Raw genomic sequence first — 56,159 nt, forward strand, 5'->3', positions numbered from 1 at the left:
CGCCGAGATCTTGCCCTGGTTGATGAGCACGTAGGCGTCCTCGAGGACGGCCTCCATGCGCTCGGCGTCGGAGATGAAGTACGGCGAGATGTAGCCCTTGTCGAACTGCATGCCCTCGGTGAACTCGAGCTCGGTGCTCGCGGTCGAGGACTCCTCGACGGTGATGACGCCGTCCTTGCCGACCTTGTCGAACGCGTCGGCGATCGTCGCGCCGATCTCCTCGTCCTGGGCCGAGAGCGCGGCGACCTGGGCGATCTCCTCCTTGGACTCGATCTCGCGGGCCGTGCGCAGCAGCTCGTCGGAGACGGCCTCGACGGCCCGGTCCATGCCGCGCTTCAGGCCCGAGGGCGACGCGCCGGCCGCCACGTTGCGCAGGCCCTCGCGGACCATCGCCTGGGCGAGCACGGTCGCCGTCGTCGTGCCGTCACCGGCGACGTCGTTGGTCTTGGTCGCCACCTCCTTCGCGAGCTGCGCGCCGAGGTTCTCGTAGGAGTCCTCGAGCTCGATCTCACGGGCGATCGTGACGCCGTCGTTCGTGATCGTCGGGGCGCCCCACTTCTTGTCGATGACGACGTTGCGGCCCTTGGGGCCGAGCGTCACCTTGACGGCGTTCGCGAGCGCGTCGACGCCGCGCTCGAGCGACTTGCGGGCGGAGTCGTTGAACTCCAGTTCCTTGGCCATGGATGTCCTTCGTTGTTCGGATGCCGGGCGCGCGGCTCGCGCTGCCCGCCGCAGGTGGGTGGTCGTTCGGGTCCGGCACCGGACGCGCCCCGGTCACACCCGGTGGCGGGTGCGCACCGGGGCGCGGTCACGGCATGCGGGTCTGCGTCGTGCGTCAGCCGACGACGGCGAGCACGTCACGGGCGGAGAGGATGAGGTACTCCTCGCCGCCGTGCTTGATCTCGGTGCCGCCGTACTTGCTGTAGATGACGCGGTCGCCGACCTGGACGTCGAGCGGGACGCGGTTGCCCTTGTCGTCGATGCGGCCGGGGCCGACCGCGAGGACCTCGCCCTCCTGGGGCTTCTCCTTCGCGGTGTCCGGGATGACGAGACCGGACGCGGTCGTCTGCTCGGCCTCGAGGCTCTTGATGACGATGCGGTCCTCGAGCGGCTTGATGGAAACCGACACGGTGTGCTCCTCCCCTGTGGGGTGAGTCGAAGTGGACGGGGACTGCGCGTCCGGGGCCGCTTCGCCGTCGCGGGGGTCGAGGAGGACCCGGCTGCGCTGGCACTCACCGTGGGCGAGTGCCAATGAGCCAAATCTAGGTCGCTCGTTAGCACTCGGTCAACTCGAGTGCCAGAGGCCGGACGGTGGTGGCCGGCGAGGGGGCGGCGCAATGGCATCATCTCCCCCCGTGGACGTCGGCATCGTGCGAGCTCTCGGGTCCCCCGAGGGCCGTGCGACGCTGCGGTCCCTGCCCCCCTACGACGAGCGCGAGGTGATGCGCCTCGGCGACCGGCTGCGGCGCGAGGGCCACTCCCCCGAGCTCGTCGCCGCCCTCCTCACCCAGCAGCGGCTCCAGGCCCGGGCGGTCGCGAAGTTCGGCGAGTTCGCCGGCGACATGCTCTACACACCCGACGGCCTCGAGCAGGCGTCCCGGCTCGAGGTGGCGGCGACCCACGCCGGCCGGTTCTACAACGCGAGCCTCGCGACGGTGCACGACCTCGGCTGCGGCATCGGCTCCGACGCGGTCGCCATGTCGGCGCTCGGGGTCACCGTGCGCGGCGTCGACATCGACCCCGCGACGGCCGCGGTCGCCGACCTCAACCTGCGACCCTGGCCGGACTCGCGCGCCCGGGCGGGCCTGGCCGAGGAGTTCGAGCCCCCGCGCGACCCGTTGCGCTCCCGGGTCGGCGTCTGGCTCGACCCGGCCCGCCGGGTGCCGGGCCACACCGGGCGGCACGGGCGGATCAAGCGGGTGTTCCGGCTCGACGAGATCCGGCCGACGTGGGAGTTCGTGCTCCAGGTCGCGACGGCGGTGCCCGCCACCGGGGCCAAGCTCTCGCCCTCGATGCCGCACGACGCCATCCCGCTCGGCACCGAGGCGCAGTGGACGTCCTTCGCCGGCGAGGTGCTCGAGTGCGCCGTGTGGTGGGGCCCGCTCGCCCAACGGCCCGGCCACAGCGCCCGCATCCTCGGCCCGGACCGCCCGCCCGTCGAGGTCGACCTCGAGATGGCCGAGCCCGACCCCCCGCTCGTCACCGGCGTCGACCGGGTCGGGCCCTGGCTCTACGAGCCCGACCGCGCCGTGACCCAGGCCGGGCTGCTCGGCGCGGTGACGGCGGCCACGCTCGGCAGCGAGGTCGACCGCGGCCTCGGTTACGTCGTCTCCGAGGCCGAGGTCGACATCCCGTTCGCTCGGCGCTACGCCGTGCTCGAGGTCATGCCGTTCAGCGTGCGCACCCTGCGGTCCTGGCTGCGGCAGCACGGCGTCACCGGCCTGACGATCAAGAAGCGCGGGGTGCGCCTGGACGACGACGAGCTGCGCCGCCAGCTGCGGATCTCGCGCAAGGCCGGCGACGGCGCCCAGCGGACGGTCATCCTCACCCGGGTCGCCGGCGAGCAGGTCGTCCTCGTCGTCGAGCCGGCCTGACCCCGCGGCGGTCAGAGGCCGGCGTCGGGCTGGGCGCCCGGATGCCGCACGGCCGCGGCTCCCGCGGCGAGGGCCGCGTCGAGGGCCTCCTCGCGGCCCGCACCGCGAGCGAGGGCGGCCGCGAGGGCCCCGCAGAAGGCGTCGCCGGCGCCGGTCGTGTCGACGACCTCCGACGGCTCGACGACGTGCGCGGGCGCCGTGACGCCGTCCCACGCCGCCCCGTTGGCCCCGAACGTCACGAGCAGCGACCGCGGCTGCGCCCCCGCCTCGGCGAGCGCGGCCATCTCGTGCTCGTTGGCGACGACCGGGTCGGCGATCGCGACGACGTCGGGTGGGAGCGCGGCGTACGGCGCGGTGTTGAGCACGACCCGGGCCCCGCGGCCGGCCGCCCGGCGCACGGCCGTGCACACGACCGCCCTCGGCACCTCGAGCTGGACGAGGAGCACGTCACCGGGGCCGAGCCCGTCGACCGCGGCGACCTCGCGCTCGTCGAGCCGGTCGTTGGCCCCCGGGACGACGACGATGGCGTTCTCGCCGCCGTCGGCCACCGTGACGACCGCGTGCCCGGTGGGCACCCCCGTGCAGACCCGCAGCGCCGACACGTCGACCCCGAGCCGCGCGAGCCGGTTCGCGTAGGCCGCGCCGCCCGCGTCGTCGCCGACGCACCCGACCATCGCCACGGCGGCCCCGGCCGCGGCCGCGGCGACCGCCTGGTTGGCGCCCTTGCCGCCGGCGAGCCGCTCCAGGCCCTCGCCGACGACGGTCTCGCCGGGGCGCGGGTGGCGCGCGACCCGCGTCACGAGGTCGACGTTGAGCGACCCGAGCACGAGCACCCGGCCGGTCACGACGCCTCCCCGCGGACGGTGCCCAGCCACAGGGCGGCGATGCGCGGCCCGTCGATCCCGAGGGCGACGTGGACGAGCGCGGGAGCCAGCCCGTGCGGGTCGTGGTCGAGGTGGCCGCCCCAGTCGCGGCGGTCGACGACCGTGCGGCCCCGGGTCCACGTGCCGGTGAGCTCGACCCGCACCGGGAGCCGTTCGGTGCGCACGGCATCCGGCTCGAGGAGGATCGCGACGGCACCCGCGTCGCCGATCGTGGTGCCCGCGCTGGCGAAGCGGCGGTGGTGGAACGAGACGAGACCCGCCGCGAGCCGGGCGGCGGGCGTGCCGACCCGCCGCAGGTCCTCGACCTCGCTGTCCGTGACGACCGGGTCGGAGAACACGTCGAGGCCGTACATCGTGACGGGGATGCCGTGCCCCGCGCAGGCGTCGAGGACGATGGCCGCCGCCTCCGGGTCGTGGAAGACGTTGAACTCGGCCGCGGCGGTGGCGTTGCTGATCTCGACGCCACCGCCCATGAAGACGAGGCGCCCGATCCGGGCGAAGGCGTCGGGGTGCACCCGGGCGAGCAGGGCCAGGTTCGTCATCGGCGCGAGCGGCACGACGGTCACCGGCGCGCCGGCCGAGGCCGCCGCCTCGAGCGTGTCACGCAGGAGGTCGACCGCGGGGCGCGGGTCGGCGCGAAGGCGCGGCGACGGCATCCCGAGGTCGGCCATGCCGTCGGAGCCGTGGACGTGCCGTGCGTCGACCGGCTCCTCGAGGAGCGGCCGGGCGGCCCCGACCCCGACGGGGACGTCGTCGCGCCCGGCGGCCTCGAGGACGGTGAGCGTGTTGCGCACGACGTCCGCGAGGGGTGCGTTGCCGCCGACGCACGTCACCGCGCGCAGGTCGAGGCGCGGGTGGAGGGCGGCGAGGAGGAGGGCGCAGGCGTCGTCGACCCCCGTGTCGACGTCGAGGACGACGGGGAGGCTCGGCATGGGTCGATCATGGCGGATGCCGTGCCACGCGCGGAACGGCCGGCCCACCCGACCGGGTCGTGTGCTCGAACGGTCGCTGGAGCAGCCGACTGCGCACACGACCTCGCCGAGGGGGCGGTGGCCGGCGGCGTTCGGAGGTGGCCGGGGCGATCACGTACCGTCGTCGGGTGCCCCCAGCGACGACCCGACCCCGACGGAGCCCCCGCCTCGCCGTGACGACCGGCAGCCTGCTGGCGTTCGTCCTCGCCGGCTGCGCGGGGCCCGCGCCGGGCCCGACGGGTGAAGCGTCGGACCCGGCACCGACGACGTCGAGGCCGGCGCCGACGAGCGCGCCGCCGAGCGCGCCGGCGTCCCCCACCGGGGAGCCGGCCGCCGCGTGCGTCGCGACGACGCTGGCGGCCCTCACCCCGGAGCAACGGCGGGGTCAGCTGCTCATGGTCGGTTTCGACACCAACGCCCCCCTCGAGTCGCTCGACGACCTCGTCACCGACGCCCACGTCGGCAACGTCATCTACCTCGGCGGCTGGGACGGCGCCGACAAGGTCTCGCGCACCTCGACCCACCTGCGGGACCTCGTCTCGACGCAGTCCACCGGTGACGTCGGCCTGCTCATCGCCGCGGACCAGGAGGGCGGTGAGGTGCACCAGCTGCGCGGCGAGGGCTTCACCCGCCCGCCGTCGGCCAAGGAACAGGCCGCGATGGAGCCCGCCCAGCTGACCCGCGAGGCGACCGGCTGGGCCGAGGAGCTCGCGGCCGCAGGGGTCAACGTCAACCTCGCACCCGTGACCGACACCGTGCCGAAGGAGATCGGCCGGGCCAACGGCCCGATCGGGCGCTGGGGCCGGCAGTACGGCTCGACCCCCGAGGCGGTCTCGCGCTCGGCCACCGCCTTCCTCGCCGGCATGCTCGAGGGCGGGGTCGAGGGCACCGTCAAGCACTTCCCCGGGCTCGGCCGGGTGCGCAACAACACCGACTTCTCGTCGACCGGCATCACCGACCGGGTGGCGACCGCCGACGACCCGCACCTCCGGCCCTTCGCCGACGGCATCGAGGCGGGCGCGGGCCTGGTCATGATGGCCTCGGCGCGCTACCCCCGGCTCGACGACGACGACCCCGCGATGTTCTCCGAGCGCATCGTCACCGGGCTGCTGCGCGAGGACCTGGGGTACGACGGTGTCGTCATCACCGACGACGTCAACGCCGAGGCGCTCGATGCGGTCCCCGTGGGCGAGCGGGCCGTGCGGTTCCTCGACGCCGGGGGCGACATCGTGCTCACCGGCGCGGCGGCCGACGCCGACGAGATGCTCGAGGCGATCGCGGCCGAGGCCGGGTCGGATGCCGGGTTCGCGGCCAAGGTCGACGCGGCGGTCGAGCGGGTGGTCACCCTCAAGGAGCGGATGGGCCTGCTGCCCTGCTCGACGACCCGCCCCTGACCCTCAGGACTGGACGAGGGTGACCGGCATCGAGGAGTCGGCCGGCAGCGAGAGGTCCGACGGGCTGCGCCCCTTGAGCACGAGCTGGGCGCCGAGTGCTGCCACCATCGCGCCGTTGTCGGTGCACAGCCCCGGTCGCGGGACCCGCAGCTCGATGCCGGCCGCCTCGCACCGCTCGCGCGCCATCGCCCGCAGGCGGGAGTTGGCGGCCACGCCGCCGCCGACCTGCAGGTGCTCGACGCCGTGCTCGCGGCAGGCGAGCACCGCCTTCCGGGTCAGCACGTCGGTCACGGCCTCCTGGAAGCTCGCCGCGACGTCGGCGACCGGCACCGGCTGACCCGACGCCTCGCGGGCCTGCACCCACCGCGCCACCGCCGTCTTCAGCCCGGAGAACGAGAAGTCGAACCGGTGCCGCTCCAGGTCGCGACCGGTCGTCAGCCCGCGGGGGAAGTCGATGACGACCTGGCCCTCGCCCGCCGCGCGGTCGATGTGCGGGCCACCGGGGAACGGCAGCCCCAGCACGCGGGCCACCTTGTCGAAGGCCTCTCCCGCCGCGTCGTCGATCGTCGACCCCAGGCTGCGCACGTCGTGCGTGACGTCGGGCACGAGCAGCAGCGAGGAGTGGCCGCCGGACACGAGCAAGGCGAGCGTCGGCTCGGGGAGCGGGCCGTGCTCGACGATGTCGACGGCCACGTGGCTCGCGAGGTGGTTGACGCCGTAGAGCGGCACCCCGAGGGCGAGCGCGAGCGCCTTCGCCGAGGCCACCCCGACCATGAGCGCACCGGCCAGGCCGGGCCCGGAGGTCACCGCGACCGCGTCGAGATCGCGCAGGCCGATGCCGGCGGTCGTGCAGGCTCGCTCGATCGTCGGCACCATCGCCTCGAGGTGGGCGCGGCTGGCCACCTCGGGCACGACGCCGCCGAAGCGCGCGTGCTCGTCGACGCTGCTCGCGATCGCATCGACGAGCAGCGTCTCGCCGCGCACGATCCCGACCCCGGTCTCGTCGCACGACGTCTCGATGCCGAGGACGAGCGGCTGGTCAGCCATCGTCGGTCTCCCTCCCGGACAGCGTCGTGCGCATGACGAGGGCGTCGACGTCGCCGGGCTGGTAGTAGCGGCGGCGGGTGCTCACGACGACGTACCCGCGGTGCCCGTAGAGCGCGACGGCCGGCTCGTTGTCGGACCGGACCTCGAGCATGACGTTCTTGGCTCCCCGCGCGGCGGCGCGTCGCTCGAGCTCGTCGAGCAGGAAGCGGCCGAGGCCCCGGCCGCGGGCGCGGGGCGCGACGGCGACGGTCATGACGTCGGCGACCTCGCCGCCGTGGTCGAGCCCGGCGTACCCCGCGATCCCCCGGTCGTCCTCGACGACGACGTAGTCGCGCCGCGGCCGGCCGGCCAGCTCGGCCCACCAGGTCGGCTCGGACCACGCGGCGTCGGGGAAGAGCTCGAGCTCGAGCGCCGCGAGCGCGCCCACGTCGGTCCAGCGGGCCTCGCGCAGCTCCGCCGGGGCCGCGGGCGAGGGGGCGGGGGCCGCCGTCACGGAGTGGCCCGCTCTGCGGTCGTCAGGGCGTCGGGGCGGCGCAGGTAGAGCGGCTCGACCGGCATCGGCTCGGCGGACGCGACCCGCCGGGCACCGAGCAGGGCGAGCAGCCCGGCATCCACGTCGAGGGGGTCGAGGGGGTTCGGGAACAGGTCGGGGTAGAGCACCGGGCCACGCCCGGCCGTGGGCAGCGAGCGAACCCCGGGGGGCAGCTCGGCGGGGCGGTCGACGGCCGGGTCGCCCACCCGGACCACGCCGTCGTGGGCCCCGGGGCCGGTGCCCGGCAGGTACCGCGCCCAGTAGACCTCCCGGCGCCGGGCGTCGGTCGCGACGAGCACCTCGCCGCGAGTGCGGAGGCGGTGGTCGGAGCGACCGGGTCCGCACTCGAGGCAGAGCGCCTGGTGGGCCAGGACGTCGAGCGAGCACATCCCGTGCACCCGGACCCCGAGCGCGTGGCCCATCGTCAGGCCCGTGACCATCCCGACGCGCAGCCCGGTGAACGGGCCGGGTCCGGTGCCCACGACGAGGCCGGTGAGGTCGCCGACACCGGTCCCGACGTCGCGCAGCAGCGCGGCGACGAGCGGGGCGAGGTGCTCGGTGTGGCCGCGGGCCTCGATGCGGTGCGCGGCGCCGAGCACCGATTCGCCGTCGCTGAGGCCGACCCCGATGGCGGACGTCGACGTGTCGATCGCGAGGATCAGCACGGGTCACCCCCGAGCGCGGCGAGGGCGGAGCCGGCGTCGTCAGCGGCCCAGCGGCCCCCGACGCCCGTGACGGTGGCGGTGCGCACCTCGGTGCCCGGGTCGGCGACGAGCACGACCTCGAGGCGGTCCTCGCTGAGGTCCTCGGCGAGGCCGTGGCCCCACTCGACGACCGTGACACCGTCGTCGACGGAGGCGTCGAGGTCGAGGGCGTCGAGCTCGAGGGTGCCGCCGAGGCGGTAGGCGTCGACGTGCACGAGGGCCGGACCCCCGACGAGCGAGGGGTGGACCCGCGCGATGACGAAGGTCGGCGAGGTGAAGGGCCCCCGGGCGCCCAGGCCCTCCCCGATGCCCTGGGTGAGCGTCGTCTTGCCGGCGCCGAGCCCGCCGGTGAGCACGACGAGGTCCCCGGCCCGCAGCAGCGCACCGAGGGCCCGCCCGAGCGCCCGGGTGTCGTCGGCCCCGGGGAGGACGACCCGCCGACCGCTCACGAGGCGGCCTCGCGGCCGTCCCGGGCCGACTTGGCCCGGGCGACGCGACGCTTCTTCGAGATGTCCTGGATGGTGCGGCGCACCCGCGGCTTGCTGCTCACCGGCAGGCCCTCGGCGACGGCGCGCTGGGCCCGGGCGATGAGCATGAGCAGCTGCTGGGTGACGACCTGCGGGTGCTCGAGCTGGAGGATGTGGCCGGCGTCCTCGACGACGACGTGCTCGGCCCCCGGGATGCGCCGGACGATCTCCTCGCTGTGGGCGGCCGGTGTGATGAGGTCGCCGGAGCCGTTGATGACGAGGGTCTCGATGCCGATGAGCGCGGTGACGTCCTCGCTGATGTCGAGGGCGTCCATGTCGGGCAGGAACGCGGCCATGACGTCGAAGGAGGTGGAGAAGATCATGTCGCCGACGAGGCGGACGAGCTCCGCGCTGACCGGCGAGTCGAACGTCCACCGCTGGAGCACGGCATCCTGCACGCCCCGGCCCATCGAGCGCAGCATCCCGATCGGCCCGGCGTGCCGCGACATCCGGGTGAGCACGCCCGGGCCGAGGGAGCCGATGACGCGGCCCGCGGTGGCGCCGAGGCCGAACTCGGTCATCTCGTCGCCGCCCGGGCTCGTCGACACGAGCGCCACCGCGAGCACCCGGTCGCGGACGACGTCGCGGTGCTGCCCGGCGTACGACATGACGGTCATGCCGCCCATCGAGTGGCCGACGAGGACGACCGGCCCGCTCGTGCACGTCGCGTCCATGACCGCGGCGAGGTCGCGGCCGAGCTGGGCGACCGTGCACCGCTGCAGGTCGGGCATGCCCGAGCGGCCGTGGCCGCGCTGGTCGTAGGTGACGACCCGGAACCCCGAGTGGATGAGGGCCCGGCGCTGGAGCACCCACGACTGCATCGTCAGGGCGAAGCCGTGGACGAGCACGACGGTCGGGGTGCGCCCGGCGAGGTGGCGCCGGCTCAGGCTCGAGGTGTCGGGGGCGTCGATCTCGACGTGGAGGGCGACGCCGTCCTCGGCGTGGACGACGAGCGACTCGGTGGGCGTGTGCGACCAGCCGTCCGGGGCGTCGACCGAGCGGTAGCCGGCCCGGGCCCGCATGACCCGGTCGCCGACGGCGCTCGCCGCCATGCCGAAGGGACCGAGGGCCGCCATCAGCGCTGCCCCCCGACGTGGACGCGGGGCAGGCGCGGTGCCATCCGGGTGACGATCTCGTAGCTGATCGTGCCGGCCGCCTCGGCCCAGTGCTCGGCGGTGGGCTCGCCGTCGGCGCCGCGCCCGAGGACGACGACCTCGTCGCCCGCGCTCCCGTCGTACCCCGGCCCGAGGTCGACGACGAACTGGTCCATGCACACCCGCCCGGCCACGCGGAGCCGGCGGCCGCGCACGAGCACCGGCCCGCGCTGCCCCGCCCCACGGGGGATGCCGTCGGCATACCCCATCGGCACGAGGCCGAGCACGGTGTCGCGCTCGGTGACGTACTCGTGGCCGTAGCTCACGCCCTGCCCCGCACGGGCCCGCTTGACGAGCGTGAGCCGCGCCGTGACCCGCATCGCCTCGCGCAGGCCGAAGTGGGCGCTGTCGCCGAGGTCGGGCACCGGTGAGAGCCCGTAGACGGCGAGGCCGGGGCGGACGAGGTCGAAGTGGGCTGCCGGGTTCGTCAGGGTCGCGGCGGAGTTGGCGAGGTGCCGCAGCGGCGGCCGCACCCCGGCGCGCTCGAGCTCGGCGCACGCCTCGAGGAAGCGCACCTGCTGGGCACGCACCGTCGGGTGCTGCGGCGCGTCGGCCCACGCGAAGTGCGACCACACCCCGGTGACCTCGACGGCGCCCTCGGCCCGGGCCCCGGCGACCCGTTCGACCATCTCGGGCCAGTCGGTGAGGATGCCGCCGCGGCCGAGGCCGGTGTCGACCTTGACCTGCACCCGGGCCGGGCGGCCGCGCTCGCGGGCGGCGGCGACGACGGCATCGAGGGTCCAGGCGCTGCCGACGGTGACCTCGATGTCGGCGTCGACAGCGCCCGCGACGTCGGCGCCGGGGGGGAAGATCCAGCTGAGCAGCGGCGCGGTGACCCCGGCGGCGCGCAGCTCGAGGGCCTCGGCGAGCTGCGCGACCCCGAGCCACGTCGCCCCGCCGGCGAGGGCGGCCCGGGCCACCGGCACGAGGCCGTGGCCGTAGGCGTCGCCCTTGACGACGGCGAGCACCTGGGCCGGCGCCGCGCGCCGCACGAGCTCGGCGACGTTGTCACGGACGGCGTCGAGGTCGACGCTCACCCATGCCGAGACGCCCGCGGGAGCGGGTGAGGGGGCGGGCACGGTCGTCATGGGCCTCACGAGTCTAGGACGCGGGGGGCAGCCCCCGAGCCAGCAGGTGGGCCACCGCACCCGGGATGCCGTGGGCGACCGCGAGCGCGCGGACCGGGCCGCCGGGGGTGGCCCGGTCGGCCGCCACGCCGTGGACGAGCGCGCCGAGGGCGCCGGCCACGTCGCACGGCATCCCGGCGGCGAGCAGGGCCCCGAGCAGGCCGGCGAGGACGTCACCCGCCCCGGCCGTCGCGAGCCAGGCCGGGGCGTCGGCCTGCGACCAGGCGACGGCCCCCTCGCCCGGGGGGACGACGAGGGTGGTGGCTCCCTTGAGCAGCACGGTGGCGCCGGTGAGCGTGGCGAGCCGGCGGGCGTGCGCGAGCGGCTCCGCCTCGACCTCCGCCCGGCCGACGTCGGTGCGGGTCAGGCGGGTGAGCAGGCGGGCGCACTCACCCGCGTGCGGGGTGAGGAGCGTCGGGAGGCCGGTGCGGGCCCGCAGGACCTCCGGGTCGAGCAGGTCGAGACCGCCGGCGTCGACGACGACCGGTTCGTCGCCGGCCAGGGCGTCGCGGGCGACGACGAGCTGGGTGGCGTCGGCGTCGGCGCGAGCGTCGGCGTCGGCGCGAGCGTCGGCGTCGGCGTCGGACCCGCCGGTCGGGTCGAGACCGGGCCCGACGACCCACGCCTGCACCCGCCCGGGGCCGTGCACCGCCTCCGGGACCGCGGCCCGCACGAGGCCGTCGGGGGTCGGCGTGCCCACGTAGCGGACCATGCCCGCGCCCGCCTCGACGGCCGCCGTGACGCTGAGCACCGCGGCGCCGGAGTACGACTCGCCCCCCGCGACGACGCCGACGACCCCCCTCGAGTACTTGTCGTCGGTCGGGCTCGGCACCGGCCACAGTGCGGCGACGTCGTCGTGGTCGAGCCGGCGCACGACCGGGTCGCCGTCGAGCTCGATGCCGATGTCGACGACGGTGAGCACGCCGCACGCCTGCTCGGTCGGGGGGAGCAGGTGCACCGGCTTGGCGACGGAGAACGTCACGGTCTCGTCGGCGAAGACCCCGTCGGGGTCGAGCTGACCACCCATGGGGTCCTGGCCCGAGGGCAGATCGACCGCGATGACGTGAGTGGTGTCCGACAGCGCCGCCACCCAGGCGGCCGCCCAGTCGGGCAGCCCGGGCCGGGCTCCGATGCCGAGGATGCCGTCGAGCACGACGTCGGCCTCGCCGAGCCCGGCGGGGTCGGTCGTGAGGACGACCCCGGCCGCCTCCGCGGCCGCCCGGGCTCCCGCGTGGACGTGGTCGTGGTGCACGGCGAGGGCGTTCCAGCCCGCCTCGGCCAGCCGCGCGACGGCATACAACGCATCGGCGCCGTTGTTGCCGGGGCCGACGAGGGCGGCGACCGCGTCGCCGTCCCGCTCCTCGAGGCGCGCCGCCGCCACGCCCGCGAGGCCCTCGACCGCACGGGCCATGAGCTCGCCCTCGTCGAGGGTCGCCATGAGCGCGGCCTCGGCCGCGTAGACCGCCTCGGTCGACCAGGCCTCGATCACGTGGTGCCTCCCTCGGCGACGACGACCGCCGACGCGATGCCGGCGTCGTGGGACAGCGACAGGTGCAGTGAGGTGATGCCGAGCGCCTCGACCCGGGCCCGGACGGTGCCGCGCACCTGCAGGTGCGGGCGGCCGTCGTCCCCGCGGTGCACCTCGGCGTCGTGCCAGTGCATGCCGGTCGGGGCGCCGAGGCTCTTCGCGAGGGCCTCCTTCGCCGCGAAGCGCGCGGCGAGCGAGTTGAGCGGCAGGTCGCGCTCGGCCTCGGTGAACAGCCGTTCACGCAGGGTCGGCGTGCGCTCGAGGGTCACCCCGAAGCGCGCGACGTCGACGACGTCGATGCCGACCCCGAGGATCACGGCGCGCCCGGCCGGCCGGTCACCGGAGCCGCCCGGCCCGACGGGTGCCGCGCGAGCGGCCGCGCTCACTCAACGGTGACGCTCTTGGCGAGGTTGCGGGGCTGGTCGACGTCGAGGCCCTTGGCCGTCGACAGGTGCAGGGCGAAGACCTGCAGGGGGACGACGGCGAGCAGCGGCGCGAGCATGGGCGAACAGTTCGGGATGCGGATGACCTCGTTGGCGAACGGCTCGACGTCGTCGTCGCCGTCGTGGGCGATGACGATGGTGCGCGCCCCTCGGGCGCGGATCTCCTGGATGTTGGAGACGACCTTCTTGTGCAGCTCGTGGGGGGCCTCGGGGCTCGGCACGACGATGAAGACCGGCTGGCCGGCGTCGATGAGCGCGATCGGCCCGTGCTTGAGCTCACCGGCGGCGAACCCCTCGGCGTGGATGTAGGCGAGCTCCTTGAGCTTGAGCGCGCCCTCCATCGCGACGGGGTAGCCGACGTTGCGGCCGAGGAAGAGCACCGAGCGGGTGTCGGCCATGAAGCTGGCCATCTCGACGACCCGGTCCATCCGCCCGAGCAGCTCGTCGATCTTGTCCGGGATGCCCTGCAGCTCGGCCATGACGGACTTCGCGTCGTCGGCGTAGGTCTCGCCGCGCAGCTGGGCGAGGTAGAGCCCGAGCACGTAGGAGGCCGTGATCTGGGCGAGGAACGCCTTCGTCGACGCCACGGCGATCTCCGGGCCGGCGTGGGTGTAGAGGACGGCGTCGGACTCGCGCGGGATGGTCGAGCCGTGCGTGTTGCAGATCGACAGCGTCATCGCCCCGAGCTCGGCGGCGTGCTTGACGGCCATGAGGGTGTCCATGGTCTCGCCGGACTGGCTGATCGAGACGACGAGGGTCGTGCCGTCGACGATCGGGTCGCAGTAGCGGAACTCGTGGGCGAGGCTGACCTCGACGGGGATCCGGGTCCAGTGCTCGATGGCGTACTTCGCGACCATGCCCGCGTAGGCCGCCGTGCCGCAGGCGACGATCGTGATGCGCTCGACCGCGCGCAGCTGCTCCTCGGAGATGCGCACCTCGTCGAGCACGAGGCGGCCCGCGTCGTCGGTGCGCCCGAGCAGGGTGTCGGCCACGGCGTGCGGCTGGTCGTGGATCTCCTTCTCCATGAAGGTGGGGTAGCCGCCCTTCTCGGCCGCCGCGGCATCCCACGTCACCTCGTAGGCCTTGCCCTCGGCGGGGGTGCCGTCGAAGCCGATGACCTCGTAGCCGTCGGGAGTGATCGTGACGATCTGGTCCTGGCCGAGCTCGAGGGCGTGCCGGGTGTGGCCGATGAACGCGGCGACGTCGCTGCCGAGGAAGTTCTCGCCCTCACCCAGCCCGACGACGAGCGGGGAGTTGCGCCGGGCGCCGACGACGACGCCGGGGCTGTCCGCGTGCACGGCGAGGAGGGTGAAGGCGCCCTCGAGGCGCTGGACGACGCTGCGCATGGCGAGCGTGAGGTCGCCGACCCGGTCGTACTCCCGACCGACGAGCTTCGCGGCGACCTCGGTGTCGGTCTCGGAGTCGAAGTCGACGCCGTCGGCGAGCAGCTCCTTCTTCAGGGCGTGGAAGTTCTCGATGATGCCGTTGTGGATGAGGGCCAGCCGGCTGCCGTCACCGCCGCGGTGCGGGTGGGCGTTGCCGTCGGTGGGGCCGCCGTGGGTGGCCCAGCGGGTGTGGCCGATGCCGGTGCGGGAGGCGGCGAGGGGGTGGGCGTCGAGCGCCGAGCGCAGGTTCTCGAGCTTGCCCGAGCGCTTCTCGGCGGCGATGCCGTCGTCGGTCACGAGCGCGACCCCGGCGGAGTCGTAGCCGCGGTACTCGAGCCGGGTCAGCCCCTCCATCACGACCTCGAGGGCCGTGTCGTCCATGGTCCGGCCCACGTAGCCGACGATTCCGCACATGGGTGCCAGCGTAGTGCGAACCCCCGACCCGGCCCGCGCGCGGACGCCGCGGCGCGGCATGCGCCAGAATGAGGCGGGTGAGCACGACGCAGGAGCGAGGGACGACCCCGACCCCCTACGTCGACCTCGACCGCCGGGCGTGGTCACGCCTGCGGGAGAACCACCCGATGAGCCTGGAGCAGGGCGACCTCGCGCGGCTGCGCGGCCTCGGCGAGCGCCTCGACCTGCAGGAGGTCGAGGAGGTCTACCTGCCGCTGTCCCGGCTGCTCCACTTCTACGTCGAGGCCACGCACGGGCTGCGCCTCGCGACGAGCGAGTTCCTCGGCGAGCGACCGACCCGGGTCCCCTTCGTCGTGGGCGTCGCCGGGTCCGTCGCCGTCGGCAAGTCGACGACCGCTCGCATCCTCAAGGAGCTCATGAGCCGCTGGCCGCACACGCCGAGGGTCGAGCTCGTGACGACCGACGGCTTCCTCCACCCGAACGCCGAGCTCGAGCGGCGGGGGATCCTGCACCGCAAGGGTTTCCCCGAGTCGTACGACCGGCGCGCGCTCGTGCGGTTCATCGCCGCGGTCAAGTCGGGGATGCCGTTCGTCGACGCCCCGCAGTACTCCCACCTCACGTACGACGTCGTCCCGGGCACGGTGCGGGTGTGGCGGCCCGACGTGCTCATCGTCGAGGGGCTCAACGTCCTCCAGCCGCCGACGGTGCGACCCGACGGGTCGAGCACCGGGGCGATCTCGGACTACTTCGACTTCTCGGTCTACGTCGACGCACCCGTCGAGGAGATCCGCACGTGGTACGTCGAGCGGTTCCTCCGGCTGCGGGAGACGGCGTTCGCGGACCCCCAGTCGTACTTCCACCGGTACGCCTCGCTCAGCGACGGCGGGGCGGTGGCGACGGCGGCGCGGATCTGGGCGCAGATCAACGAGCCCAACCTCGTCGAGAACGTCCTGCCGACGCGGGAGCGGGCCACCCTCGTGCTCACGAAGGGCGCCGACCACGCGGTGACGCGGATCAGGCTGCGCAAGATCTGATGCCGGTCAGTACCAGTGCGGCGAGCGCGAGTTCCACTTGTCGAGGGCGTTGCACGGCGTGCCGTAGGCCTTCTTGATGTAGTCCAGGCCCCAGCGGATCTGGGTGACCGGGTTGGTGCGGTAGTCCGACCCCATCGTCGCCATCTTGCGCGCCGGCAGGGACTGCGGGATGCCGTAGGCGCCGGACGAGGGGTTCTCGGCGGACCAGCGCCAGTCGCTCTCGCCGATCCACAGCCGGTTCAGGCACGGCCACTGCGCCGAGCCGAAGCCGAACTCGGGCATGAGCATCCGGGCCACCGCCTTGGGGTCCTTCTGCGCGTTCGCGATGATCCGCTTGCGCTGGGCGGCCCGCGCGGCCCGTTCGGCGGCGGCCTTGCGCTGCCGGGCCGCGGCCGCGGCCCGGGCCCGCTCGGCCTCCGCGGCGCGGGCTGCGGCAGCCGACCGCTGCGCGTTCGTCGCGGACCGGTCGGCGGCGACGCGGGCCTCGTCCTCCTGCTCGGTGCGCACCTGCTCGGTCGACGTGCTCGTCGTGGGCCCGTCGACGGCCAGGGTCAGCGTGTCGGCGTTCGCCGAGCCGCCACCTATGGTCACGGCGACGGCACCCCCGGTGAGGACGGCGGCCGCGACGCCCGACGCGAGCACGGGGCGGCCGAGCGCGCGGCGTGCCACGCGGGCGTAGCCCACCGACCGTGGGGCGGCATGGCGGGGTGCGTGGCGCGCGGTGTACCGGGCCATGGGCGGTGCGGGGTCCTCTCGGGCGCAGGCGTGCAGCAGGGGTCGGAGCGGGCGAGCCGACCCGCTCCGGGCGTTACCGAATCGAGACCGACTCTAGGCGATGGCCGCAGCCCCGGTGAAATCGGGGGTGCGGGTGGAAGTCAGACCTCGATCCCCTCGAGCAGGTCGGTGACGAGCGCCGCGATCGGGCTGCGCTCGGACCTCGTGAGCGTCACGTGGGCGAACAGCGGGTGGCCCTTGAGCGCCTCGACGACGGCGACGACGCCGTCGTGGCGGCCGACCCGGAGGTTGTCGCGCTGGGCGACGTCGTGGGTGAGCACGACCCGCGAGTTCTGGCCGATCCGGGACAGCACGGTGAGCAGGACGTTGCGCTCGAGGCTCTGGGCCTCGTCGACGATGACGAAGGCGTCGTGGAGGGAGCGGCCGCGGATGTGCGTCAGCGGCAGCACCTCGAGCATGCCCCGGTCGAGGATCTCCTCGACGACCTCGCGCGAGACGAGCGCGGACAACGTGTCGAAGACGGCCTGGCCCCACGGGTTCATCTTCTCGGTGGCGTCGCCGGGCAGGTAACCGAGCTCCTGCCCGCCCACGGCGTACAGGGGACGGAAGACGACGACCTTGCGCTGCTGCCGACGCTCCATGACGGCCTCGATGCCCGCGCAGAGCGCGAGCGCGGACTTGCCCGTGCCGGCGCGCCCGCCCAGGCTCACGATCCCGATGTCGGGGTCCATGAGGAGGTCTAGGGCGATGCGCTGCTCGGCGCTGCGCCCGTGGAGGCCGAAGGCGTCGCGGTCGCCGCGCACGAGCCGCACCTGCTTGTCGGGCCCGACCCGGCCCAGGCCGGAGCCGCGCGGGGAGACGAGCTTGAGGCCGGTGTGGCACGGGAGCTCCGCGGCCTCGACGCTCTCGAGCCGGCCGTACTCGTAGAGGTGGTCCATCTCCTCGACCGTGACGTCGAGCTCGGCCATCCCCGTCCACCCGGACTCGACCGCGAGCTCGGCGCGGTACTCCTCGGCCTCGAGCCCGCACGCCGAGGCCTTGACCCGCATCGGGAGGTCCTTGCTCACGATCGTCACGAGCCGGCCCTCGTTCGCGAGGTTGCGGGCGACGGCGAGGATGCGGGTGTCGTTGTCGCCGAGCCGGAACCCGGCGGGCAGCGACGTGGGGTCGGTGTGGTTGAGCTCGACGCGCAGCGTGCCGCCGTCGTCGCCGATCGGCACCGGGGCGTCGAGCCGGCCCGCCGAGATCCGCAGGTCGTCGAGCATGCGCAGGGCGGTGCGGGCGAAGTACCCGAGCTCGGGGTGGTGCCGCTTGGCCTCGAGCTCGGTGACGACGACGACCGGGAGCACGACCTCGTGCTCCTTGAACCGGGTCGTGGCGCGGGGGTCCGAGAGGAGCACCGAGGTGTCGAGCACGTAGGTGCGACGCGGCTCCTTCCCAGGGCGTGCGGGCGGTGCCGGTCGCGTGCTCGGGGCCATGGTCGCTCCTGGGGTGAGGACTGCGGTGGTCTCGACGCTACGACCCGGCGCGAGGACCCGGACGGACCGCGCACCGCGTGTCGGTGAATTCCGGGCGGCGTCCGGTGCCGGTGTGACTGCTGGGGCTCATGGTCCGCCAGAGGCGTCGTGAGGATGCCGGGGCGCCGGTCAGGCGCCGAAGCGGCGGTTGCGCTCCCCGTACGCCCGCAGGGCCCGCAGGAAGTCGACCTTGCGGAAGTCGGGCCAGTACGCCTCGCAGAAGTAGAACTCGCTGTGCGCGCTCTGCCACAGGAGGAAGCCGCCGAGGCGCTGCTCCCCCGAGGTGCGGATGACGAGGTCGGGGTCGGGCTGGCCCTTGGTGTAGAGGTGCTCGGCGATGTGCTCGACGTCGATGACCTCGGCGAGCTCCTCGATGCTCGTGCCCTTCGTCGCGTGCTCCTGGAGGAGGGAGCGGACGGCGTCGGCGATCTCGCGGCGACCGCCGTAGCCGACGGCGACGTTGACGAGCATGCCCTCGACGTCACGGGTGCGGTCCTCGGCCGCCTTGAGGCGGGCGGCCGTCGGGGCCGGGAGCAGGTCGAGGGCGCCGACGGGGTGGATCCGCCAGCGGTGCGCCTCGGCGAGGGTCTCGACGGCCCGCTCGATGATCCCGAGGAGGGGACGCAGCTCGGCCTCGGGCCGGTTGAGGTTGTCGGTCGAGAGCAGCCACAGCGTGACGACCTCGACACCCACCTCGTCGCACCACGACAGCAGGTTCGCGATGTTGTCGGCGCCGGCCTGGTGCCCCTCGCTCGTGCCGGCCCCGCGGGCCCGGGCCCAGCGACGGTTGCCGTCGAGCATGACACCGACGTGGCGGGGGACGGACGCGGGGCCGAGCTCGCGGGTGAGGCGCCGGGCGTAGGCGGCGTACACGACGTCACTGAGCCCCATGCACCCGGTCCTCTCCCGTGCTGCGGCGTCGCCCCGCGCCATCCGCGAACGATCGCTCCCACGCTACTCCGCGTGTTCCCGGCATCCGTGCGCGAAGTGTCACGTGCGCGACGTGGCTAACCTACGCTGGCGTAGGTTACATTCGACGGGTGACCAGGACCGACCCTCCCCACAGCTCGGACCCGAGCCGTCTCGAGGCGATCGAGCACCGGGTCGAGGCTGCCCTCGACCACGTCAAGCCCAAGCTGCGCGGTTGGCTGCACGCCGGCATGGTGCCGGTCGCCCTCGTCGCCGGCATCGTGCTCGTCGTCCTGGCCAGCACGACGACGGGCAAGGTGTCCGCCGCCGTCTTCGGGGGCACGGCGGTGCTGCTCTTCGGTACGTCGGCGGTCTACCACCGCGGCACGTGGTCGCCCCGCGTCGGCGCGTTCCTGCGCCGCTTCGACCACTCGAACATCTTCCTCATCATTGCCGGCACGTACACGCCCTTCGCGCTGCTCCTGCCCCCCGACCAGGCCCGCACGATGCTCCTCATCGTGTGGATCGGGGCGGCCGTCGGGGTCCTCTTCCGCGTCGCGTGGAGCCACGCCCCGCGCTGGCTCTACGTGCCGGCCTACCTCATGCTCGGGTGGGTCGCGGTCTTCTACTTCGGCCCGCTCCTCGAGCACGCCGGCGGCGCGGTCATGACCTGGGTCGTCATCGGCGGCGCGCTCTACAGCCTCGGCGCGGTCGTCTACGGGACGAAGCGCCCCGACATCTCGCCCCGCTGGTTCGGCTTCCACGAGGTCTTCCACGCCCTGACGGTGCTCGCGTTCGCGGCGCACTTCGTCGCCGCGTCGATCGCGCTCACCGGCCCCGCGGCCTGAGCGGCGCCGAGCCGGCGACCCCGGGCTACGGGGCGGACCGGCCGTCGTCGCCGTCCGACTCGTCGCGGGTGCGGTCCGCCCCCGGGGAGAGGTCCTCCGGCCCGGCCTGCGGCTCGTCGCGACCGCGGTGCGCCTGCTGCTGGCGGTAGGACATCCGCCGCATCCGCGCGTTCATGTTGCGCATGAGGAACCACAGCGCGAGCGCGAGCGCGAAGAACGCCACGAAGGCCAGGAAGCCGGGAAGGACGGCGGCGGTGGGTGCGTCGGTCATGGGGTGCGCTCCGTGCGGGTGTCGTGGACGATCGTCAGGGAGCCGCCGGTGGCGAGCGCGTCGGCGGCGGCGACGTCGGTCGGGAGGCCGGCGAACAGGTCGTCCTCGCCCTCGGCGATCGGGACGAACGACAGGGCGGCCTCGAAGTCCTCGGTCGGCCAGACCTCCTGCTGCACCGCCCGCGGCACCCGGAACCAGGTGCCGTCGGGGTCGATCTGGGTCGCGTGCGCGAGGAGCGCGGCATCGCGGCGCTCGAACCAGGCCGAGCACTCGACCCGCGTCGTGACCGTGCGGTCGGGGCGCGACCAGTTCTCGAGCCACTCGTGGTACGGGCTCTCCTCGCCGAGCGCGGTGAGGGCCTCGTGGAAGGCCTCGATGCGTGCCCGGCTGAAGGTCTGGTTGTAGTACACCTTGAGCGGCTGCCACGCGGGGCCGGCGTGGGGGAACGCCTGCGGGTCCCCCGCGGCCACGACGGCCGCCATCGACACGTCGTGGCACATGATGTGGTCGGGGTGCGGGTAGCCGCCGTTCTCGTCGTACGTCGTGACGACGTGCGGCCGGAACCGGCGGATCTCGCGGACGAGGGCCTCGGTCGTGACGGCGAGTGGCTCGAGGGCGAAGCAGCCCTCCGGCAGCGGCGGGGGCGGGTCGCCCTCCGGGAGGCCGGAGTCGACGAAGCCGAGCCAGGTGTGCTGGACCCCGAGGACGGCCCGCGCGGCCGCCATCTCGTCGCGGCGCACCTGCACGAGGTCGCGCAGGATGTGGACGTCGTTCTTCAGGCGGGGGTTGAGCACTTCACCGCGCTCGCCGCCGGTGCACGAGACGACGAGCACCTCGTGCCCCTCGTCGACGTAGCGCGCCATCGTCGCGGCGCCCTTGCTGGACTCGTCGTCCGGGTGCGCATGGACGCACATGAGCCGGAGGCGGTCTGACACGGGGGGGACCCTTCGTGCGGCGGTCTCGGGGCGTGCCCGAGAATGGACGCCGACATCCTCTCATCCACGACCGACCCCGACGGAGGGACCCGGATGCCCCTGCCCCGCCCCGCCCCCGGTACGACCGGCTGGTGGGTGTTCGGCACCCTCGCCTGCCTCACGGCGGTCGGGCTCATCGTGTGGTGGGGCATCGTGTCGACGACGGGCGGCGTGCGCCCCGAGGTCACCGGCTACGAGGTGGCGTCGGACTCCGTCGTCGTCGACTACGACGTGCACCGCCCCGTCGGCGTCGCGGTCGTGTGCCGGGTCAGCGCCCTCGACGCGAGCAGGAACCGGGTGGGCACGGTCGAGGACGCCGTGCCGGCGCAGGGCCCCACCTCCGTGCACCGCCAGGTGCAGGTGCGCACGAGCGTGCGGGCGGTCACCGGCGTCGTCGACGCGTGCACCCGGGTCACCGCGACCCCCTGACCTCGGACGCGGCGGACGTGGTCGCGCACGCACCCCGTCGGTGGGGCGGACGCACCCGTCGGTGCGGGCCGACGCACCCCTCGGTGCGGGTGGCGCACCCCTCGGTGCGGGCGGGCGCACCCGTCGGTGCGGGCCGGGGCCGGCTGGCAATCCGGGTGGGGCTTGGTAGACTATGGAGTTCATCTCGGGTCTGGGTCCGACCTCGTGCCGCACGGCACCCCTCGGAACCCGGGCCCGTTGCCGTAGCACCACGGCGCGGCCCCCGCCACCGGCAGGGCCGCCGCCGACCCACGACCCAGGAGTGAATGACGTGACCGAGACCGCCAACCAGGCGAGCTTCCTGACCCAGGGGGCCTACGACCGCCTCAAGGCCGAGCTCGAGCAGCTCACCGGGCCGGGGCGCACCGAGATCGCGCGGAAGATCGAGGCGGCCCGGGAGGAGGGCGACCTCAAGGAGAACGGCGGCTACCACGCCGCCAAGGAGGAGCAGGGCAAGATGGAGGCCCGCATCCGCCAGCTCACGCAGCTGCTCGAGTCCGCCACCATCGGCGAGACCCCGCCCGACGACGGCGTCGTCGAGCCCGGCATGGTCGTGACCGTCGACATGTTCGGCGACGAGGAGACCTTCCTCCTCGGCTCGCGCGAGATCACCGACGAGTCGATGCACGTGTTCTCCGAGAAGTCCCCCATCGGGGCCGCCGTCAACGGGGCCAAGGTCGGCGACACGGTGTCCTACGAGGCACCCAACGGCAAGCAGATCGAGGTCAGGATCCTGCACACGACGCCGTACGACGGCTGAGCCGCCTCTCAGGCCCCGCGCCACCCGGTCACGACGGTGTGGGTCGCCCCGCCGACCCACACGGTGCCGTCGACGACGTCGACGTGCACGCGCCCCTCGCGACCGATGACCGTCCCCTGGGCGGCGACGTAGTGCTCCGGGAGGCGGCCGGCCGGCACGAGCCACTGGGCCAGGCCGGCGTTGAGGCTGCCGGTGACGGGGTCCTCGGCGAACTGGGTGCCGTCGGAGAAGAAGGCCCGCACCTCGGCGGCGACGCCGTCGTCGCGAGCACCCGGGGCGTAGCCGGCCACGAGCCCCGCCGCGATGCCGGCACAGCGCACCGGGTCGGGGACCGCCGCCAGCACGGCATCCACCGACCGCAGCAGCACACCGACCCAGCCGGGCCCGTTGTCGACCCACGCGAGGTCGACGACGTCGGCCGGGTCGACCCCGAGGGCGCGCACGACGCGGGCGGCGTCGTCGACCGCGACGGGGCCGGAGCGCACGAGCGGCGGGGCGGCGAACCGCAGCCGGTCGCCGCGCCGCACCTCGACGAGGCCGGCGCCGCACTGCTGGACGACGACGTCGCCGGATGCCGGGACGCCGCCCGCCTCGAGCCACGCGTGCGCGCTGCCGAGGGTCGGGTGCCCGGCGAAGGGCAGCTCGCCCCCCGTCGCCCAGATGCGCACCCGGTAGTCGGCACCGGGGCGGGTCGGGGCGCACAGGAAGGTCGTCTCGGACAGGTTGGTCCAGCGGGCGATCGCCGCCATCTCGTCGTCGCCGAGGTCGTCGGCGTCGTGGAACACGGCGAGGGCGTTCCCCCGGCACGCGGTCTCGGAGAACACGTCGACGAAGCGCACGGCCACCATGGGCCCATGCAACCACGGGTGGCGAGCGCCGGGCCGCCCGCCGACCTCCACGACCCGCCGCGACGCGTGACACGATGGTCGGGCACAGCGGCACCGGAGGACGCACCGTGAGCACGAGGACCGACAGCGCCGCGACCGGGCAGGTCACCGTCCCCGTCGCGGGGATGACCTGTGCGTCGTGCGAGAAGCGCGTCGGTAGGGCCCTGCGCGCGCTGCCCGGGGTGCGGTCGGTCGACGTCTCGGCCACCCGGGGCACGGCGACGCTGCACGGTGACCCCCTGCCGGGGCGTCCCGCCATCACCGAGGCCATCCGGGCCGCCGGCTACGAACCCGGGTCCGCGCCGTGGCTCAGCCCCGACCGGTCGGTGTGGCGCACCGTCCTCGTCGCGGCCGCGGCCGTCGCCGCCGTGGCCTGGCTCGTCGCCTCGACCGGTGTCGCCGGGGTGGCGGCCGACCTCGCCGACCCCTCCCGAGGAGGGCTGCTCCTCGTGCTCACCCTCGGCCTGGCCGCCGGGGTCTCGACCTGCATGGCGATGGTCGGCGGGCTCGTGCTCGGGTTCTCCGCGGCCCACGCGGCATCCGTCGCCGGCCGGGGGCGGACGACGGCGTCCCTGCTGGGCCGGATGCGTCCCCAGCTCGCCTTCAACGCCGGCCGGATCATCGGGTTCGGGGTCCTCGGCGCCCTGCTCGGCGCGCTCGGGTCGACGATGAGCCTGCCCACCCGGCTCACGGCCGTGCTCGTCCTCGCCGTCGCGGTCGTCATGTTCCTCCTCGGGGTGCGCCTCACGGGAGTCTCACCGCGGCTGGCCGCCTGGTCGCCCCGGCTCCCCGGGGGGCTGGCCCGGGCACTCGGCCTCGACACCGCCGCCCAGGGCTCGTACAGCCACGGCCGCACCGCCCTCGTGGGTGCGGCCACCTTCTTCCTCCCGTGCGGGTTCACCCAGGCGGTGCAGGTCTACGCGCTGTCCACGGCATCCCCCCTCGTCGGCGGCGCCGTCATGGCGACCTTCGCCGTGGGCACGACGCCCGGGCTGCTCGCGCTCGGGGCGGTGCCCGAGCTGACGACGGGCCGGCGCCAGGCCGTGGTCCTGCGGGTCGTCGGGGTCGTCGTGCTCGCCTTCGCCCTGCTCAACGTGTCGAGCGGCCTCCAGCTGCTCGGGGTCACCGCCTCGTCGTCGGCCGCCACCGAGGCCCGCCAGGTCACCGACAACGTCACCGTGGCCGGCGGCACGCAGACCGTGCGGATGACCCAGACCCCGGACGGCTACGTCCCGGCCGACACCGTGCTGCACGCCGGCCTGCCGACGCGATGGGTCATCGACGCCACCTCGCAGTTCGACTGCAGCGCCTTCCTGCGGGTGCCCTCGCTCGGGATCTCCGTCGACCTCACCGAGGGTGAGAACACCGTCGCCCTGCCCGCGCTCGAGGCGGGCGAGGTGCCGTTCACGTGCGTCATGGGCATGTACTCGGGCACCCTCGTCGCCGTCGACCCGCCGGACCCTGGCACGTCGAGCGGGTAGCTCGGGCGGCCGCTTCGCCTAGTCGGTCGTGCGGCGGGTGAAGGCGCGCACCGCGAGCGGCGCGAGGACGGCGGAGAGCCCGAGCGACCACAGCACCGTCGCCACGACCGGGTACTGCAACGGCAGCGCGGCGTCGGCCGGCAGGGGGATGCCGTCGTTGCCCCAGAGCTCGCGCAGCGCCTGGACGAGCGCGCTGATCGGGTTCCACTCCGCGATGGTCCGCAGCACGGGCGGCATCCCCTCGGGCTGGGCGAAGGCGTTGCTGAGGAAGGTGACCGGGAACAGCGTCGAGAACATGACGCCCTGCACGGCCTCGACCGAGCGCAGTGCGGACCCGGCGAGGATGCCGATCCACAGCATGGCGAAGCCGAAGAGGATGAGGAGGAAGTAGCCGAAGAGGCCCCTGGCGGCCCCGGTGTGGATCTGCCACCCGACGAACAACCCGGTCACCGACATGACGACGATGCCGAGCAGCGAGTGGATGAGGCTGGACAGGCTGCGCGCGACGACGACGGCGGACCGGCCGATCGGCAGCGACCGGAGCCGGTCGACGATGCCCTTGCCGATGTCGGAGGTCAGGCCGACGGCCACGATGAAGCAGCTGAAGGTCATCGTCTGCGCCATGATGCCGGGCAGCAGCCACTCCTTGTAGTCGACCCCGGGGATGTCGATCGAGCCGCCGAAGACGAACGCGAACAGCACGACGAAGATGACCGGCTGGATCGTGACGTCGGTGAGCATCTCCGGCTGGCGCCGGATGTGGATGAGGTTGCGGCGCACGAGGGCGGCGACCTGCCGCACCGGGCTCGCGGTGCGACCCTGCGCGTGCGTCGGCTGGAACGTGGGGGGCGCGGATGCCGTCATCGTGCGGGCTCCTTGTCGGGCTCGTGCGGGGCGTCCCCCGCGGGAGCGGCGCGGTGGCCGGTGAGGTGGAGGAAGACGTCGTCGAGGCTCGGTCGCTGCAGGCCGATGTCGTCGAGCTCGACGCCGGCCTCGTCGAGCCGTGCCGCGATGCGGGTCAGGGCGGCCACGCCCTCGGCGGGGGCGCTGATCCGCCGGGCGTCGGCGTCGACGTGGACCTCGGCGACCTCCGCGCGCACGAGGGCCGCGGCGCGGTCGACGTCGGTGGCCCGGGAGACCGCGACGACGAGGCTGGCCCGCCCGGACTGGTCCTTGAGCTCGAGCGGCGTGCCCTCGGCGATGATCCGGCCGTGGTCGACGACGACGATGCGGTCGGCGAGCTGGTCGGCCTCGTCGAGGTACTGCGTCGTGAGGAACAGCGTCGTGCCGTCGCGCACGAGGTCGCGCAGGACGGCCCACAGCTCGACCCGGCTGCGCGGGTCGAGCCCGGTCGTCGGCTCGTCGAGGAAGAGCACCGGTGGCGTGGCGACGAGGCTCGCGGCGAGGTCGAGGCGGCGACGCATGCCCCCCGAGTAGTCGCGCACCACCTTGTCGCCCGCCCCGGTGAGCGAGAACCGCTCGAGCAGCATGTCGGTCGAGCGACGCACGAGGGCGGGGTCGAGGCCGTAGAGGTCGCCGACGAGCCGGAGGTTCTCGCGGCCCGTGAGCAGCTCGTCGACGGTCGCCGACTGGGCGGTCAGGCCCATGCTGTGCCGCACGGCATCGGCCTGGCTCACGACGTCGTGGCCCGCGACGCGCGCCGTGCCGCTCGTCGGGACCGACAGCGTCGTGAGCATCCGCACCGTCGTCGTCTTGCCCGCGCCGTTGGGCCCGAGCATCGAGAAGACCGTGCCCTCGGGGACCGACAGGCTCACCCCGTCGACGGCGGTGACGTCGTCGAAGCGCTTGACGAGGTCGACCGCCTCGATCGCCGGCGCGCTCATCGCACGAGGCAGAACGGGTGCCCTGCCGGGTCGAGGTAGACGACGAAGCCACCGGACTGCGACGGCTGGACGGCGTGCCGCCGGGCACCGGCGGCGAGGACGAGCCGCTCCCCCGCCTCGAGGTCGTCGACCTGCAGGTCGAGGTGGAACTGCTGGGGGTGCGAGCCGCCGGGCCACGTCGGCGCCACGAAGTCGTCGATGCGCTGGAACGCCAGGGCCGCCCTGCCGCGTCGCTCACCGAGCGGCTGGAGGGTGACCCAGTGGTCGTCGGAGCCCTCCTCCATCTCCCAGCCGAGCACCTCGGCGTAGAAGGAGGAGAGGGCGGTGGCATCGGGGCAGTCGAGCACCACGAGGTCGAGGACCGGTCGGGTCGAGGGGGTGGCGTCAGCGGTCGGAGCGGTGTCTTCACTCATGAGGAGAAAGCGTAGGTGTGACCACCGACACCCGTCGCCGGAGTTTCCGGCGCTCAGTCGCGCACGTGCCCCCGGAGCAACCGCCCGGCCACGTGGGCCTCCTCGACGGTGTTGTTGACGTGGAAGGACACCCGCAGCCGTCCGGCCCGCTCCGCGGCCACGACCCGGTGCTCTTCGAGGATCCCCGGGACCCTGCCGTCCGCGGCGAGGGCACGGATCGCGCGCCCGGTGGGCTCGAGGCCGGCGCCCTGCGCGAACGCCGCCTCCGCCGCCAGGGCGTGCGCGTGCAGAGCCGCGACCCCCACCCGCTCGAGCAGGTCGAGCGAGGCCGCGGTCCCCACCCACGCGTGCCACCCCGGGGACACGTCGAACCGCCGCGCATCGGGCGCCAGGCGCAGCGGGAGGCCGTAGATCGACGACCACGGCTGGTCCCCGGCGTACCAGCCGGCGGCCGTCGGCACGAGCGAGTCCCACCGGTCCGGGCGGACCGCGAGGAAGGCCGTCCCCCGCGGCGACAGGAGCCACTTGTACGCCCCGCACACGGTGTACGCGAAGCGGCTCGCGTCGACGTCGAGCCAGCCGGTCGCCTGGGTGAGGTCGACGAGCACGTCGACGCCGTGCCGTGCGGCGGCCGCCTCGACGGCGCCGAGGGGCCCGACCGTGCCGTCGGACGACTGCACGGCGGCGAGCGCGACGAGCGCCGTGGTCCCGTCGACGTGGTCCGCGAGCTCGGCGAGCGGGACCTCGCGCACCCGGATGCCGCGGCGCGCGTGCGCGGCGAACGGGAACGTCACGCTCGTGAACTCGCCCTCGGGCACGAGGACCTGCGCGCCGTCGGGCAGCGCGGACGCGACGAGCCCGACGAGCGGCGAGACCTGGCTGCCGATCGCGACGGTCTCGGGGCGCACGTGGGCGAGCCGGGCCCAGGCCTGCCGGGCCCGGTCGATGACCGCGTCGTAGCCGGGCGCGTGGGCCGTGCCGCGGCGCCACGCGTCGAGCGCGTCGCCGATCGCGGCGAGGGTCGCCCGCGGCGGCAGCCCCATCGTCGCGGAGTTGAGGTAGGTGCCGTCGGGCTCGAACTCGGCGGCCCACGGCCAGTCGCTGCTCATCGGCCCACCGTAGGCCCCGGTCCCCTCGCCGTGCGGCCGGAGACGGTCGTCCCGGCGGCCGCGTACGCACTCAGGGCGGGTCAGGGCGCGGTGGTCGAGGCCAGCGGGGCGGCGAGGGCCGCCGCCGCGGCCGGGTGGCGCTCGGAGAGCAGGCCGATCGCGAAGAGCACGTAGGCCGCGTCGACCCGCGCCTGCGCGGAGCGCGGGACGCGCCACCCGCCCCCGTGGTCGGCGACGACCCGGGCCAGCACCCTCGCGCCGGTCCCGACCGGGGCGTGGCGCAGCACCCCACCCGAGCCGACGACGAGCACGACGTCCCCGAGTGGCCGGGGCCGCTCGGAGGAGTGGGCCGGCCGGCCGTGCCGGCGGACGGCGACGACCGCCGCGGTCGCAGCGAGCTCCTCCTCGGCCGCCCACTCGGCGTCCGAGCCGGCGAGGTGACCGGTGTCGGCGGAGACCGCCGCGGCGTACCGGGCCGTGCCCGCCTCGAGCGGGAGTCCTTCGCGGGCGGCCGCCTCGACGACGCCCTCCGCGGTCCAGCGCATGCCGAGGTCCGCCTCGACGGTCCTGGCGTGCCACAGGGTGCCGACGACCTCGCGGTGGATCGTCGCGTCCTCCCCCTGCGGGGTGATGACGGAGTAGACGTCGGTCGTCGCCCCGCCGACGTCGACGACGAGGACGTCACCACCGACGACGTCCGCGAGCACCTCGACGCCGCGGAGCACGGCATCCGGCGTGGGCGCCCTGACGAGGTCCTCGAACCCGCGGTCGCGGGAGAGCCCCTTGCCGCCGATGACGTGGGCGAGGAAGGCCTCGCGGATGGCGGTCCGGGCGGCCTCGGGCGCGACGACACCGATGCGGGGCAGGACGTTCGCGGTCACGACGTGCCGGCGTCCGGTCGAGGCGAGCAGCGCGGCGACCTCGTCGGCGGCGTCGGTGTTGCCGGCGACGACGACGGGTGCCGCGAGGCGGGTCCTCGCGAGCCTCCGTGCGTTGTGCAGCAGGACGTCGGCGTTGCCCCCGTCGGTGCCGCCGACGAGGAGGACGAGGTCGGGGGATGCCGCCCGCAGGGCCGTGACGTCCGCGCCGGACATCGGGCCGCTCGCGACGTGCACGACCTTGGCCCCCGCGGACAGGCCCACCCGGAACCCGGCCTCGGCGGTCACCTCCCGCTCGTAGCCGACGACCGCGAGCCGCAGCCCGCCCCCGGCGCTCGAGCAGACGAGCACCTCGTCGGGGGCCCCGTGCCCCGCGGCGAGCGCCGCGCGCACGGCATCCACGCCGTCCATGACGTCGGTCGCGACGGTCGTCGGGTGGCTCGCCGTGCCGAGGACCCCCCCGTCGGTGGGGTCGACGAGCACGGCCTTGGTGAACGTCGACCCGACGTCGACGCAGAGGATGGCGCCCACGGCCCGCTCAGGTGAGCCGGTCGAGCGCCTGGCCGAGGTCGGCGACGAGGTCCTCGACGTCCTCGATGCCGACGGACAGCCGGATGAGGTCGGCGGGCACCTCGAGCTCGGTGCCGGCGACGGAGGCGTGGGTCATCCGGCCGGGGTGCTCGATGAGCGACTCGACGCCGCCGAGCGACTCCCCGAGGATCCACAGCTGCGTCTCGGCGCAGACCTTCGTCGCGACGTCCTCGCCGCCGCGGACCCGGAACGCGACCATGCCGCCGAACCGCCGCATCTGCCGGGAGGCGACGTCGTGGTTGGGGTGGTCGGGCAGGCCCGGGTAGTGCACCGCGGTGACGCCCGGGTGGCCGCGAAGGAACTCGACGACCCGCTCTGCGTTGTCGCAGTGCCGCTCCATGCGCACGGCGAGGGTCTTCAGGCCCCGCAGCACCATCCAGGCGTCGAACGGGCCGGCGACCGCCCCCATGGCGTTCTGGTGGAACGCGACCCGTTCCTGGACGCTCTCGCCGCGCGGTGTCGTGGCGCCGGGGGCCACGACGACTGCACCACCGACGACGTCGCTGTGCCCGCCGGCGTACTTCGTCGTCGAGTGCACGACGACGTCGGCGCCGAGCGCGATGGGGCTCTGGAGGTAGGGCGAGGCGAAGGTGTTGTCGACGACGAGGAGCGCACCAGCCTCGTGGGCCACGGCCGCGATCGCCTCGATGTCGGCGATGCCGAGCAGCGGGTTCGTCGGGGTCTCGACCCAGACCATGCGCGTCGTCGGGCGGATCGCGGCACGCACCGACTCGACGTCGGCGACGGTGGCGACGGAGTGCTCGACGCCCCAGGGCCTCGCGACCTGGTTGAACAGGCGGTAGGTGCCGCCGTAGGCGTCGGACGGGACGACGACGTGGTCGCCGGGTGCGAGCAGCGCGCGCAGCACGGCATCCTCGCCGGCGAGGCCGCTCGCGAACGCGAACCCGCGCTCGCCGCCCTCGAGGGCCGCGATGCACTCCTCGAGCGCGGTGCGGGTCGGGTTCGCCGACCGGCTGTACTCGTAGCCGCCGCGCAGGCCGCCGATGCCGTCCTGCTTGTACGTGCTCACCTGGTGGATGGGCGGGACGACGGCCCCGGTCGTGGGGTCCGGCTCCTGCCCGGCATGGATCGCGCGCGAGGAGAAGCCGAGGTGCTCGAGGGTCATGCGGGCCAGCGTATGCCGGTCACCTGCCTCCGCAGTCCTCGCCGCTGTCGAGGTTGGCCGAGCCGGGATGACGGCGCGGTGTCCGGGCGTTGAGACCGACATGCTCTTCGGATCCCGTGCCAGGACGACGCTGCCCACCGCCGACGAGGCCCTGCCCGGCCGGGACCACCGGCCGTTCCCCGTCCCGACGACCCACGAGGTGCTCGGCACCCCGCTCGAGGGGCCCTGGCCCGAGGGCACCGAGGTGCTGTACGTCGCGATGGGCTGCTTCTGGGGGGTCGAGCGGATCTTCTGGCGGATGCCGGGCGTCGTCGCGACCGCGGCCGGCTACATGGGCGGGTCCACCCCCCACCCCACCTACGAGGAGACGTGCACCGGGCGCACCGGGCACGCCGAGACCGTGCTCGTCGCCTACGACCCGGCGCGCACGTCACCCGAGCCGCTGCTCAAGGCCTTCTGGGAGAACCACGACCCCACCCAGGGCAACCGCCAGGGCAACGACATCGGCACCGCGTACCGGTCGGCGGTCTTCTGGACCACCCCGGGCCAGGAGGCCGCGGCCCGCACGACCCGGGCCGCGTTCCAGGACGTGCTCACCCGCGCCGGGCGTGGCGAGATCACGACGACGCTCGCCCCCGCGGGCGACGCCGGGCCGTTCTACTACGCCGAGGACTACCACCAGCAGTACCTCCACAAGAACCCGAACGGCTACTGCAACCACGGGCCCAACGGCCTGACCTGCCCCGTCGGCGTCGCCACCCTCCCGGCCCAGACGCAGGTGCGGCCCCCGGCCTGACCGCCCCCAACCCCGGCGGTGGTGCGGCGACGGCTGCCCCGCGACCACGTCCGCACCACGACGGACCGCACCCCTCACGCCGGGCGGGAGGCGACCCACAGCTCCTCGGCGGGCCACCGGCTCGCCCACTCGTGCGACACGATCTCGTAGAACGGGTGGTCGCCACCACCGTCCGCCGGGGCGAAGACCTCGTGGAGGGCCTCGACGACGAGACCGGCACGCCGCAGCAGCCGCACCCAGTCGCCGTGCGAGGGGTGGAACTCGGCCCCGCCGCCGGGCCAGCGCACCCGGTACGCCTCTCGGTGGCCACGCACCAGCCGCTCCGCTGCGACCCCCTCGTCGTCGGGCACGCACAGGGCCGACAGGTGGCTGTTCGTGAGGAACACGAGCCGGCCTCCGGGCCGCAGCAGCCGGGCGGCCTCGGCCACCCAGCGCTCGGGGTCGCACCACGCCGCCACGCCGTGCTCGCTCACGACGAGGTCGGCGCACCCGTCCGCGAGGGGCACGAGCTCGCCGTCGGCCTGGACGAGCGGGAAGCGCGGGCCGAGCTGCCCCTGCAGGCGGCGTGCCGTGGCCAGCTGCTCGGCCGACAGGTCGACGGCGACGACCGTGGCCCCCGCCCGGGCGAGCCAGGCCGAGACGTAGGCGGTGCCGCACGCGAGCTCGACGACCTCGAGCCCTCGCACCTCGCCGAGGGCGCCCAGCTCGCGCTCGGGGACGGCGAACAGCCCCCACACCGGGTCGGGCCGCGTCCACTGCTCCTCGGCGGCGGCATCGGTGAACCTCGCGTTGACGACCGCCCACAGCGCCCGGTTGCGCGCCAGGTCGCCGGCCCGTGCGTCGGTCACCGGCTCAGGCTAGCCCCGGCCGGTCGTGACGGCGTCCGGGCCATCGTGGCAACGCCTCGGCTCCGTTCCGTCAGGCGCCGTCGAGGACGACGCCGGCGAGCCACGAGAGCAGGTTGACGCCGACGACGACGGCGGCCAACACGGTGAGCACGATCGCCGGCACCCGACCGCGGGCGTCGCCGCGCGCCCGGGCCCGGTTCGCGAACCGCCACACGAGCAGGACGGGGACGGCCAGGAGGGCGACGACCACGGCGAGTACGAGCAGGGCGACGCTCGTCGAGGCGAGGGCTCCCTCCTCGACGCCCAGGGCCGTGCCGATGGCCCCACCGACGACAAAGGACACGATGACGGCGAGGACCCCGCAGGCGAGACACGCCCAGGCGAGCCGGACGTCGCGGTCGTCCCGAGGGACGGGGGTGCGGGCGACGGGGTGGGTGGTGGCATTCATGACACACCTCCTGGGGGAGGGAGAGCGCCGGGAGCCCGGGGCTCCACCTCCATCCTCGCCCTGCCGTCCGCACCGGACTCCGACCTGTGACGCACGGATCGGAGCGGTCACCCGGTGAGCAGCGACGCGACCCACGAGGCGAGGGCGACGACCGCGAAGAGCACCGTGACGCCCACGAGCACGAGGGCCGCGATCCGCGGGGACCGGTCCCCGTGGTCCCACGCCCGGCGGGCGAGGACGACCGCCGGGACGGCCGGGAGGCCGACGATGGCGATGCCGAGGAGGACGAGCGGGACCGTCACCGCCGCCGGCTGGTCGCCGTAGGGGTCGCCGCCGCCGAGCCGCGCACCGAGGGCGAACGGCACCGCCACCCCGAGGAACCAGAACACCGGGGCGAGCGCGAGGCACACCCAGGCCCACCGGCCCTCGGCGCTCATCCGCCTCCGGCCCGTCGGGCTCGCCGCATCGCTCCACGGGTCCTGGGATCCGTGCTGCGTCGAGCTGGTCATGGCACACCTCCACGCGTTGGAGAGGACCCCGCAGGTTCCATCTCCATCCTCGCCCTCCCGCCCGAGTGAGGGTCTGGCCTGTGACGCATGAGTCACGCGGGATGCCGGGGCGTGAGCGGATGCAGGGCACCGCCGCGCACCCACCTTTGCCCCATGACGAATGCTATCTGCGCGAAAGGAATTCCTTCCGCGGTGAAAGCAACGTGACGACGCCCCCTGCTCGAGGGACCCAGCCCGGCGACCCCGGCTCGGGGACCCCGTCCCGCCCCCAGATCCGTCAGATCCGGGCGGCCACCTCGGTGCCCTGCCGGATGGCCCGCTTCGCGTCGAGCTCGGCCGCGACGTCGGCCCCACCGATGACGTGGGTGGGGATGCCGCGCGCGGCGAGGGCGTCGGCGACACCGCGCACCGACTCCTGGCCGGCGCAGACGACGACGGAGTCGACGGGGAACGTGCGCCGCTCGCTCGCACCGTCGGAGCCGCTCGCCACGGTGACGTGCAGGCCCTCGTCGTCGATCCGGTCGTACGCCGCGACACCGGTCACGAGCTCGACACCCTTGGCCTTGAGCGCGGCCCGGTGCACCCAGCCGGAGGTCTTGCCGAGGCCCCGGCCGATCGCCGTCGCCTTGCGCTGGAGGAGGACGACGTGTCGTGGGCTGGGTTCGGGCCGGGGGGTCGTCAGGCCACCGCGGGTCTGCGCCGGGTCGCCGACGCCCCACTCCGCCCGCCACGCGTCGACGTCGAGGGTCGCGGAGTGCTCGGTCGTGAGGTACTCGCTGACGTCGACGCCGATGCCCCCGGCGCCGATGACGGCCACCCGCTCGCCGGCGGTGCGCTCGCCGCGCACGAGCTCGGCGTACGTCATGACCATCGGGTGGTCGATGCCGGGGATGTCGGGCATCCGCGGCTCGACACCCGTGGCCACGACGACCTCGTCGAAGCCGGCGTCGGCCAGCTCGTCGGCGTGCACCCGGCTCCCGAGGTGCACCTTGACCCCGGTGAGGTCGAGGCGCCGGGTGAAGTAGCGGATCGTCTCGGCGAACTCCTCCTTGCCCGGGATGCGCATCGCGATGTCGAACTGCCCTCCGACGTGGTCGCGCGCCTCGAAGAGCTCGACCTCGTGCCCCCGCTCGGCGAGCGTCGTCGCGGCGGCGAGCCCGGCCGGCCCGGCCCCGACGACGGCGACCTTCTTCACCGTGCGGGTCGGGCCGAGGACGAGCTCGGTCTCGTACCCGGCGCGCGGGTTGACGAGGCACGTGGCGCGCTGCTTGACGAAGGTGTGGTCCAGGCACGCCTGGTTGCACGCGATGCACGTGTTGATCTCGTCGGCCCGCGACTCCGCCGCCTTGCGCACCCACTCCGGGTCGGCGAGGAACGGCCGCGCGAGCGACACGAGGTCGGCCCCGCCGTCGGCGAGCACCGCCTCGGCGACCTCGGGCGTGTTGATCCGGTTCGTCGCGACGACCGGGACGGACACGTGCTCCTTGAGGCGCGCGGCGTACGAGGTGAACGCCGCCCGGGGCACCGAGGTGACGATCGTCGGCACCCGCGCCTCGTGCCAGCCGATGCCGAGGTTGAGGATGCTCGCCCCGGCCGCCTCGACCTCGCGGGCGAGGGCGGTCACCTCGTCCCACGTCTGGCCGTCCTCGACGAGGTCGAGCACCGAGATCCGGTAGACGACGATGAAGTCCGGCCCGACCGCCTCGCGCACCGCCCGCACCGTCTCGACCGCGAACCGGCGGCGCTTCTCCGGGGTGCCGCCCCACGCGTCGGTGCGGTGGTTCGTGCGCGGCGCGAGGAACTGGTTGACGAGGTAGCCCTCGGACCCCATGACCTCGACGCCGTCGTACCCCGCCTCGCGGGCGAGGCGCGCGGCCCGGGCGAAGGCGCGGATCTGGCGCCGGACCCCCCGGTCGCTCAGCGCCCGCGGCCGGAACCGCGAGATCGGGCTCTTGACCGCCGACGGGGCGACGCACCACGGCGTGAAGGCGTACCGGCCGGCGTGCAGGATCTGCAGGGCGATCCGACCGCCCGCCTCGTGCACGGCATCCGTGACCTGGCGGTGCTGACGGGCCTCGCGCCGGGTCGTCAGCTTCGACGCGAGCGGGTAGAACGTGCCCTCGACGTTCGGGGCGAAGCCGCCCGTCACGATGAGGGCTGCTCCCCCACGGGCCCGCTCCGCGACGTAGGCGGCGAGCTTCGGGAAGTCGCGGGCGTGGTCCTCCAGGCCGGTGTGCATCGACCCCATGACGACACGGTTGGGCAGCGTCACGTGCCCCAGGTCGAGGGGCGCCAGCAGGTGGGGGTACTCGCTCATCGGCCGTCTTCCGTCGCGTCGCCCGGTCGCGCTCGGCGAGCGTCGGCGACGCGGGCGGATGCCGTCGGCCCGGCTCCCGCTCCCGGTCACCGCCGGGGGCGCCACCACGGGCGCCGGGGTCGAGCCTCTCCCGTTGTTACCGGCGGGTCAACCTTCGGCGGCTGTGAGGCTGCTCGCAGGTGGCGCCACCGGGCGACCATCGCGTCGACGTCGACCGTGGGCGCGAGGATCTGCGGCATCCCCGGGTCGGGCGGGCGGAGCCGGGCGCGACGCACCCGGTGGTTGAAGTCCTCGAGCACCTCGCGCACGGCGGCCTCGCTGCGCAGGTCGGCGAGCGCCTCGGGGTAGGACGCGGCCTCCTTGCGCAGCTGTAGCGCGGGCGGCAGGGCGAGGGAGAGGTCGAGCCCCTCCGCCGCGGCCTTGCGGCGCACCCACCACAGCGGGTCGTCGGGGTCACCGAGGTCGGTCAGCGGCTTCCCGGCGCCCGGCAGGTCGTCGAACTCGCCGCGCTCCTGGGCCTCGCGGATCGCCCTCTCCACGGGGCTCTCCCAGCGCGGGCGTTCGTCCTCGACATCCACGTCCCCAGTCTGGACCGGCGACGGCGAGGCCGCGACGACAAGGGTCGGACAAGCCGGGGCCATGACCCCGGTTCACGCGGGGCCTGATCCGTGCACGGGTCAGTCGGCCAGGAACGACAGCAGGTCCGCCCGGGTGAGCACCCCCACCGGCTTGCCGTCCTCGACGACGAGCACGGCATCCGAGTGCTCGAGCTCGTGCCGGGCCGTCGCGACCGGCTCGCCCGCCCCGACGAGCGGCAACCCCGGGCTCATGTGCTTCGCGACGGGGTCGGCGAGGTGGGCCCGCCCGGTGAAGAGCGCCTCGAGCAGGTCGCGCTCGGAGACCGACCCGGCGACCTCGCCCGACATGACCGGCGGCTCCGCGTTGACGACCGGCATCTGCGAGACGTGGTACTCGCGCAGGATCTCGATCGCGTCGCGCAGTGTCTCGGTGGGGTGGGTGTGCACGAGGGCCGGTAGGTCCCCGTCCTTGCCGTGCAGCACGTCGCCGACCGTGCGCTCGGCATCGGTGCGCAGGAACCCGTACGACCGCATCCACTCGTCGTTGAACAGCTTGGAGAGGTAGCCGCGACCCGAGTCGGGCAGCAGGACGACGACGACGGCATCCGCGGGGAGGCCCTTCGCCGCGCGCAACGCCGCGACGACCGCCATCCCGCAGGACCCGCCGACGAGCAGCCCCTCCTCGCGGGCGAGACGACGCGTCATCTCGAACGACTCGGCATCCGAGACCGCGATGACCTCGTCGACCTGCGCCGGGTCGTACGCCGAGGGCCAGAAGTCCTCGCCGACGCCCTCGACGAGGTAGGGACGGCCGGTGCCCCCGCTGTAGACGGACCCCTCGGGGTCGGCCGCGATGACCCGGACTCGGCCCGTGGGCCGGTCGGCGGAGACCTCGCGCAGGTAGCGGCCGGCGCCGGAGATCGTGCCGCCCGTGCCGGCACCGGTGACGAAGTGCGTGACCCGGCCGTCGGTGTCGGCCCAGATCTCGGGGCCGGTCGTCTCGTAGTGGGACAGGGGGCCGTTGGGGTTGGAGTACTGGTCGGGCTTCCAGGCACCCGGGGTCTCGCGGACGAGCCGGTCGGACGTCGAGTAGTAGGAGTCGGGGTGCTCCGGCGGCACCGAGGTGGGGCACACGACGACCTGCGCCCCGTAGGCCTTGAGCACGTTGCGCTTGTCCTCGGACACCTTGTCCGGGCACACGAAGATGCACGAGTAGCCCTTGCGCTGCGCGACGAGGGCCAGGCCCACGCCGGTGTTGCCCGACGTCGGCTCGACGATGACGCCGCCCGGCCGCAGTTCCCCCGACGCCTCGGCGGCCTCGACCATCCGCAGGGCGATGCGGTCCTTCACGGACCCCCCGGGGTTGAGGTACTCGACCTTGGCGAGCACCGTGGCCGCGATGCCCTCGGTGACCGAGCCCAGCCTGACGAGGGGAGTGTTGCCGACGAGGTCCACGATGTGCTCCGCATACTTCATCCGGTCATCCTGTCATTGCCCCGGCAACCTGGGTGAACACCGGCATCCGGACGACTCCTCACCCACGTGTCGGGGGCGGCCGCGGGCGTGCTTCACCCACGTGTCGGGGACGGCCGCGGGCGTGCTTCACCCACGTGTCGGGGGCGGCCGCGGGGCGTGATGCACGACGATGGCGCCATGGACGACTACCTCGCCGTGAACCGCGCCAACTGGGACGAGCGCGCCCCGGCCCACGCCGCGAGCCCCGACTACCAGCTCGATCGGTTCGCCGCCGACCCCGAGCACCTGAGCGGGGTCGTGCGCTACGACCGCCCGCTCCTCGGCGACGTGTCCGGGCTGACCGGCATCCACCTCCAGTGCCACATCGGCACCGACACCGTCTCGTTGGCACGCCTCGGCGCGCGGATGACCGGGCTCGACCTGTCCCCCGCCTCGCTCGACGAGGCCCGGCGCCTCGCGACCGCCGCCGGAGCGGACGTCGACTTCGTCGAGGCCGACACCTACTCGGCGCCGCAGGCTCTCGGCGGGCGGACCTTCGACCTGGTCTACACCGGCATCGGCGCGCTGTGCTGGCTTCCCGACATCGACCGCTGGGCCGCCGTCGTCGACGACCTGCTCGTGCCCGGGGGGCGGCTCTTCGTCCGCGAGGGGCACCCGATGCTGTGGGCCATCGACGAGACGGTCGAGGATGCCGTGACGGTCGGGTACCCCTACTTCGAGACACCCGACCCGCTCGACCTCGAGGAGCCCGGCACCTACGTCGAGAGCGACGTCGAGTTCGTGCACAACCGGGGCCTGACGTGGAACCACGGCCTCGGCGAGACCGTGACGGCCCTGCTCGCCCGCGGGTTCGAGCTGACCGGCCTCGCCGAGCACCGCAGCGTGCCGTGGGAGGCGCTGCCCGGCCGGATGGTCCGCGACGAGATGGGCGAGTGGTCCCTCACCGAGCACCCGGAGCGGCTGCCGCTCAGCTACACCCTGCAGGCGCGCAAGCGCGCGCGCTAGGTCCGCGGTCGGTGGTCGGCGCCGAGCCGGCCGAGGAAGCGCTCGGTGTCGACGACCACGCGCTCGACGGTGCCGCGGCCGAGCACCCGACCGACGGCATCCGTCGCCTCGACCCGGAACGTGAGGCGCTGCCCGTCGGTGGCGGTGACCTCGGCCCGCACGGTGACCCGGTGGCCGACGGAGCTGGCCGCGAGGTGGTCGAGGCGCACCGACGTGCCGACGCTCGTGGCCCCGGCGGGCAGCAACCCGGTGAGCGCGAGGCAGGTTGCCTCCTCGCACCAGGCGAGCAGGCGCGGTGTGCCGAGCACCGCCAGGCTGCCGGAGCCGAGGGCGGATGCCGTGTCGGCGCCTCCCACGACCCGCGTCACCGCGGCGTGGGTCCCGGGGAGGATCTGCGAGGCGCCGTCCATCCCGTCAGGGTAGGCCGTGGTCCTGCCCAGCCCTGCCCTCCCCTGCCCGGCCCTGCCCTGCCCTGCCCACGCCCTGCCCTGCCCTTCCTGCCCTGCCCTGCCCACGGAACCCCGAACGGCGCGCAGTGGCTCGCGTTACCGTGGACGGACGCGAGACAGCGCGAGGCGGCGCGACGGCACGAGGGAGGCAGACCCATGGGACGCGCGCGACGAGCCCGCAAGATCGCGGCGACGGCCGCCTACGGGGGTGGCGGGGTCGCCGCCGCGGGTGCGGCGCTCGGCGCTGCCGGGTGGGGGATCATCAAGGCCGAGGCCGCCCTCGCCCGCCGGGTCATCGGCACCCCGTTCGACGACTCCCCGGACGACGACGGTGTCTACGGCGCCGGGCCCGGCCAGCCCTACGACATCGTCGTGCTCGGCGACAGCTCGGCGGCCGGGATGGGCGCCGACGCCCCGCACGAGACGGTCGGCGCGATCATCGCCAACGGCGTCGCCGCGCTCACCGGGCGCCGGGTGCGCCTCACGAACCGGGCGGTCGTCGGCGCGGAGTCGAGTGACCTCGAGCGCCAGCTGGCCAACGCCCTCGAGGAGGTCCTGCGCCCCAGCGTCGTCGTCATCATGGTCGGCGCGAACGACGTGACCCACCGCATCGAGCGCTCGGCCTCGGTGCGCGCCCTCGAGCAGACGGTGCGGCGCATCCGGGCCCTGGGCTGCGAGGTCGTCGTCGGCACCTGCCCCGACCTCGGGACGATCCAGCCGATCCAGCAGCCGCTGCGATCGCTCATGAAGCGCTGGTCCCGCGACCTCGCCGCGGCCCAGACGGTCGCCGTCGTCGAGGCCGGCGGTCGCACCGTCTCGCTCGGCGACCTGCTCGGCTCGGAGTTCGCCGAGTCGCCCCACGAGATGTTCAGCAGGGACCGCTTCCACCCCTCGGCGGCCGGCTACGCGCGTGCCGCCGCCGCCCTGCTGCCGAGTGTCTGCGCGGCGCTCGGCGTGTGGGGCGTCGACACGAGCGACCGCGCGCCCGAGCCACGGCGCGGCGAGGGCGTCGGCCCGGTCGCCGTCGCTGCCGGCCAGGCGGTCAAGGAGCCCGGCACCGAGGTCGCGCCGACCGAGATCGCCGGGCAGACCCGCGGCCCCCGCGGACGCTGGGCCGTGCTGCTGCGCCGGCGCCACGACTCCGTGCCGCCGCCGGAGGACCCGGTCGAGACCCCCGACGCCGAGTCGGGCGCCGATGCCGGCGCGGGCGTGCCGGGCTCAGGGAGCGCCGGGAGCGCCGGGAGCACCGGGAGGGCCGGGAGGGCGGCCGTGGAGGAGGGCGGCGTCAGTCGGGGATGACGGCGTCGAGCTCGACCTCGACCTTCCAGCGCGGGTCGATGAGGCCGGCCACGACGACCATCGTGCTCGCCGGACGGATGTCACCGAAGATCTCGCCGTGCACCGACGAGATGGCGTCGACGACCTCGCCGTCGCGGTCGGTGATGTAGTGCCGGGTGCGGATGACGTCCTCCGGCCGTCCGCCGAGCTCGGCCAGGGCACCCAGGGCGATCTCCCAGCACCGCCGGGCCTGGGACGCGGGATCGACGCTGACGTGGCCGTCGGCGTTGATCGGGGCGGTGCCCGAGACCGCGATGTTCTGGCCGACGCGGACCGCGCGGGAGAACCCCACGCTTCCCTCGTACGGCGACCCTGACGATGCCCGGCTGCGCGTGAGTTCCATGTCCTCATCATGGCCGACCGCCCCGGCACGGCGCAGCCCCGGGGTGGAGAGACCGAGCCCACACCCCGCCGCGGGCTCGCCCGGCATACCCTTGGACGGTCGCTGAGCAAGCGCTTAGTGGCCGTCCCACGCCACGGACGCACCGTCGTCCCCGCCCCGAGGAGCCCGTCGTGACCGAGGCCGTCATCGTCGCCACCGCCCGCACCCCCATCGGCCGCGCCTTCAAGGGCTCGCTCAAGGACATCCGCCCCGACGACCTGTCCGTGCAGGTCGTCCACGGCCTGCTCGAGAAGCTGCCGGGCCTGGACCCGACGACGATCGACGACCTCTACTGGGGCTGCGCCGACCCGAGCGACAAGCACGGCTCGAACATGGCCCGGGTCATCGCGGTGCTCGCCGGCATGGACCACCTGCCGGCCGCGACCGTGAACCGGTTCTGCGCCAGCTCGACCCAGACGATGCGGATGGCCTTCCACGCGATCAAGGCGGGCGAGGGCGACACCTTCGTCGTCGGTGGCGTCGAGTGCGTCTCCCAGTACACGAGCTTCGCCGGCGCCGGCGGCAGCGACCTCGACAACCAGAACCCCCTCTTCGCGGATGCCGCGGCGCGGGCCGCCGAGATGGCCCGCACCAACGCGACGTGGACCGACCCCCGGGACGAGGGGCTGCTGCCCGACGTCTACCTCTCCATGGGGCAGACCGCCGAGAACGTCGCCACGTCGCGCGGGGTGTCGCGCCAGCGCCAGGACGAGTGGGGGGTCCTCAGCCAGAACCGGGCCGAGAAGGCCATCGCCGACGGCTTCTTCGCTCGCGAGATCCTGCCCGTGACGGTGCCCGGCGGCGCCGTGGTGTCGACCGACGACGGGCCCCGGGCGGGCGTCACGCTCGAGGCGGTGCAGGGGCTCAACCCCGTCTTCCGCGAGGACGGCACGGTCACCGCCGGCAACTGCTGCCCGCTCAACGACGGCGCCTCCGGGGTCGTCGTCATGAGCGACACCCGCGCCCGGGAGCTCGGTCTGACGCCGCTCGCCCGCATCGTGTCGACCGGCGTCTCGGGCCTGTCGCCCGAGGTCATGGGCCTCGGCCCGGTCGAGGCGTCGCGCCAGGCGCTGGCCCGGGCCGGCCTGACGATCGGGGACATCGACCTCTACGAGATCAACGAGGCCTTCGCCGCCCAGGTGCTGCCCAGCGCCGACGACCTCGGCATGGACCTCGACAAGCTCAACGTCCACGGCGGTGCCATCGCGCTCGGCCACCCGTTCGGGTCCACGGGCACCCGGATCATGACGACGCTGCTCAACGGGCTCGAGGCGCGCGACGGCCGCTTCGGCCTCGAGACGATGTGCGTCGGCGGCGGCCAGGGCATGGCGATCATCGTCGAGCGGTTGAGCTGATCCCTCCCGGCGCCCCCAGACGAGGTCTGGAGCCTCTCAGGCGAGGTCTCGGCGCAGCTCGGTGAGCAGCTGCGGGATGCCGTGCCCCCGACCGGTCGCGTAGGCGTCCCAGACGACGACGGTGAGCTGGTCGACGGCAACGGCGGGGCCCAGGTCGCGCACTCGCCCCTGTCCGGCATCCGCCTGGACCGCCGAGCCGGCCTCGTCGGCCCAGCGGGCGGTGAGCTCGTCGACGACCCGGCGGAGCAGCGGCATCCGCTGCTCCGCCTGCGCCAAGGGCAGCTGGGCCCAGCGCTGGCGGACCCGGTCGAGCTCGGTTCGTGCCGCGGGCGGCACGACGTCGACGGATGCCGGGCGCCCGGCATCCGCCCCACCCTCGCGTGAGGGAGGGGCCGGGCGCACAGACGGGACCGCCGGGGCAGGTGGGCCTGCCCCGGCGGTCTCGTGCGTGCGGTCCGTCGTCACTCGCGCAGGCGGGCGAACAGGCGGAGGAACTCGATGTAGAGCCACACGAGGGTCACGATGAGGCCGTGGGCGAGCAGCCACGAGTACTTCTGCGGGGCGCCGCTGCGGATGGCCTGCTCGATGGAGTCGAAGTCGAGCGCCAGCGTGAAGGACGCGAGGCCGACGGCGAAGAGCGAGATGGCGATGCCGATGGCACCGCTGCCACCGAAGCCGAACTGGCTGTTGGTGACCATCGCGAAGATGAAGTTCACGACGGCGAAGATGGCGTAGCCGAAGATCATCATCGTCATGATCCTGCGGAACTTCGCCGTCACCTTGATGAGCCCGAACTTGTAGGCGAGGAACATGCCCGCGAACGTCGACAGGGTCGCGAGGACCGCCTGGCCGACGATGCCGGGGTAGACGGCGTTGAAGTACTGGCTCACGGCCCCCATGAAGAGGCCCTCGACGACGGCGTAGAGCAGGATGAGCGGGACGCTCAGCGCCTTCTTGAACGCGATGACGAGCCCGAGCACGAGCGTGCCGATCATGCCGCCCATCCACAGAGCCATGCCCAGGCCCGGGTTGGCGGCGGACACCGACCAGCCGACCGCTCCGGTGACGAGGACGATGGCGAACAGGCCGAGCGTCTTCATGATGACGTCGTCCATGGTGACCCGGCGGGTCTTGACCGGGCCGGCCGTGGGCTGGTTGTACAGGTCCTGGAGCTGCTGGGCGGTCATCCCCGCGGTCGCGGCCTGGGCCGCCGCGGCGGACTGGGTCGCACCGGTGGGCTGCCCGCCGAAGCCGGCGTAGCCGCTCTGCGCGTCCTTCTCGATCCGGTTGTAGGCCGGGTTGCTGGCCATCGTTCCTCCGTGATGGTCATGGCGGTGGCAGTCACCGCGCGTACATGAAGACTAGACGTGCCGGCGGGTCGCGGTGTTCCCGGTGCCCGAGGTCCCTGGGTCAACTCCTTGCACCGCGAAAGGAATTCCTCCCGCCGGGACAGCAGGTCGGGGCGCGACCGCGTGGGGTGGAGACGGCCGGTCGCCACGCCGCAGCGCGTGCCCCCGACGGGGGTCGAACCCGCACCTGGAGCGATTTTAAGTCGCCTGCCTCTGCCAGTTGGGCCACGGGGGCCAGGCCAGCGTATGCCGTGGCCGCCGGTCAGCTCACCGACCGGGCGATGCCGTCCAGGATGTCGTGCTCCGAGGTGACCACGACGGCCCCGGGCGAACGGGCCAGCACCCGCTCGAGCACCTCGGACCACACGAGCGCCCCACCACCGATGACGTCGACGCGGCCGGGGTGGACGTACGGCAAGGCCGCTCGCTGCGCACGGGTCATCCCGAGCAGCTCTCGGCAGGCCCGGAAGTGCTCCTCGGCCGGTCGCCGCGCGAGGTGCACGGCCTGCGAGTCGTAGGCCGGCAGGCGCAGCACGTGCGCGGTCACCGTCGTGATCGTGCCGGCCACGCCAACGACGGCGCCCACGCCCGTGAGGTCGACCTCGCGCTCGATGGTGTCCAGGGCCGCACGGACGTCGCGTCGGGCGCCTTCGACCTCCTCCTCGAGCGGGGGGTCCGAGCCGAGGTGCCGTTCGGTCATCCGCACCGACCCGACGTCGACGGAGCGAGCCGCCCCGACGTCGGCCGTGCCCCGGACGAGCTCGGTCGAGCCGCCCCCGATGTCCACGACGACGTAGGGGCCGGGGATGCCGAGCGACGCGAGGTCGGCCGTCGCACCGGCGAAGGACAGGCGGGCCTCGGCGTCCCCCGCGACCACCTCGACGTCGACGTCGAGGCCGACCGCGGCGAAGGCCGCGTGCACGCCCTCGACGAACGTCCGCGCGTTGCGGGCGTCGCGCGAGGCCGACGTCGCGACGAACCGCACCCGCTCGACCCCGAGCTCGCGGCACTGCCCGGCGTACTCGCGGGTCATGGCCAGGGTTCGCTCCATCGCCTCGGGAGCGATGACCCCGGTGCGGTCGATCCCCTGTCCGAGGCGCACGATCTCCATCCGGCGCAGGACGTCGGTGAGCCGGACGTCGTCGCCGACGTCGGCGACGAGCAGGCGGATCGAGTTCGTGCCGCAGTCGATCGCGCCGACCCGCGACCGGATGCCGTCGCTCACGTCGCGCTCCCGGCATCCGCCGCGTGGGGCTGGGACGGCGCCGGACCCGTCTCCGGTGCGGCAGCCGAGCACGGATGGCGGTCCCACCAGGGCCCGAGCAGCGCGAGGGCCTCGTCGCCGAGGGGGTTGACCCCCGGCCCGGCGCCGAGCGAGTGGGCCACGAGCACGTGCAGGCACTTGACCCGCGACGGCATCCCACCGGCCGACACCCCGGCGATCTCCGACACGTCACCGAGCTGCGAACGGCGCTCGAGGTAGTCGAGGTGCGCGGCGGCGTACCGCCCGCGCAGCCCCTCGTCGGCCTCGAGTCGCTCGTTCATCTCACGCATCACACCACGGCTCTCGAGGGTCGACAGGGCCCCGGTGAGCCGGGGGCAGGTGGCGTAGAACGAGGTCGGGAACGGCGTGCCGTCGGGCAGCCGGGGCTCGGTGCGCACGACGTCGGGCTCACCGCACGGGCAGCGGTGCGCGACCTCGGCGACACCGCGCGCCTCGCGCCCCAGCTGGCGGGACACGGCGTCGAGGTCCGCCTGCGCGACGGGCGGCCGGCCGGCGCCTGCGGTCACCGGCGCGCCCCCGGCGCATCGGCGGTGCGGGTGGACTCCCACACGACCTGATACCACGGCAGCGCCCCGCCGGGTTCAACCACCGCGGCGACGGGGTCATCCGTGCCGGCCTCCGGCTCGGCGTCGAGCACGGTGTACGACTTCTCCCCCGGCTTGACGAACTTCAGGCGCTGGCGGGCCTGCTGCTCGACGTACGCCGGGTCGCGCCAGCGCTCGCGCTCCGCCTCGAGCGCGGCGACGTCCTGCTCCTGCGCGGCGACCTTCTCACGCAGCGCGGCGATGTCGGACCGCTGGCCGACGTACGCCGCGACGCTCGAGCCGAGGAGCACCGCGAGGAAGGACAGGACCGCGACGAGCACGAGCCCACGGCGGGCCCGGCGGTCGCGGGCGGCCTGGGTGAGCCGGCCGCGCCATCCCGCGGGGACCGCGACCGCGCGGGCCGGCGGGCTCTGCGAGGCCCCGCCACGGCCGGAGGCACGCGAGCGGCCCGCGCCCGGACGTCGCGGTGGTCGCGACGCCGGGCCGCGGGAGCGCCCGGTGGCCATCCGGCGGCTCAGCCCTGCTGGCGGCGGGCGAACCGGGGGAACGCGCCGACGCCGGCGTACACGGCCGCGTCGTCGAGCTCCTCCTCGATGCGCAGGAGCTGGTTGTACTTCGCGACCCGCTCGGACCGGGCCGGGGCGCCGGTCTTGATCTGGCCGCAGTTCGTCGCGACGGCGAGGTCGGCGATCGTCGTGTCCTCGGTCTCGCCCGAGCGGTGGCTCATCATGCAGCGGTACCCGTTGCGCTGGGCGAGCTCGACGGCATCCAGGGTCTCGGTGAGCGAGCCGATCTGGTTGACCTTGACGAGGAGGGCGTTCGCGGTGCCGGTCTCGATGCCGCGCGCGAGGCGCTCGGGGTTGGTGACGAACAGGTCGTCGCCGACGAGCTGCACGGCGTCGCCCATGCGGTCGGTCATGGCCTTCCAGCCGTCCCAGTCGCTCTCGTCGAGCGGGTCCTCGATGGACACGAGCGGGTAGTCGGCGACGAGGCCGGCGTAGTAGTCGATCATCTCGGCCGAGGTCTTGCTGCCGCCCTCGAAGGCGTAGCTGCCGTCCTCGTGGAACTCGGATGCCGCGACGTCGAGCGCGAGGGCGATCTGCTCGCCGGGCGTGTACCCGGCCTTCTCGATCGCCTCGAGGATGAGGTCGAGTGCCGCCCGGTTGCTCGGCAGGTTGGGGGCGAAGCCGCCCTCGTCGCCGAGGCCGGTGGCCAGGCCCTGCTCCTTGAGCACGCCCTTGAGCGCGTGGTAGACCTCCGCACCCCAGCGCAGCGCCTCGCGGAAGGAGTCGGCGCCGATCGGCGCGATCATGAACTCCTGGATGTCGACGTTGGAGTCGGCGTGGCTGCCGCCGTTGAGGATGTTCATCATCGGCACGGGCAGCACGTGGGCGTTCGGGCCGCCGACGTAGCGGAACAGCGGCAGGTCCGCGGAGTCGGCCGCGGCCCGCGCGACGGCGAGCGAGACACCGAGGATGGCGTTGGCGCCGATCTTCTCCTTGTTGGCGCTGCCGTCGAGGGCGAGCATCTCGGCGTCGACGAGCCGCTGCTCGCTGGCCTCGAAGCCGAGCAGCTTCGGGCCGAGCTCCTCGATGACCGCGTCGACGGCCTTCTCGACCCCCTTGCCGAGGTAGCGGCCCTTGTCGCCGTCACGCCGCTCGACGGCCTCGAACGCGCCGGTCGACGCGCCGCTGGGCACCGCCGCCCGGGCGAGGGTGCCGTCGTCGAGGGCCACCTCGACCTCAACCGTGGGGTTGCCGCGCGAGTCGAGGATCTCGCGGGCGCCTACTGCCTCGATGCTGGCCACGCCGGACTCCTGGTGCTACTGGGGGGTTGGGGAGTGAGTTCGGTCCGAGCCTAGTCCCCGCCGGCCGGCATCCTCCCGACCGACCCACGGTCACCTCCCGGATGCCGTCCTCCCACCCCTCTGCCCGCGTCCGCCGGGTACGACGCGCGCTACCGCGCAGTACTCGCTGGGATCACGACGAGTACCACGCGGTAGCAGGCGATGCGGGATGCGCCGACCCCACTGCCCCGAGAGCGGGTGCTCAGGTGGTGGCCCGGGCAGCCACCCGAGCACCCGACTCGGACCGCTCGGCGAGGACGCGGCGGACGAACTCGGTGTAGTCGGTGGGCCGGCGGCCGAGGAGCCGCTGCGTGGTCGCGAGCTCCTCGGGGGTGGCGTGCACCTCGAAGCCGCGCAGCGTGCGCAACGAGGAGAGCCAGTCGTCGTGCCGGTGGCCGGTGAGGTGCTCCCCCAGGGCGGCCTCGAGGGCCGCGTCGTCGTCGCCGGCGTAGCGCACCGGGCGCCCCAGGGCACGGGACCACACCCCGGCGCACTCGGGGCCGGTGAGCGAGCGCGGCCCGACGATCCCGTAGCTGCCGGCGGGAGTGGAGGGGTCGAGCAGGATGCCGGCCGCCACCTCACCGACGTCGCGCAGGTCGACGCGGTTGAGCCCCCGGGGGTGGCACGGGTGGACGAACTGCCCGCCCTCGATGACGTCGAGGAGCACCTCGTCGTTCTGCATGAAGTTGCTCGGCACGAGGATGACGGGGTTCGTCGCCGAGGACTCGACCATCCGCCCGATCGCGAACTTGCCGCGGTACCGCGGAAGGAGGAGTCCGTAGAACCGGCGGGCCAGCCAGGCGTGGAGCGCGGTGCGACCGGTGGCGTGCACTCCGGCGAAGACGAGCCGGGCGCCGTGCTCCTCGCAGGCGGTGATGACGGTGCGGGTCAGCTCGACCTCGTCCGCCTCGTGCGGGGAGATGTGGAAGACGACGTCGACGCCCTGCATCGCCCGGCGCAGCGAGGCCGGGTCACGCAGGTCGCCGACGTGAACGTCGACGCCCTCGAGCGTCGCCAGCCGGGCGGGGTCCCGCACGAGGACACGGGCCCGGGCGCCACGGCGCCGCAGGGCGCCGAGCACCTCGCGGCCCATCAGGCCGGTGCCGCCGAGGACGAGGATCGACGGAGCGGACGACCCGGCATCCGCGGGGGTGGTGGACGGGGTGGGGCGGGTGACCGTGGTCGGGTCGGGCTGGGACACGGGGTGCTCCTTCGGGGGCTCGGGTGGTGGTGTCGAGGTCGACGATGCGCCGCGGCGCTTGGGCACGGCTTGGGCGAGCGGCCCAACCCGGACCCAAGAACGCGGCGACAGGGTGTGAGCCACGGCGGCACCCCGCTCGCCGGCCACCGATCCCGACCGAGGAGACCCCATGCCGACGACCAGACCGGCACCCACCGCATCCACCGCATCCACGCCCACCGCGGCCACGACCACCGCATCCACGCCCACCGCATCCACGACCACCGCGTCCACGACCACCGCCGCGCCGGAGCACCGGCGCCAGCTCGACCTGCCCGGCCAGACCCACGTGGCCGAGGGGCCGCACGACCACACCGGCATGTACGTCATGCACCACGCCTTCCGGCGCGACCTCGTGGCGTTCGCGGCGGCGGTGCGGGCCACCCCGCTCACCGCCGACGACACGTGGCGGGCCCTCGCCGACCGCTGGCACCGCTTCGCCACCACGCTGCACCACCACCACAGCGCCGAGGACGAGCACTACTGGCCGGTGCTCCTCGAGGCCGTCGAGGCGCGGGGCACCGCCACGGACCTGGCCGAGGTGCACGCCATGAGCGAGGAGCACGCCGACATCGACCCCCTCGTCACGGCCTGCGCCGGGGGCTTCGCCGCGCTCGTCGACCACCCCTGCGAGCCGCACCGCAACGCCCTCGACGTGCGCCTCACCGGGCTGCGCGAGGTGCTCGGCGAGCACCTGCGCCACGAGGAGACCGTCGTGCTGCCGCTCGTACAGCGGGTCATGACGACCGAGGAGTTCGACCGCGTCGAGAAGGCGGTCGCCCGGGCGTACCCGCTGCGCGAGGTGCCGTTCATCGTCGGGTGGGCCATGCACGGCCTGCCCGAGGAGGGACGCGCGGCGATGTTCACCGGCGCCGGCGCGCCGTACCGGGTGCTGCACGCCCTCGTGCGTCGCCGGTTCGAGCGGGCCGAGGCGCTCGCCTTCCGCCACGGCGACCGCGGCACGCGGCCCTGAGTGCGCCCGGAGCGACTCGACGAACAGGCATTGGCGGCGTCACGTCCGGGCCCTGAGCACGAGGCGAGCGCCCAGGGTGCCGCACTGCCTGTTCTGGGGCGCGGCCGCTAGAACCCCAGCCGAGTGCGTTCCTCGGTGAACCACCGCAGGTAGGCCGTCATCCCCCACCGGCCCGCCAGCGCCTGCGCGCGCTCGGCGAGGACGGTGGCCTCCTCCCGCTCGCCGAGCACCGCGAGCGCCAGCGCGAGGTAGCCGTCGACCGGGCCGGAGACGACCGAGATGCCCGAGACCGCCATCCGGCCGCCGGCCGGACGCAGGTGCTCGACGGCGTCGCGGGCCAGGGGCGGGTCGTCGAGCAGGGCTGCGACGACGGCGCGCACGGCGGCCTCGGAGGTGACGTGCCAGTGGTCGACCATGGGCGGGAGGGGGCCACGGCCGAGCTCGGTGCGCACGTCGGCCTCACGCCCGGCGAGGGCGAGCACGTGCAGCAGCGGCGACCGGCCGAAGTCCCACGGGTCCAGGCGGTGGAACGCGAGCATCGGCTCGGCCACCGCCGCGGCGACCTCGGGGCGCCACATCGCGGTCACGTAGGACACCCCGAAGTCGATCCACTCCAGCGCGGGGGTCGCGATGCCGTCGCTCATCGTGCGCATGGCGTCGGCGTGGGCGTCCGCCGCCTCGTGCTCACCGGCCAGGAGGGTCAGGTTGAGCCGCACGAAGTGCAGGACGAACTCGACGTAGACCAGTCGCCGGCGCCGGGCGATGGCCTCGGCGGCCGCCGCCTCCGCGCGCCAGGTCTCGAGGTCGCCCGCCTCCACGGCGGCGCCGGCGAGGGCGATGTGGCCGACGGCGAGGGCAGCCTCGTCGCCGGACTCCCGGGCGGCTGCGACCTCCTCGCGGGCGAGGGCGATCCGGCGCTCGAGGTGCCCGACCCGCCACAGGGCCAGCCACGAGCTGCGGGCGGCCCACCCCCGCAGGGCCGGGTCGTCGATCCGACGGGCCGCGGCGAGCCCTTCGTCGACGAGCGCGAGCACCTCGGGCTCGGCGCCCGGTGCGTAGTAGAGCTGCACCGCGAGGGCCAGCATGAGCACGCAGCGCACCGGGGAGTCGTGGTGGTCGAGACCGCGCAGGACCGCTCGCAGGTCGTCGACGAGGTCCTCGTGCACCTCGTCGTACTCCTGGGGCAGCCAGACGGAGTAGCGGGTCAGCTCGGCCGCGGCCCGGGCGACCCGCTCCGGGTCGTCGTCAGCCCGGGCGAGCGCGACCGCCTCGATGACCGCCTCGACGACGGGGCGCCAGCGGGCCGCCCACGCGGCCGCCTCGGAGAACGACAGCAGCAGCTCGTAGCGCTCCTCGCCGGTGCCGGCCGGGTCGAGCGCGTGCGCGTCGAGCGCCTGGCGGTAGAGCTCGGCGGCCTCGACGTTGGCGAAGTCGCGGCGCGCCTCGGCGGCCGCCGCCGCGGCAGCCCGCCAGGCCTGCGGCGCGTGCACCGGGCCGGCGGCCAGCCAGTGGTGCGCGAGGTCGAACGCGCGCTCGGCCGGCGCGAGAGAGCCACGGGGCAGGGTGTCCAGCGCGTGGGCGATCCGGGCGTGCACCCGCGCGACCCGCGCCGGCGACGCGGCCGCGATGACGGCATCCCGGGTCAGGGCGTGCTCGAAGACGAGCCGGCCGTCGGTGCGCTGGTGCACGATGCCCACGTCCTGCGCCGGCTCGAGTCGGTCGGTGACCTCGTCGGGCCCCCACCCGCCCACGTGGGCCAGCAGCAGCGGCGAGTGCTCGCGACCCAGGGCCGCCGACACGAGGAGCACCTCGCGGGTGGCGTCGGGCAGGTCCGCCAGGCGCCGGGCGACGACCGTCTGCACCGACTCGGGCACCTCACCGCGCCAGCCGCCGGTCGTCGTCGCGAGGCGCGCGAGCTCGACGAGGAAGAACGGGTTGCCCCCGGTACGGGTGCGCCAGTCGTCGACGCGGTCCGGGTCGGGGTCGGCGCCGGTCACCGACGCGACGAGGGTGCGTGCCTCGTCCTCGCCGAGGCCGCCGAGCTCGATCGTGCGCGCGCCGTGCCGGGCCAGGGCCACGCCGAGGTCGGCGATCGCCCCGGTCGGTTGCGGGCGGGCACGGCGGGTCGCGAGCAGGGCGACCCGGTCGCCCGGGCGCAGGGTGGTCACGAGGTGGGTCAGGGCGCGCAGCGTGCGGGTGTCGGCCCAGTGCAGGTCCTCGACGGCGAGCAGCACCGGCTGGTCGCGGGCCCGGTCCCGCACCGCGCGGGCGAGGGCGTCCTGCACCGCGAAGGCGCGCTCCGGCCCGAGGTCGGCGCCGTCAGCGGCCCGCTCCAGCTCGGCCGGCCGGTCGATCCCCAGACCGTCGAGCAGGGCGTACCACGGCCACAGGGGTGGGGCGCCGTCGTCCTGCGAGCAGCGCCCGACGGCCGCCACGAGGCCACCGGCCGTGGCGGTGCTGAGGGCGTCGTCGACGAGGCGCGTCTTGCCGGTGCCCGGGTCGCCGACCACGAGCACCGCACCCGGCGTGCCCGCCGCCGCCGCAGCCAGCACCTCGGCCAGCACGGAGCGCTCGGCCTCACGGCCCACCATCGCCCAGCTCGCCGCGGGGGCACCCGTCCGTGGGATGGCACTGCCGGATGCCGTGTCGGGTGCCGCGTGCGCGCCGGCGCCCCCCACGCTCGTGGCCGCACTGCCCGCCGACGGCCGGCCGACGGTCGGGGCAGGCCCGCCGGCCGAGGTCACCTCGGGACGCAGCCACGCACCCAGACCGGGCGACTGGCGCAGCACGGCCTCCTCGAGGGCTCGTACCTCCGGCCCCGGGTCCAGACCCAGCTCGTCGGCGAGCAGCTCGCGGTAGCCGCGCAGCACCTCGAGCGCCTCGACCTGCCGACCGGTGCGGACCAGGGCCAGCGCCTGGAGCGACCTCGTGCGCTCGCGCAGCGGGTGGCGCCCCCCGGTCTGCTCGGTGGCGGCCAGCACGGCCGCGTGCTCGCCGAGCGCGAGCAGCCCGAGCGCGGTGTCCTCCTGGGCCGTGGCCCGCAGCTCGTCGAGCGCGGCCCGGTCGGCGAGGACGTCGGGGTGGTCGCCGAGATCGGCATAGGCGGGGCCGCTCCACGCCCGCAGGGCCCCCTCGAGCGCCTCGACGTACGCGGTCACCTCCTCGCGCGTCGGCCACGAGGAGTCCGGGCCGGTCGTCAGCTGGGTCCACAACGGCGCGAGGGCCGCGTGCCGGGAGCGGACCTCGCGGGCGAACGCCACGGCATCCACGTCGGTCGGCTCGACGTCGAGGCGGTACCCGTCGCCGGCCGTCACGAGGACGGTCGGGCGGGCGCGCGGCGGGAGGTCCGGCTCGAGCACGCGCCGCAGCCCGGAGATGTAGGCGTGCAGGGTGCCGGGCGCACCGGCGGGCGCCTCGTCACCCCAGACGAGGTCGACGAGCCGGTCGGTGCTCACGGTGGAGCCCGGGGTGAGCGCGAGCGCGGCGAGGATGCTGCGCGGCTTGCGGGCCGGCAGGGCCACCGGCCCCTCCCGCCCGTCGACGCCCGTGCACCCCAGGACCCGGACCCTCACGAGCCCTCACCCTAGCCAGCCGGGGCGCGGGTCAGGGAGGGGTCCGCCTGGCCCGGGCGCACCGAGCGGGCCGACGGGCCGACGGGCCGACGGGCCGACGGGCCGACGGGCCGAGCGACTCAGCCCAGGGCGGCGTAGGCGACGGCGATCGCCGTGCCCACGCGGGCGTTGTGCCGCACGAGCGCGAGGTTGGTCTGCAGCGACCGGCCACCGGAGAGCTCGACGAGCCGACCGAGGAGGTACGGGGTGATGTCCTTGCCGGTCACCCCGCGCTCGTCGGCGTCGGCGAGCGCCCGCGCGATGACCGCGTCGATGTCCTCGTGGGCCATCTCGTCGGCCTCGGGGACGGGGTTCGCGAAGGAGATGCCGTTGCCGAGCCCGAGCCCGAACGACGCGGCCATGAGGCGGGCGGCCTCCTCGGGCGTGTCGACCCGCATCGGCACGGCGAGGCCGCTCGACCGGGAGAAGAACGACGGGAACTCATCGGTGCCGTAGCCGACGACCGGCACGCCGTAGGTCTCGAGCACCTCGAGCGTGCGGCCGATGTCGAGGATCGACTTCACGCCGGCGGAGACGACCGCGACCTCGGTGCGGGCGAGCTCGGTGAGGTCGGCCGAGACGTCCATCGAGGACTCGGCGCCCTGGTGGACGCCGCCGAGGCCCCCCGTGACGAACAGCCGGATGCCGGCCAGCCCTGCGACGCGCATCGTGCTCGCCACGGTGGTGGCCCCGTGGACTCCGGTCGCGACGACGTGTGGGATGTCGCGGATGCTCACCTTGCGGATCGTGCTGTCGGCGCCGAACAGCTCGAGCTGCTCGTCGGACAGGCCGACGGTCGGGCGCCCGCCGAGGATCGCGATCGTCGCCGGCACCGCACCCCCGTCGCGGACGATCTGCTCGACCTCGCGGGCCATGGCCACGTTGTCGGGGTACGGCATCCCGTGGCTGATGATCGTCGACTCGAGGGCGACGACCGGGCGTCCCTCGGCCAGGGCCTCGCGGACCTCCGGGGCCAGCGCGAGCATCGGGTGGGGGGTGGTGGCGGTCATGCGGGGATCTCCTCGGTGTGCGGGTGGTCGGGGGTGACGTGTGCCGCGACGAGGGCGGCGGTGAGGTCGGGGCGAACGGTCTCGGTCGAGGCGCAGGTCAGCGCGGCGACGGCCTGGCCGACGCGCGCGGCCTCGACGACGTCGGCCCCCTCGAGGAGCGCGTGGACGTAGCCGGCGGTCATCGAGTCGCCGGCGCCGGTGACGTCGGCGACGTCGACGGGCGGGGCGTCGACGAGCACGACGCGGGGTCGGGATGCCGTCGCGTCGCCCCGGGCGGCCGGCCCGCCGCCCCGGATGGCCGGCCCACCGCCTCGGGTGGCCGGCCCACCGCCCGCGCGCGGCCCGTCGTCGGAGGGTGGGGGGGCGACCGAGAGCAGGCTGCCGTTCGTCCCCCGCCGCACCCAGACGTGCCGGACACCCCGGGCGTGCAGGCGCAGCGCCGCCGCGCGCACGGCATCCACGGTGTTCTCGACGCGCTCGCCGAGCAGCGCGCCGAGCTCGTCGACGTTGGGGGTCACCGTGTGCACGGGGAGCGAGCCGTCGAGCACCGGGGCCACGTCGGTGGCCTTGGCGACGCTCACCGGGTCGAGGACGACGAGGACGCCCGCCTCCTCGGCGCGCGAGAGCAGCCAGCGGACGACGGGGGCGTGCAGGTTCGCGTCGACGACGAGGGCGTGCGCGCCGGCGAGCAGCGTGGGCACGACGGACAGGTCGGCGACGGTGAGCTCGTCGGTGGCGCGCATGTCGGCCACGGCGATGTGCAGCTCGCCCCCGTCGCCGAGCACCGCGGTGTACGTGCCGGTGGGGTGCGCGGAGCGCACGACGTGGCGGCACTCGACCCCGGCGGCGGCGGTGCGCTGGACGACGGTCTCCCCCGCCGGGTCGTCGCCGACGGGGGCGACGAGCACGGTCGGGCTGCCGAGCCGGGCGAGGTTCTCGGCGATGTTGCGGCCGACGCCGCCGACCGCCGCAGATGCCGTGCCGGGATTGCTCGTGCCGATGACCGGGGCGGAGGTCGTGCGCACCTTGGTGTCGAGCACGGCCCCTCCGACGACGAGCACCGAGCCCGTCTCGGGGCGCACGACGTACCCCCGGCCGAGGACGACGCCCTTGCGGGTGAGGTTGCTCAGGTGCACCGAGACGGCGGCCCGGGTCGAGCCGATGCGCTCGGCGATCGACGCCGCGTCGAGCAGGGGCTCCGCGCGCAGGAGGTCGACGATCTCGCGCTCACGTCCGGTCAGGTTCACGTTGCAACTATAAAGTACCTTTGCTGGTTCAAGCAAGCCAGATCCGGTATGGGCGAGGGCCCGCGACCCGCCGATCGACCGATGGGCCGTCAGCGGGGCGCGGGACCTTCTTCGGATCTCCTCCGGTTCCTCGCCCTCGCGGGCCCCGGCTCACACGGGGTGGGGGTCGCGGTGGTGGCGCCGCGACACCATGGCCGCGCCCGCCCCGGCCAACGCGACTCCGGCGATGAGCCCGGCGCCGATCTGGAGGTACTCGACGGCGTCGTCGTCCACGACGATCGTCGTGCCCTTCGGCGCGGGCCCGAACGTGCCGGGCGGGAAGTCCCGGCCACCGGTGCCTGGGTCCGGGATGGCCTGGGCGGGGGCGGCCAGGAGAAGGCCGGCGAGGGCGGTCGCGGCGAGGACGCCGCTGGTTCGCAGTGCGCGTGACGTGGACATGGTGTGCCTTTCGGTGGGGGTGGCGCCGGGCCGGTCGACCCGTCGCCCACCGGTGTGCCACGCCGCGGTATCGGGCCGACTCCCGTCCGGTATCAACCCGGTATCGACGCTGTTGACGGCCGGCCGCGGCGGCCCCACCATCAGCAGCATGGCCATCGCCGTCCTCGGCCCGCTGGAGGTGAGCGGGGCGTCGGCCCGGATCACCCCCCGGGACCGGGTCGTCCTCGCCGCCCTGAGCCTGCGACCGGGCACCGTGCGTTCCGTCGACGCCCTCGCCGAGGCGCTGTGGGGCGAGCGCCCCCCGCCCTCCGGGGCCAAGATCGTGCAGGGCTGCGTGGTCCGGCTGCGGCGTGCGCTCGGCACCCGTGCCGTCACCACCGCCCCGCAGGGCTACCGGCTGAACGTCCCCGGTGAGGACCTCGACCACGTCCGCTTCGAACGGCTCGCCGGCCGGGCCCGCGAGGCGCTGGATGCCGGTGAGCCCGACCGCGCCGCGTACCTGCTCGACGAGGCGCTGCGGCTCTGGCGCGGGCAGCCCTTCCCCGACCTCGGCGAGTGGGCCGAG

General features: G+C 74.6%; 57 protein-coding genes and 1 tRNA gene (2 of these 58 cut by a window edge). 13 read left to right on the plus strand and 45 right to left on the minus strand.

Translation table 11 applies throughout. From position 1 onward, the window contains the following. Positions 1–681, minus strand: partial view of a chaperonin GroEL gene (gene groL, locus ABD899_RS00240; protein WP_345200999.1) — the start only. The gene continues 936 nt to the left of window position 1, outside the view; only the first 681 of its 1,617 coding nucleotides appear in the window; it begins with the start codon at positions 679–681; its stop codon lies off the left edge, out of view. A 154-nt stretch (positions 682–835) separates the two neighbouring features. Continuing rightward, on the minus strand, positions 836–1,129 hold the full coding sequence (groES, locus tag ABD899_RS00245) for a co-chaperone GroES (RefSeq protein ID WP_345201002.1): 294 nt from the start codon (positions 1,127–1,129) through the stop codon (positions 836–838). A gap of 226 nt (positions 1,130–1,355) precedes the next feature. Here groES and ABD899_RS00250 point away from each other — a divergent pair, with 226 nt between their 5' ends. Continuing rightward, a complete protein-coding gene (locus tag ABD899_RS00250) occupies positions 1,356–2,594 on the plus strand; it encodes a class I SAM-dependent methyltransferase (protein WP_345201004.1) in 1,239 nt (412 codons plus the stop codon). Between the two features lie 11 nt (positions 2,595–2,605). On the opposite strand, the gene ABD899_RS00255 is transcribed toward ABD899_RS00250, so the two are convergent. Together ABD899_RS00255 and ABD899_RS00260 are read right to left on the minus strand one after the other, a co-directional pair. Then, positions 2,606–3,439: a PfkB family carbohydrate kinase gene (locus ABD899_RS00255; protein ID WP_345201006.1), complete on the minus strand. Its 834-nt coding sequence runs from the start codon at positions 3,437–3,439 to the stop codon at positions 2,606–2,608. Further along, on the minus strand, positions 3,436–4,410 hold the full coding sequence (locus ABD899_RS00260) for a nucleoside hydrolase (RefSeq protein WP_345201008.1): 975 nt from the start codon (positions 4,408–4,410) through the stop codon (positions 3,436–3,438). Before ABD899_RS00260 ends, ABD899_RS00255 begins: the two co-directional genes overlap by 4 nt. 167 nt (positions 4,411–4,577) lie before the next feature. Between ABD899_RS00260 and ABD899_RS00265 the strand changes: the two genes are divergently transcribed. Beyond that, positions 4,578–5,843 (plus strand): glycoside hydrolase family 3 N-terminal domain-containing protein, encoded by a 1,266-nt coding sequence (locus ABD899_RS00265; protein WP_345201011.1) that lies wholly within the window; start codon positions 4,578–4,580, stop codon positions 5,841–5,843. A gap of 3 nt (positions 5,844–5,846) precedes the next feature. Here the strand turns inward: ABD899_RS00265 and tsaD are convergent, their stop codons facing one another. The 9 genes from tsaD to glmS form a co-directional block, all read right to left on the minus strand. Then, on the minus strand, positions 5,847–6,890 hold the full coding sequence (gene tsaD, locus ABD899_RS00270; protein ID WP_345201013.1) for a tRNA (adenosine(37)-N6)-threonylcarbamoyltransferase complex transferase subunit TsaD: 1,044 nt from the start codon (positions 6,888–6,890) through the stop codon (positions 5,847–5,849). After that, on the minus strand, positions 6,883–7,383 hold the full coding sequence (gene rimI / locus ABD899_RS00275; protein ID WP_345201016.1) for a ribosomal protein S18-alanine N-acetyltransferase: 501 nt from the start codon (positions 7,381–7,383) through the stop codon (positions 6,883–6,885). The genes tsaD and rimI overlap by 8 nt, the downstream gene beginning before the upstream one ends. Continuing rightward, positions 7,380–8,087 carry a tRNA (adenosine(37)-N6)-threonylcarbamoyltransferase complex dimerization subunit type 1 TsaB gene (gene tsaB / locus ABD899_RS00280; RefSeq protein WP_345201018.1) on the minus strand — a complete coding sequence of 236 codons (708 nt, stop codon included), beginning with the start codon at positions 8,085–8,087 and terminating at the stop codon, positions 7,380–7,382. The genes rimI and tsaB overlap by 4 nt, the downstream gene beginning before the upstream one ends. Continuing rightward, positions 8,081–8,575: a tRNA (adenosine(37)-N6)-threonylcarbamoyltransferase complex ATPase subunit type 1 TsaE gene (tsaE, locus tag ABD899_RS00285; protein ID WP_345201021.1), complete on the minus strand. Its 495-nt coding sequence runs from the start codon at positions 8,573–8,575 to the stop codon at positions 8,081–8,083. Before tsaE ends, tsaB begins: the two co-directional genes overlap by 7 nt. Next, positions 8,572–9,729, minus strand: coding sequence for an alpha/beta fold hydrolase (locus ABD899_RS00290; RefSeq protein WP_345201023.1), 1,158 nt, complete (start codon positions 9,727–9,729; stop codon positions 8,572–8,574). Before ABD899_RS00290 ends, tsaE begins: the two co-directional genes overlap by 4 nt. Further along, on the minus strand, positions 9,729–10,895 hold the full coding sequence (alr, locus tag ABD899_RS00295) for an alanine racemase (protein ID WP_345201025.1): 1,167 nt from the start codon (positions 10,893–10,895) through the stop codon (positions 9,729–9,731). Before alr ends, ABD899_RS00290 begins: the two co-directional genes overlap by 1 nt. 13 nt (positions 10,896–10,908) lie before the next feature. Then, positions 10,909–12,423 carry a bifunctional ADP-dependent NAD(P)H-hydrate dehydratase/NAD(P)H-hydrate epimerase gene (locus ABD899_RS00300; RefSeq protein WP_345201027.1) on the minus strand — a complete coding sequence of 505 codons (1,515 nt, stop codon included), beginning with the start codon at positions 12,421–12,423 and terminating at the stop codon, positions 10,909–10,911. Continuing rightward, on the minus strand, positions 12,420–12,779 hold the full coding sequence (locus tag ABD899_RS00305; protein WP_345201655.1) for a holo-ACP synthase: 360 nt from the start codon (positions 12,777–12,779) through the stop codon (positions 12,420–12,422). The genes ABD899_RS00300 and ABD899_RS00305 overlap by 4 nt, the downstream gene beginning before the upstream one ends. A gap of 65 nt (positions 12,780–12,844) precedes the next feature. Continuing rightward, positions 12,845–14,704, minus strand: coding sequence for a glutamine--fructose-6-phosphate transaminase (isomerizing) (gene glmS, locus ABD899_RS00310; RefSeq protein WP_345201029.1), 1,860 nt, complete (start codon positions 14,702–14,704; stop codon positions 12,845–12,847). Positions 14,705–14,772: 68 nt separating this feature from the next. On the opposite strand from glmS, the gene coaA reads away from it, so the two are divergent. Then, positions 14,773–15,738, plus strand: a complete 966-nt coding sequence (coaA, locus tag ABD899_RS00315; protein ID WP_345201031.1) for a type I pantothenate kinase — start codon at positions 14,773–14,775, stop codon at positions 15,736–15,738. Between the two features lie 6 nt (positions 15,739–15,744). Here the strand turns inward: coaA and ABD899_RS00320 are convergent, their stop codons facing one another. From ABD899_RS00320 to ABD899_RS00330, 3 genes are all read right to left on the minus strand, one after another. Continuing rightward, positions 15,745–16,407, minus strand: coding sequence for an aggregation-promoting factor C-terminal-like domain-containing protein (locus ABD899_RS00320; protein WP_345201033.1), 663 nt, complete (start codon positions 16,405–16,407; stop codon positions 15,745–15,747). Between the two features lie 206 nt (positions 16,408–16,613). Further along, positions 16,614–17,951 (minus strand): RNA 5'-3' helicase PhoH2, encoded by a 1,338-nt coding sequence (gene phoH2, locus ABD899_RS00325; RefSeq protein ID WP_345201035.1) that lies wholly within the window; start codon positions 17,949–17,951, stop codon positions 16,614–16,616. Between the two features lie 168 nt (positions 17,952–18,119). Further along, positions 18,120–18,881: an isoprenyl transferase gene (locus ABD899_RS00330; RefSeq protein WP_345201037.1), complete on the minus strand. Its 762-nt coding sequence runs from the start codon at positions 18,879–18,881 to the stop codon at positions 18,120–18,122. Between the two features lie 149 nt (positions 18,882–19,030). Between ABD899_RS00330 and trhA the strand changes: the two genes are divergently transcribed. Next, on the plus strand, positions 19,031–19,747 hold the full coding sequence (trhA, locus tag ABD899_RS00335) for a PAQR family membrane homeostasis protein TrhA (protein ID WP_425474924.1): 717 nt from the start codon (positions 19,031–19,033) through the stop codon (positions 19,745–19,747). 25 nt (positions 19,748–19,772) lie between these two features. On the opposite strand, the gene ABD899_RS00340 is transcribed toward trhA, so the two are convergent. Beyond that, positions 19,773–20,018: a hypothetical protein gene (locus ABD899_RS00340; RefSeq protein ID WP_345201039.1), complete on the minus strand. Its 246-nt coding sequence runs from the start codon at positions 20,016–20,018 to the stop codon at positions 19,773–19,775. Then, the gene (gene mca, locus ABD899_RS00345) at positions 20,015–20,953 is read right to left on the minus strand and encodes a mycothiol conjugate amidase Mca (RefSeq protein ID WP_345201041.1); all 939 of its coding nucleotides are present in this window, start codon (positions 20,951–20,953) and stop codon (positions 20,015–20,017) included. Before mca ends, ABD899_RS00340 begins: the two co-directional genes overlap by 4 nt. Positions 20,954–21,046: 93 nt before the next feature. On the opposite strand from mca, the gene ABD899_RS00350 reads away from it, so the two are divergent. Further along, positions 21,047–21,421 carry a DUF4307 domain-containing protein gene (locus ABD899_RS00350; RefSeq protein ID WP_345201043.1) on the plus strand — a complete coding sequence of 125 codons (375 nt, stop codon included), beginning with the start codon at positions 21,047–21,049 and terminating at the stop codon, positions 21,419–21,421. A 310-nt stretch (positions 21,422–21,731) separates the two neighbouring features. After that, positions 21,732–22,220: a transcription elongation factor GreA gene (gene greA / locus ABD899_RS00355; RefSeq protein ID WP_345201045.1), complete on the plus strand. Its 489-nt coding sequence runs from the start codon at positions 21,732–21,734 to the stop codon at positions 22,218–22,220. Positions 22,221–22,228: 8 nt separating this feature from the next. On the opposite strand, the gene ABD899_RS00360 is transcribed toward greA, so the two are convergent. Beyond that, a complete protein-coding gene (locus ABD899_RS00360) occupies positions 22,229–23,068 on the minus strand; it encodes a PhzF family phenazine biosynthesis protein (RefSeq protein ID WP_345201047.1) in 840 nt (279 codons plus the stop codon). Positions 23,069–23,175: 107 nt separating this feature from the next. Here ABD899_RS00360 and ABD899_RS00365 point away from each other — a divergent pair, with 107 nt between their 5' ends. Then, a complete protein-coding gene (locus ABD899_RS00365; RefSeq protein WP_345201049.1) occupies positions 23,176–24,588 on the plus strand; it encodes an urease accessory protein UreH domain-containing protein in 1,413 nt (470 codons plus the stop codon). A gap of 18 nt (positions 24,589–24,606) precedes the next feature. Here ABD899_RS00365 and ABD899_RS00370 read toward each other — a convergent pair whose 3' ends face one another. The 6 genes from ABD899_RS00370 to ABD899_RS00395 form a co-directional block, all read right to left on the minus strand. Continuing rightward, positions 24,607–25,452, minus strand: coding sequence for an ABC transporter permease (locus ABD899_RS00370; protein ID WP_345201051.1), 846 nt, complete (start codon positions 25,450–25,452; stop codon positions 24,607–24,609). After that, a complete protein-coding gene (locus ABD899_RS00375; protein ID WP_345201053.1) occupies positions 25,449–26,432 on the minus strand; it encodes an ATP-binding cassette domain-containing protein in 984 nt (327 codons plus the stop codon). The genes ABD899_RS00370 and ABD899_RS00375 overlap by 4 nt, the downstream gene beginning before the upstream one ends. After that, entirely contained in the window at positions 26,429–26,845 is a 417-nt protein-coding gene (locus tag ABD899_RS00380) for a VOC family protein (protein WP_345201055.1), read from the minus strand. The genes ABD899_RS00375 and ABD899_RS00380 overlap by 4 nt, the downstream gene beginning before the upstream one ends. A 53-nt stretch (positions 26,846–26,898) precedes the next feature. Beyond that, positions 26,899–27,954 (minus strand): aminotransferase class V-fold PLP-dependent enzyme, encoded by a 1,056-nt coding sequence (locus tag ABD899_RS00385; RefSeq protein ID WP_345201057.1) that lies wholly within the window; start codon positions 27,952–27,954, stop codon positions 26,899–26,901. A gap of 80 nt (positions 27,955–28,034) precedes the next feature. Continuing rightward, positions 28,035–29,363 carry a glutamate mutase L gene (locus ABD899_RS00390; protein WP_345201059.1) on the minus strand — a complete coding sequence of 443 codons (1,329 nt, stop codon included), beginning with the start codon at positions 29,361–29,363 and terminating at the stop codon, positions 28,035–28,037. Between the two features lie 7 nt (positions 29,364–29,370). Beyond that, positions 29,371–30,549, minus strand: a complete 1,179-nt coding sequence (locus tag ABD899_RS00395) for a cystathionine gamma-synthase (protein ID WP_345201061.1) — start codon at positions 30,547–30,549, stop codon at positions 29,371–29,373. Between the two features lie 100 nt (positions 30,550–30,649). On the opposite strand from ABD899_RS00395, the gene msrA reads away from it, so the two are divergent. After that, positions 30,650–31,345: a peptide-methionine (S)-S-oxide reductase MsrA gene (gene msrA / locus ABD899_RS00400; protein WP_345201064.1), complete on the plus strand. Its 696-nt coding sequence runs from the start codon at positions 30,650–30,652 to the stop codon at positions 31,343–31,345. Between the two features lie 74 nt (positions 31,346–31,419). Here msrA and ABD899_RS00405 read toward each other — a convergent pair whose 3' ends face one another. The 6 genes from ABD899_RS00405 to ABD899_RS00430 form a co-directional block, all read right to left on the minus strand. Beyond that, positions 31,420–32,193 carry a class I SAM-dependent methyltransferase gene (locus ABD899_RS00405; protein ID WP_345201066.1) on the minus strand — a complete coding sequence of 258 codons (774 nt, stop codon included), beginning with the start codon at positions 32,191–32,193 and terminating at the stop codon, positions 31,420–31,422. Positions 32,194–32,263: 70 nt separating this feature from the next. Beyond that, the gene (locus tag ABD899_RS00410; protein WP_345201069.1) at positions 32,264–32,641 is read right to left on the minus strand and encodes a hypothetical protein; all 378 of its coding nucleotides are present in this window, start codon (positions 32,639–32,641) and stop codon (positions 32,264–32,266) included. Positions 32,642–32,748: 107 nt separating this feature from the next. Continuing rightward, positions 32,749–33,150: a hypothetical protein gene (locus tag ABD899_RS00415; RefSeq protein ID WP_345201071.1), complete on the minus strand. Its 402-nt coding sequence runs from the start codon at positions 33,148–33,150 to the stop codon at positions 32,749–32,751. Between the two features lie 277 nt (positions 33,151–33,427). Then, positions 33,428–35,467, minus strand: a complete 2,040-nt coding sequence (locus tag ABD899_RS00420; protein WP_345201074.1) for an oxidoreductase — start codon at positions 35,465–35,467, stop codon at positions 33,428–33,430. Between the two features lie 86 nt (positions 35,468–35,553). After that, complete coding sequence (locus tag ABD899_RS00425; protein WP_345201076.1) at positions 35,554–36,045, minus strand: DnaJ family domain-containing protein; 492 nt, start codon at positions 36,043–36,045, stop codon at positions 35,554–35,556. A gap of 99 nt (positions 36,046–36,144) precedes the next feature. Further along, a complete protein-coding gene (locus ABD899_RS00430) occupies positions 36,145–37,521 on the minus strand; it encodes a cystathionine beta-synthase (RefSeq protein ID WP_345201078.1) in 1,377 nt (458 codons plus the stop codon). 177 nt (positions 37,522–37,698) lie between these two features. On the opposite strand from ABD899_RS00430, the gene ABD899_RS00435 reads away from it, so the two are divergent. Beyond that, the gene (locus ABD899_RS00435; protein WP_345201080.1) at positions 37,699–38,526 is read left to right on the plus strand and encodes a class I SAM-dependent methyltransferase; all 828 of its coding nucleotides are present in this window, start codon (positions 37,699–37,701) and stop codon (positions 38,524–38,526) included. Here the strand turns inward: ABD899_RS00435 and ABD899_RS00440 are convergent. Continuing rightward, the gene (locus tag ABD899_RS00440; RefSeq protein WP_345201082.1) at positions 38,523–38,936 is read right to left on the minus strand and encodes a thioesterase family protein; all 414 of its coding nucleotides are present in this window, start codon (positions 38,934–38,936) and stop codon (positions 38,523–38,525) included. The two genes, ABD899_RS00435 and ABD899_RS00440, sit on opposite strands and share 4 nt — an antisense overlap. Positions 38,937–39,131: 195 nt before the next feature. Between ABD899_RS00440 and ABD899_RS00445 the strand changes: the two genes are divergently transcribed. Next, complete coding sequence (locus ABD899_RS00445) at positions 39,132–40,274, plus strand: SGNH/GDSL hydrolase family protein (protein WP_345201084.1); 1,143 nt, start codon at positions 39,132–39,134, stop codon at positions 40,272–40,274. Here ABD899_RS00445 and ABD899_RS00450 read toward each other — a convergent pair. Next, a complete protein-coding gene (locus ABD899_RS00450; RefSeq protein ID WP_345201087.1) occupies positions 40,261–40,605 on the minus strand; it encodes a Rid family hydrolase in 345 nt (114 codons plus the stop codon). The genes ABD899_RS00445 and ABD899_RS00450 overlap by 14 nt on opposite strands. Positions 40,606–40,826: 221 nt before the next feature. Between ABD899_RS00450 and ABD899_RS00455 the strand changes: the two genes are divergently transcribed. Continuing rightward, positions 40,827–42,050: an acetyl-CoA C-acetyltransferase gene (locus tag ABD899_RS00455; protein ID WP_345201089.1), complete on the plus strand. Its 1,224-nt coding sequence runs from the start codon at positions 40,827–40,829 to the stop codon at positions 42,048–42,050. Between the two features lie 36 nt (positions 42,051–42,086). On the opposite strand, the gene ABD899_RS00460 is transcribed toward ABD899_RS00455, so the two are convergent. From ABD899_RS00460 to ABD899_RS00495, 8 genes are all read right to left on the minus strand, one after another. Further along, the gene (locus tag ABD899_RS00460; protein WP_345201092.1) at positions 42,087–42,515 is read right to left on the minus strand and encodes a hypothetical protein; all 429 of its coding nucleotides are present in this window, start codon (positions 42,513–42,515) and stop codon (positions 42,087–42,089) included. Next, positions 42,512–43,360: a Bax inhibitor-1/YccA family protein gene (locus ABD899_RS00465; protein WP_345201094.1), complete on the minus strand. Its 849-nt coding sequence runs from the start codon at positions 43,358–43,360 to the stop codon at positions 42,512–42,514. Before ABD899_RS00465 ends, ABD899_RS00460 begins: the two co-directional genes overlap by 4 nt. A gap of 199 nt (positions 43,361–43,559) precedes the next feature. Then, positions 43,560–43,634, minus strand: a tRNA-Leu gene (locus ABD899_RS00470). Between the two features lie 27 nt (positions 43,635–43,661). Next, the gene (locus ABD899_RS00475) at positions 43,662–44,624 is read right to left on the minus strand and encodes a Ppx/GppA phosphatase family protein (RefSeq protein WP_345201097.1); all 963 of its coding nucleotides are present in this window, start codon (positions 44,622–44,624) and stop codon (positions 43,662–43,664) included. Beyond that, the gene (locus tag ABD899_RS00480) at positions 44,621–45,190 is read right to left on the minus strand and encodes a DUF501 domain-containing protein (RefSeq protein ID WP_345201099.1); all 570 of its coding nucleotides are present in this window, start codon (positions 45,188–45,190) and stop codon (positions 44,621–44,623) included. Before ABD899_RS00480 ends, ABD899_RS00475 begins: the two co-directional genes overlap by 4 nt. After that, a complete protein-coding gene (locus tag ABD899_RS00485; protein WP_345201102.1) occupies positions 45,187–45,735 on the minus strand; it encodes an FtsB family cell division protein in 549 nt (182 codons plus the stop codon). The genes ABD899_RS00480 and ABD899_RS00485 overlap by 4 nt, the downstream gene beginning before the upstream one ends. Before the next feature lie 8 nt (positions 45,736–45,743). Further along, on the minus strand, positions 45,744–47,036 hold the full coding sequence (eno, locus tag ABD899_RS00490) for a phosphopyruvate hydratase (RefSeq protein ID WP_345201104.1): 1,293 nt from the start codon (positions 47,034–47,036) through the stop codon (positions 45,744–45,746). A 241-nt stretch (positions 47,037–47,277) separates the two neighbouring features. Beyond that, the gene (locus tag ABD899_RS00495) at positions 47,278–48,276 is read right to left on the minus strand and encodes an SDR family oxidoreductase (RefSeq protein WP_345201106.1); all 999 of its coding nucleotides are present in this window, start codon (positions 48,274–48,276) and stop codon (positions 47,278–47,280) included. A gap of 169 nt (positions 48,277–48,445) precedes the next feature. Between ABD899_RS00495 and ABD899_RS00500 the strand changes: the two genes are divergently transcribed. Then, positions 48,446–49,288, plus strand: coding sequence for a hemerythrin domain-containing protein (locus tag ABD899_RS00500; RefSeq protein WP_345201108.1), 843 nt, complete (start codon positions 48,446–48,448; stop codon positions 49,286–49,288). Between the two features lie 107 nt (positions 49,289–49,395). Here the strand turns inward: ABD899_RS00500 and ABD899_RS00505 are convergent, their stop codons facing one another. The 4 genes from ABD899_RS00505 to ABD899_RS00520 form a co-directional block, all read right to left on the minus strand. Further along, positions 49,396–52,860: an ATP-binding protein gene (locus ABD899_RS00505; protein WP_345201110.1), complete on the minus strand. Its 3,465-nt coding sequence runs from the start codon at positions 52,858–52,860 to the stop codon at positions 49,396–49,398. A 119-nt stretch (positions 52,861–52,979) separates the two neighbouring features. Next, complete coding sequence (locus tag ABD899_RS00510) at positions 52,980–53,909, minus strand: pseudouridine-5'-phosphate glycosidase (RefSeq protein WP_345201112.1); 930 nt, start codon at positions 53,907–53,909, stop codon at positions 52,980–52,982. Then, positions 53,906–55,156 carry a carbohydrate kinase gene (locus ABD899_RS00515; protein WP_345201114.1) on the minus strand — a complete coding sequence of 417 codons (1,251 nt, stop codon included), beginning with the start codon at positions 55,154–55,156 and terminating at the stop codon, positions 53,906–53,908. Before ABD899_RS00515 ends, ABD899_RS00510 begins: the two co-directional genes overlap by 4 nt. Before the next feature lie 150 nt (positions 55,157–55,306). Beyond that, positions 55,307–55,594, minus strand: coding sequence for a hypothetical protein (locus ABD899_RS00520; RefSeq protein WP_345201116.1), 288 nt, complete (start codon positions 55,592–55,594; stop codon positions 55,307–55,309). Positions 55,595–55,742: 148 nt separating this feature from the next. Between ABD899_RS00520 and ABD899_RS00525 the strand changes: the two genes are divergently transcribed. Then, positions 55,743–56,159 carry the 5' portion of an nSTAND1 domain-containing NTPase gene (locus tag ABD899_RS00525; RefSeq protein WP_345201118.1) on the plus strand. The gene runs 3,729 nt beyond the window's last position, so 417 of the gene's 4,146 nt are visible here — the first part of the coding sequence; it begins with the start codon at positions 55,743–55,745; its stop codon lies off the right edge, out of view.

This window comes from Fodinibacter luteus, assembly GCF_039541575.1.
Classification (GTDB): Bacteria; Actinomycetota; Actinomycetes; order Actinomycetales; family Dermatophilaceae; genus Fodinibacter; species Fodinibacter luteus.

Excerpts from the sequence above, each read along its gene's own strand:
- ABD899_RS00260 (WP_345201008.1), bottom strand. The coding sequence starts at position 4,410 with ATGCCGAGCCTCCCCGTCGTCCTCGACGTCGACACGGGGGTCGACGAC.
- tsaD (WP_345201013.1), bottom strand. The coding sequence starts at position 6,890 with ATGGCTGACCAGCCGCTCGTCCTCGGCATCGAGACGTCGTGCGACGAG.
- ABD899_RS00290 (WP_345201023.1), bottom strand. The coding sequence starts at position 9,729 with ATGGCGGCCCTCGGTCCCTTCGGCATGGCGGCGAGCGCCGTCGGCGAC.
- alr (WP_345201025.1), bottom strand. The coding sequence starts at position 10,895 with ATGACGACCGTGCCCGCCCCCTCACCCGCTCCCGCGGGCGTCTCGGCA.
- glmS (WP_345201029.1), bottom strand. The coding sequence starts at position 14,704 with ATGTGCGGAATCGTCGGCTACGTGGGCCGGACCATGGACGACACGGCC.
- coaA (WP_345201031.1), top strand. The coding sequence starts at position 14,773 with ATGAGGCGGGTGAGCACGACGCAGGAGCGAGGGACGACCCCGACCCCC.
- phoH2 (WP_345201035.1), bottom strand. The coding sequence starts at position 17,951 with ATGGCCCCGAGCACGCGACCGGCACCGCCCGCACGCCCTGGGAAGGAG.
- ABD899_RS00330 (WP_345201037.1), bottom strand. The coding sequence starts at position 18,881 with ATGGGGCTCAGTGACGTCGTGTACGCCGCCTACGCCCGGCGCCTCACC.
- ABD899_RS00340 (WP_345201039.1), bottom strand. The coding sequence starts at position 20,018 with ATGACCGACGCACCCACCGCCGCCGTCCTTCCCGGCTTCCTGGCCTTC.
- ABD899_RS00350 (WP_345201043.1), top strand. The coding sequence starts at position 21,047 with ATGCCCCTGCCCCGCCCCGCCCCCGGTACGACCGGCTGGTGGGTGTTC.
- ABD899_RS00360 (WP_345201047.1), bottom strand. The coding sequence starts at position 23,068 with ATGGTGGCCGTGCGCTTCGTCGACGTGTTCTCCGAGACCGCGTGCCGG.
- ABD899_RS00370 (WP_345201051.1), bottom strand. The coding sequence starts at position 25,452 with ATGACGGCATCCGCGCCCCCCACGTTCCAGCCGACGCACGCGCAGGGT.
- ABD899_RS00375 (WP_345201053.1), bottom strand. The coding sequence starts at position 26,432 with ATGAGCGCGCCGGCGATCGAGGCGGTCGACCTCGTCAAGCGCTTCGAC.
- ABD899_RS00380 (WP_345201055.1), bottom strand. The coding sequence starts at position 26,845 with ATGAGTGAAGACACCGCTCCGACCGCTGACGCCACCCCCTCGACCCGA.
- ABD899_RS00385 (WP_345201057.1), bottom strand. The coding sequence starts at position 27,954 with ATGAGCAGCGACTGGCCGTGGGCCGCCGAGTTCGAGCCCGACGGCACC.
- ABD899_RS00395 (WP_345201061.1), bottom strand. The coding sequence starts at position 30,549 with ATGACCCTCGAGCACCTCGGCTTCTCCTCGCGCGCGATCCATGCCGGG.
- msrA (WP_345201064.1), top strand. The coding sequence starts at position 30,650 with ATGCTCTTCGGATCCCGTGCCAGGACGACGCTGCCCACCGCCGACGAG.
- ABD899_RS00410 (WP_345201069.1), bottom strand. The coding sequence starts at position 32,641 with ATGAATGCCACCACCCACCCCGTCGCCCGCACCCCCGTCCCTCGGGAC.
- ABD899_RS00415 (WP_345201071.1), bottom strand. The coding sequence starts at position 33,150 with ATGACCAGCTCGACGCAGCACGGATCCCAGGACCCGTGGAGCGATGCG.
- ABD899_RS00420 (WP_345201074.1), bottom strand. The coding sequence starts at position 35,467 with ATGAGCGAGTACCCCCACCTGCTGGCGCCCCTCGACCTGGGGCACGTG.
- ABD899_RS00430 (WP_345201078.1), bottom strand. The coding sequence starts at position 37,521 with ATGAAGTATGCGGAGCACATCGTGGACCTCGTCGGCAACACTCCCCTC.
- ABD899_RS00435 (WP_345201080.1), top strand. The coding sequence starts at position 37,699 with ATGGACGACTACCTCGCCGTGAACCGCGCCAACTGGGACGAGCGCGCC.
- ABD899_RS00440 (WP_345201082.1), bottom strand. The coding sequence starts at position 38,936 with ATGGACGGCGCCTCGCAGATCCTCCCCGGGACCCACGCCGCGGTGACG.
- ABD899_RS00445 (WP_345201084.1), top strand. The coding sequence starts at position 39,132 with ATGGGACGCGCGCGACGAGCCCGCAAGATCGCGGCGACGGCCGCCTAC.
- ABD899_RS00465 (WP_345201094.1), bottom strand. The coding sequence starts at position 43,360 with ATGGCCAGCAACCCGGCCTACAACCGGATCGAGAAGGACGCGCAGAGC.
- ABD899_RS00485 (WP_345201102.1), bottom strand. The coding sequence starts at position 45,735 with ATGGCCACCGGGCGCTCCCGCGGCCCGGCGTCGCGACCACCGCGACGT.
- ABD899_RS00500 (WP_345201108.1), top strand. The coding sequence starts at position 48,446 with ATGCCGACGACCAGACCGGCACCCACCGCATCCACCGCATCCACGCCC.
- ABD899_RS00510 (WP_345201112.1), bottom strand. The coding sequence starts at position 53,909 with ATGACCGCCACCACCCCCCACCCGATGCTCGCGCTGGCCCCGGAGGTC.
- ABD899_RS00520 (WP_345201116.1), bottom strand. The coding sequence starts at position 55,594 with ATGTCCACGTCACGCGCACTGCGAACCAGCGGCGTCCTCGCCGCGACC.